This is a genomic window from Geodermatophilus sp. SYSU D00766 (assembly GCF_054049915.1).
Genome location: NZ_JBJGYI010000001.1, coordinates 227,517 through 284,538 on the forward strand (window position 1 = coordinate 227,517; position 57,022 = coordinate 284,538).

A 57,022-nucleotide genomic window follows, 5' to 3' on the forward strand; every position below is an offset into this window, starting at 1 on the left:
CCGTCCTCGCCGGGCTGGTGTCGCTGCTGTTCCTGCCCGCCGTCGACCACCTGCCGCTGCTCTACCTGGGCCGGCTGCTGCAGGGCGTCGTCTCGGGGGTGGTGTTCTCCGTCGCCAACGCCTGGCTGCAGGAGCTCGCCGGTCCGCGCGGCCAGCAGTCGGCGGCCACCCGCGGGGCGGTGTCGACGTCGCTGGGCTTCGCCATCGCCCCGGCGATGAGCGGGCTGCTCGCGCAGTACGGCCCCGCGCCGACGACGCTGCCCTACCTCGTGCACGTCGCCGTCCTCGTCGTCGGCCTCGGCGCGCTGCTGACCGTGCCCGAGACCGTCGAGGTCCGCCGCCCCGGGAAGCTGATGACCCTCGGGCTGCCCCGGGAGGCGCGCCGGCCCTTCTGGGCGGTGCTGGCCCCCACCGCCTCCGGGGTGTTCGCCTTCCCCGCGGTCGCCGCCACCCTGCTGCCGCTGCTGGTCGTCCCCGACGGCGTCGGCGTGGCCTACGCCGGGCTGGTCGGCGGGCTGGCCCTGGGTGCGAGCGCGGTCGCCGCGCGGGTCGGGCGCCGGTTCGAGCGCGGCGCGGCGCCGCTGGGCATGGCGCTGGGCGCGGTGGGTGTCGGCCTGGCCGTGGTCGCCGTCGTCACCCGGTCCGAGCCGCTGCTGGTCCCGGCGTCGCTGCTCATGGGCAGCTGCGGCGGGCTGTGCCTCACCGCCGGGCTCACCCTCACCGCCCGTCTCGCGCCGCCGCAGACCCGCGGGGCGATGAACAGCGCCTTCTACGCCTTCGCCTACGTCGGCTTCGGCACGCCGCTGCTGCTCGCGTGGCTCGGCTCGCTCGTCGGCCCGGTCGCGGCGCTGTCGGCCTTCGTCGCCGTCCCGACCGCCCTCGCCGGCTGGCTGTGGCTCGAACTGCGCGCCGGCGGCCGGCGCTGACGGTCCGGGTACCGGCCGGCAGCGGGTAGCGTCCTCCTCGACCGGAGGGGGTCCCATCACCACACACCGTGCTCGCTGTGCCGACGCCCATCTCGGGTGCCCCTGCCGGGGCGACGAGGCGGTCCACGAGGAGCGCTCGCGCGAGCTCGGCGCAGCCCGCGCCCGTCCCGAGCCGGTCGACTGCCCCGAGTGCGGGTCCCCGACGACGCACCTGTCCCTGGTCGCGTGGGGCAACTGCCGCGCCTGCCGCACGGCGCAGTCCCGGGTGGTCGACCCGCTCCGCTGGTGACGCCGCCCACTGTGACGCTGGCGGCCGTGGCACCGCCTGCCGCGGGGCAGCCGGTACAGTCGTGCCCGGTCGCTGTCGTACCTCTGCTTCGTTCTCGGACGTCCGCAGTCGTCTCTGCCTGACGTTCCACTCGGTCCTGCCGGTCGGTGCGGCGACCCGGGAACCGGCACCTGCCGGACCCGACACCCCCAGCACGGACGAAGGAGAACGACATGGCGCAGGGCACCGTGAAGTGGTTCAACGCGGAGAAGGGCTTCGGCTTCATCGAGCAGGACGGCGGCGGCCCCGACGTCTTCTGCCACTTCTCGGCGATCAGCGGCAGCGGCTACCGCTCGCTGGACGAGGCGCAGCGCGTCGAGTTCGACGTCACCCAGGGCCAGAAGGGCCCGCAGGCGGAGAACGTCCGCGCCGTCTGAGCGCCCCCGCACGACGCGAGACCCCCACGGCCCCGGGCCGTGGGGGTCTCGCCGTCTCCGGTGTTGGATGGGCACGGGCACGCCGAGGGGAGACCGCAGCAGCCATGCAGGAGCACGTGACGGCCGCAGGGACCGCGGGGCCGGCCGGGAGGAACTGGGCCGGCAACCTCGCCTACCGGGCCGCCCGGCTGCACCGGCCGACCAGCGTCGCCGAGGTCCAGGAGATCGTCGCCGGCAGCCCGCGGGTCAAGGCCCTCGGCTCCCGGCACTGCTTCAACGACATCGCCGACACCCCCGCCGACCTCGTCTCCCTCGACGCGCTGGAGGGGGACGTCGAGCTCGACCTGGCCGGCGGAGACGCCCCGGGCGTGGTGTGGGTCCCCGGCGGGACGCGGTACGGGGACCTGCTCCCCGAGCTGGCGCGGCACGGGTGGGCCCTGCACAACCTCGCCTCGCTGCCCCACATCACCGTCGTCGGCGCCACCGCCACCGGCACCCACGGGTCGGGCGGCCGCAACGGCTCGCTGAGCACCTCCGTCGCCGGGCTCGACGTCGTGCGGTCCGACGGCGAGCTGGTGCGCCTGCGCGAGGGCGACCCCGACCTCCCCGGCGCGGTGGTCCACCTCGGCGCGCTGGGCGTGGTGACCCGCGTCGGGCTGCGGTTCCAGCCGACCTTCTCCGTGCGCAACAACGTCTACCTCGGGCTGACGTGGGAGCGGCTGCTCGCCGACTTCGACGAGGTGGCCGACGCCGCCTACAGCGTCAGCGTGTTCACGAACTGGCACGAGGTCACCCAGGTGTGGGTGAAGTCGCGGGTCGACGAGCTCGAGGTGGCCCCGGAGGAGTTCTTCGGCGCCCGGTCGGCCACCGAGCCGAGCCACATGCTGCCCGACACCCCCGTCGAGAACCTCACCGAGCAGCTCGGCGTCCCCGGGGAGTGGCACGAGCGGCTGCCGCACTTCCAGCTCGGGTTCACCCCCAGCCGCGGCGAGGAGCTGCAGAGCGAGTACTTCGTGCCGCGGCAGCACGCCCGCGCGGCGGTGGACGCGCTGCGCGCGCTGGCCGGCCGGATCGCACCGCTGCTGCTGGTCAGCGAGATCCGCACCGTCGCCGGGGACGACCTGTGGCTCAGCCCCGCGTACGGCACGGACGTCGTCGCGCTGCACTTCACCTGGGTCCCCGACGAGCCCGGGGTCCGTGCCCTGCTCCCCGCGGTCGAGGAGGCGCTACGCCCGTTCGCCGCCCGTCCGCACTGGGGCAAGCTGTTCACCACGGGGGCCGGGGAGCTGGCCGGCCTCTACCCGCGGCTCGGGGACTTCCGCGAGCTGGTGCGCCGCTTCGACCCGCGCGGCGCCTTCCGCAACGACTACCTCGACCGGACCGTCGCCGCCCACGTGTGAGAGTGGGCCCATGCTGGTCCTGGAGTACGAGCTGGCCGACGACTACCTGACCCGGCGGGGGCCGCTGCGCGAGGAGCACCTGGCCCTCGCGCGCGCGGCGCACGAGCGCGGCGAGCTGCTGCTGGCCGGGGCGCTGCCCGACCCGCACGACCGGGCGCTGCTGGTGTGGACGGCGGAGCGCGACGTCGTCGAGCGGTTCGCCGGGTCCGACCCCTACGTCGTCCACGGTCTGGTCACCGCGTGGTCGGTCCGGCAGTGGGACGTCGTCGTCGGCGGGGGTGCGGCGTGACCGCCTTCCCGACCGTCGCCGAGCTCGCCGCGGAGGAGGACGAGCTGCGGCTGCCGGGGTTCACCAACGAGGACGCCTGGGAGCTGGGCTCGGCGCTGGTGGCCGCCGCCCGCCGCGCCGACGCGCCGGTCGCCGTGGAGATCGTCCGCAACGGGCACCGGCTGTTCTCCGCCGCCCTGACCGGCGCCACCCCGGACAACGCCGACTGGATCGCGCGCAAGTGCCGGGTGGTGCACCGCTTCGGGCACGCCTCGCTCTACGTCCGGCAGACCTGGGTCGAGCGCGGGACGACCTTCGAGGAGTCCTCGGGCCTGGACCCCCGGCGCTACGCCGCGCACGGCGGCGCCGTCCCGCTGCTGGTGCGCGGCGTGGGGCCGGTCGGCGTCGTCGCGGTGTCCGGGCTGCCGCAGCTGGAGGACCACCGGATGGTGGTCGCCGCGCTGCGCGCCCACCTGGGGCGCTGAGCGTCCTGGACGCTGGGCGTCAGCCCAGCTCGGCCAGCCGGCCGGCGAGGAACTCCCGCTCGACGGCGTTGGCCGTCAGGTGCAGCGCCTCGGTGTAGGCCAGCCGGGCCTCCTCGATCCGGCCCAGCCGGCGCAGCAGGTCGGCGCGCGCGGCCGGCAGGTAGCCGTAGCCAGCCAGCTGCGGCTCGGTGGCCAGCTCGTCGAGCGCGGCCAGCCCGGCCGCGGGGCCCGACGCGAAGCCGACGGCGACCGCCCGGTTGAGCGCGACCACCGGGGAGGGCCAGACCTGGCCGAGCACCCCGTACAGGGCGACGATCTCGGCCCAGTCGGTGGCCTCCCAGGTGGGCGCCTCGGCGTGGACGGCGGCGATCGCCGCCTGCAGGGCGTAGCGCGAGGGCGGCCGGCCCCGCAGCGCCTCGCGCACCAGCGCGACCCCCTCGGCCACGGCGGCGGCGTCCCAGCGGGAGCGGTCCTGCTCCTCGAGCAGCAGCAGCCGGCCGTCCTCGCCGGTGCGGGTGGCCCGGCGGGCGTCGGTGAGCAGCAGCAGCGCCAGCAGCCCGGCCACCGCGGGGTCGCGGGGCAGCAGGGCGCGCAGCATCCGGCACAGCTGCAGCGCGCGCTCGACCAGGTCGCGGCGGACGAGCTCCTCCCCCGCCGGCACGGTGTGGCCGGTGGTGAACAGCAGGTGCACGACCGCCAGGACGGCGTCGACCCGCTCGGGCAGCTCCGCCGGTGGCGGCACCCGGTAGGGGATGCCGGCGACGGCGATCTTCTTCTTGGCGCGGGTGAGGCGGGCGGCCATGGTCGGCTCGCTCACCAGGAAGGCGCGGGCGACCTCGGCGGTGGTCAGCCCGCACAGCAGCCGCAGCGTCAGCGCCACCTGCGCCGCGCGGTCCAGCGCCGGGTGGCAGCAGGTCACCACCAGTCGCAGCCGGTCGTCGGGGTAGCCGTGCGTGCCGTCCCCGGTGTCGTCCTCGGCGTGGTCGGGCGCGACGTCGTCCTCGACCAGCAGCGGGAGGGAGCGGCGGGCCACACCCTGGTGGCGCAGCACGTTGAGCGCCCGCCGCCGGGCCACCGTGGTCAGCCAGGCCCCGGGCCGCGACGGGACACCGGTGTCGCGCCAGTCGGTGAGGGCCGTGGCGAAGGCCTCCTGCACGCACTCCTCGGCGACGTCGAGGTCGCGGGTGACGCGCACCGTCGCGGCGAGCACGAAGGCCCACTCGCGACGGTGCGCGTCGGCGACCGCGGCGGCGACGGCGGAGGCGTCGGGCACGGGGTCGGCGGTCACGGTCGGCTCAGTCGAACACCATGACCGGGCGGACCTCGACCCCGCCGAAGCGCGCCGGCACCGTCCGCGCGACGGCCAGGGCGGTGTCGAGGTCGGGGGCGTCGACGAGGTAGTAGCCGCCGAGCGCCTCCTTGGTCTCCGCGAACGGGCCGTCGGTGACGTCCGACCCGCCGCGCACGCTGGTCGCCGTCGTGGTCGGCTGCAGGGCCGACCCGCCGAGCAGCTTGGCGCCGAGACCGTCGACGCCGGCGGCGAACCGGTTGTGCTCCTCGAGGACCTCGCCCCACACCTCGGGCGCCGCCGTCGCGTAGGACGCCTCGTCCTCGTAGATCAGGATCAGGTACTGCGCCATCTGGCCCTCCCGGGTCCCGGGGGCCCGCCGGTCGGGCCCTCCACCTCTACGACACGCAGCACCGCACCAGATCGACAGGTCGCACCGGAAGATCTCCCCCGCTCCGCTACCGCGTCCGGGTGGCCCGCCGGTGACGACACGCCGGGCCGCCCGGTCGAGGGCACGATGCGCCAAGCGGACGGCGGGGTTTCGCGCAGTTCCTGCCAGTGCGTCCGGCAGCGCCCGCTGCGTAACGTCACGGACAGCAGCCAGGGCGTACCCGTCCGTCACAGGGCGCCACGCCGCACACCGACCCGAGGAGCTTCCCGTGCACTCCTTCTCGCGCACCCACCTCAGCCTGGTCCCCGGCGACGAGGCCGCCCTCCGCTTCGACGACCCCGACTTCGGCTACGACGAGGGCTACGACGAGGGCTACGACTACGCCGCTGCCCCCGACACGCAGACCCCGCTGTCGTTCTGGGCCGACACCACCGAGGGCGGCTCGGCCGCGTGGCGCCTGGACGCGCTGTGCGCCGAGACCGACCCCGAGGCGTTCTTCCCGGAGAAGGGCGGCTCCACCCGCGAGGCCAAGCGCGTCTGCGCCGGCTGCTCGGTGCGCACCGAGTGCCTGGAGTTCGCCCTTGCCAACGACGAGCGCTTCGGCATCTGGGGCGGCCTGTCCGAGCGCGAGCGGCGCCGGGTGCGCCTGGAGCGCCGCGAGCGCCTCAGCGCCTGACCCGTCGGCCGGCGGGCTACAGCGCGGCCTCGGCGAGCAGCTCCACCTGGGCCGGGTCGGAGACGGTGGGGTCGAGGAGCAGCTCGTCGACGCCGATCTCGGCGAAGCCGGCGATGGCCTCCCGGACCGCCTCCGGTGACCGGAGCGCGCTGCCGGCGATCATCTCGGCGGTCTCGCGGCCCATCGGCTCGTAGTAGTCGAGCAGGTAGCGCCGGGAGGCCTCATCGGTGTCGCCCAGCGAGAAGTAGACCAGCGCCGCGAACCGCGGCGAGCCCTCCTTGCCGGCCTCGCGCCAGGCGGTCCGGACCCGGTCGAGGAACGGCGCGGTCATCTCCGGCGGCAGGCCACCGGCCGTCCAGCCGATGCCGAACTCGACCGTGCGGCGGATCGCGGCCTCGGTGTTGCCCCCGATGAGCAGCGGCACGGCGTCGTGCCCGGTCTCCGGCGTCACCCGCCGGGTCCCCTCGACGATCGGCTCGCCGGTCCACGCCCGGTGCAGGTCGGCCAGCTGCTCGTCGAACAGCCGCCCCCGGGAGGAGAAGTCCCGCCCGGTGAGCCGGTAGTCGACGTCGCGCCAGCCGGCGCCGAGCCCCAGCGTCAGCCGCCCGCCGGTGAGCTCCTGCACCGTGGCCGCCTGCTTGGCCAGCTCCGCGGTGCTGCGGGCCGGGGAGATGAGGACGTTGGTGAAGAACCGGATGCGCTCGGTCACCGCCCCGGCCGCGGCGAAGACGGTCAGCTCCTCGTAACTGGGATAGGAGACCGCACCGATCGAGGCCAGGCTGGAGAAGCCCGCGGCCTCGGCCCGCCTGGCCCAGTCCAGCAGCTGCGCGCCCGTGGTGCCGCGGACGCTGTTGGGGATGCCGATGCCGATCTCCACCTGGTTCCTCCTCCTGCTCGGGACGTGCGGGTCAGGACGTGCTCGACCACCCGCTCCAGCGTTCGACGGTGACCACCAGCAGCGGACCGTCCGGCGGCTCCGCCCGGTACTGCGGGTGCCGCGCCGCGAGCGCCGCCACGCCCGGGTGGGCCGCCGGGGGGTCCTCCACGACCGCGGCGGTCCCGTCGGCGCGCACCCACCACAGCCGCGACCAGTCGTCGTCGTAGTGGTCGACCAGCAGCGCGCACCGCGGGTCGGCGCGGACGTTGGTCAGCCGCTGCAGCCGGCGGGTCCGCTTGGGCTTGGCGTCGACCGCCGAGTAGACCGTGCCGTCGACCAGCGCGAAGACGACGGGCACCACGTGCGGCGCGCCGTCCGGCCGCACCGTGGCGAGCCGGGCGACGGCGCTGGAGGCGAAGCGGCTGCGCAGGTCCGCCGTCTGCACGCCGCCTGTCCTACCAGAGCCGCAGCCCCGGGGCGATCGGTCAGCCGGCGACGAAGTCGGCGACGAACCGCCGGGCGGGCTCCTCCAGCCGGTCGCGGAGCTCGAAGAACAGGTCCGCGGCGCGCTTCCCCTCCCACTCCGGCGGCAGCAGCTCCGCCGGCAGTCCGGGGTCGAGGTAGGGGAACTTGCGCCACTGGTGCAGCGTCGAGACGTGGTCGACGAAGGCGTCCCGGTCGTCGCCGGGGTGCGAGCGCCACCGCTCCGCCGTGGTCCCGGCGGTGTCGAGGAACTCGGCGTACAGGTCGCGCAGCTGCTCCAGGTGCCAGCATCGGCCGACCAGGGCGGGGAGGTCCTCGAAGCCGAGGTGGTGGGCCTCGAAGACGGTCACGTACTCCTCGAAGCCCAGGGCCTCGACCGCCGCCTCCAGCTCCGGCTGGATCCAGCGCGGGGCCAGCCACAGCCCGCTGCCGAGCATCCCGAAGCCGAGCCACTCCAGCCGGCTGCGCAGCACGTGCCGCTTGTCCCGCTCCCGCTCGGGGACGGAGTAGGAGACGAGCACCCAGCCCTCCGCGACCGTCGAGGAGGGCACGCGCGAGTAGATGCGCCGGTCGGCCTCGTCCAGAGCGGCCAGGGCCCGCTCCGACAGCCGGTAGCCGCGCTGCCCGCCACGCGTCTCGGGGACCAGCAGGTCGCGCTGGCGCATCCGCGAGACCGCCGACCGGGTGGCCGGCTCCTCGACCCCGACGACGGCCATCAGCCCGACGAGCCGGGCCACCGGCAGCCAGCCGCCCAGCGGGCGCATGAAGGCGCCGCAGACGTCCATGATGAGCAGCCGCGGCTGCCCGGGGGCACCGTGCTCGCGCTGCAGCGGCGACGCCGACATCGACGGCGTGCCGCCGGTCCAGCGTCCCCGCGCCGGGCCGGGGGGCTCCGGGGAACGGACCACGACCGCACCTCCTCCGTCGTCCACCCGCCGCTGCCGCGCGGCCCGGGTGCGCGCCGCGCAGCCGTCAGCGTGCCACCACCCGGTCACGCAGTGACGGCATCCCGGCACGAGCAGGTGCCGGAACCGGCCCGCGACGGCCCGCGCCCCCGCTCGTGAGGCGGGGACGCGGGCCGTGGGAACGCGCGAGGAGGAGCCCTTCCGCTGCGAGTGGTCGGTTGCGGGCGACGACACCCGCCGACACGCCGTGTCGGGCAGCACCCACTGCCCACTCGGCGCCGTCCCGGTGACGTGCTGGAACGGCCCTCGCAGGGGCCCGCCGCGAGCGTGCGAGCGGGGGGCGAGGAGGTCCTTCGTCAGAAGTTGCCGCGGCGCTCCTGCTCGCGCTCGATCGCCTCGAAGAGGGCCTTGAAGTTGCCCTTGCCGAAGCCCAGTGAGCCGTGCCGCTCGATCAGCTCGAAGAAGACCGTCGGGCGGTCGCCGGTGGGCTTGGTGAAGATCTGCAGCAGGTAGCCGTCCTCGTCGCGGTCGACCAGCACCCCGCGGGCCTGCAGCTCCTCGACCGGGACGCGGACCTCGCCGATGCGGGCGCGCAGCTCGGGGTCCTCGTAGTAGGAGTCCGGCGTCGTCAGGAACTCCACGCCCTCGGCGCGCATGGCGTCGACGGTGGCGAGGATGTCGTTGGTGGCCAGCGCGACGTGCTGGGCACCGGCGCCGCGGTAGAACTCCAGGTACTCGTCGATCTGCGACTTCTTCCTCGCGATCGCCGGCTCGTTGAGCGGGAACTTCACCCGGTGGTTGCCGTTGGCGACCACCTTGCTCATCAGCGCGGAGTAGTCCGTGGCGATGTCGTCGCCGATGAACTCGGCCATGTTGGTGAAACCCATGACCCGGTTGTAGAAGTCGACCCAGGTGTCCATGGCGCCGAGCTCGACGTTGCCGACGACGTGGTCGACGGCCTGGAACAGCCGCTTCGGCGCGCCGGGCCGCTTCTGGTACGTCGAGGTGCGCGGCACGTAGCCGGGCAGGTGGACGCCGGTGTAGCGGGAGCGGTCGACGAGGCTGTGGCGGGTGTCGCCGTAGGCGGCGATCGAGGCCAGCCGCACGGTGCCGTGCTCGTCGGAGACGTCGTGCGGCTCGTCCAACACGGTGGCGCCCTGCGCGCGGGCGTGCGCGACGCAGCGGTCGACGTCGGGCACGGACAGCGCGATGTCGACGATGCCGTCGCCGTGCCGGCGGTGGTGGTCGGCCAGCGGGCTGTCGGGGTCGTAGGCGCCCTGGACGACGAACCGCGCGGCACCGGAGCGCAGCACGTAGCCGTGGTGGTCGCGGTTGCCGGTCTCGGGGCCGGTGTAGCCGACCAGCTCCATGCCGAACGCCGACTGCAGGAAGTGCGCCGTCTGCAGCGCGTTGCCCACCACCCACACCAGGGAGTCCCATCCGCTGACCGGGAACGGGTCGGCCGAGGCGTCGTACTCGACGAGGCCGACCAGCTGCTGCAGCTGGTCGGCGCCCAGGCCGGCCAGCTTCTCGTCGTCGTTGAGGATCTGCTCGAGGCTCACCGGGGCACTGCACACCCGCGGGGGACACCTGGGCAACCGGTACGGCTGGTGCTGGTACGACTGACCAGGACGACCAGCAGTCCGACCCCCGAGCTGGTCGCCGGGACCAGCAGCAGGAGGACCAGCGCGTGACCGACCGCCGGGTGCTCGACGCCCTCGACGTCGCCCTGCTCGAGGCCGTGCGGGAGCACCGCTCGGCCGGGCCGCTGGAGCTCTCGCGGCTGCTCGGGGTGGCCCGCGGCACCGTCTCGGCGCGGCTGCAGCGCCTGGAGGAGGCCGGCGTGGTCACCGGCTACGGCCCCGACGTCGACGTGCGCGCCGCCGGGTTCGGGGTGCAGGCCTTCGTCACCCTGGAGATCGCCCAGGGCGCCATCGACGCCGTCCGCCGCGACCTCGAGGCCCTCCCCGGCGTGCTGGAGGCGCACGCGACCACCGGCAGCGGCGACGTCCTGGTGCGGGTGGCGGCCCGCTCGCACGAGGCGCTGCAGCAGATGCTCGTCGACCTCAACCGCTCCTCGGCGGTGGTGCGCTCGACCAGCGTCGTCGTGCTCTCGGAGCTGGTGCCCTGGCGCACCCTGCCGCTGCTGCGGTCGGAGGCCGCGCCGGGCGCCGGCCGCTCGGCCATGCCGGGCCCGTCCGGGGGCTGACCCGCGCGGCGTGCGAGGCTGCCGGGCGTGCCGTCCCCGGAGATGCTGACCGCCCGCGTGCAGGCCGTGCTCGACATCCCGCTGCACCGACACCTGGAGATGCAGCTGCGCGACCCCGCCGACCCGCCGGCCGGCATCTGGTTCCCCGTCGGCGCGGCCGCGCAGAACCAGGCCGCGCTGCTGCACGGCGGCGTCGTCTACACCTTCCTGGACGTCGCGGCGTTCCTCGCGCTGCTGCCCTCGCTGGGTGAGGGCGAGCACGCCGTCACCCACGACCTCACCGCCTCGCTGCTGCGCCCGGTGCGCGCCGGCGCCCGGGTCGACGTCACCGGGTCGGTGCTGCGCCGCGGCCGGGCGGTGGCGTTCCTGCGCGCCGAGGCCACCGTCGACGGCGCTCTCGTCGCCTCGGCGCAGGTCACCAAGTCGATCGTCGCGGTCTGAGACCGGTCACCAGAGCGACATCGACCGGAGGAAGATCCCCGCGACGTCGTCCTCGGTGACCTCCCGCGGGCAGGTGGCCAGCAGCCGCTGCTGCTTCATCGTCCCCTCGACCAGGTCGGGCACGTCGCCCTCGTCGAAGCCGACGGCGGCGATCCCGTTGGGGATGTCGATGTCGCGCATCAGGTCGGTGAGCACGGTCGGCAGGAACTCGGCGGGCTCGTCGGGCTGCCCGGCGTTGGGCGCGAGCAGTTGCGCGGCGCGCACGTGCCGCTCCGGGGAGGCCTCGAAGGTGAACCGGAAGGCCTCCGGCGCGGTCAGCGCCACCGACATCCCGTGCGGCACCATCGGCTCGCCGGCCGGGTAGTCCTTGGGGTGGAAGTCCTTGACCTGCCCGGCGATTGGGTAGGCGTTGGCGTGCGGCACGTGCACCCCGGCGTTGCCGAAGCCCATCCCCGCGAAGGTGGCCGCCATCGCCATGTCGGCGCGGGCCTGCGTGTCGTCGCCGTGCCGGACCGCCCGCCGGAAGGAGCCGGCCAGCAGCGACAGCGCCTTCTCCGACCACATGTCCGAGATCGGGTTGGACCCGCAGTAGGGCACCCGCTGCTCGGGGGTCTTGCGGTCGTAGGTGGTGTACCAGCGGGCGGTGTAGCTCTCCAGCGCGTGGCACAGGATGTCCATGCCCGAGGCGGCGGTGACCCCGGGGGGCTGGGTGAGGGTCAGGTCGGGGTCGATGACGGCGAGGGTGGGCCGCAGCCGGGCGTGGCTGATCCCGGTCTTCACCCGCTGCGCGATCACGTCCATCACGCAGATCGTGGTGCTCTCCGACCCGGTGCCGGTCGTGGTGGGGACGGCGACCAGCGGCCGCAGCGGCTCGCTCGGCGCCTGCCCCTTCCCGACCGGCACGTTGACGTAGTCCATGAGCTCACCGGGGTTGGTCGTGAGCAGGTTGATCGCCTTGGCGGTGTCGATGCTCGACCCGCCGCCGACGGCGACGAACGCGTCCCACGGCCCCGACTCCCGCGCCTGCTCGATGGCCTCGGTGAGGCTGACGTCGGTCGGCTCGACGTGCACGCCGTCGTACACCCGCGCCTCGATGCCGAAGCGACCCATCTGGTCGGCCACCCGCTGGGGCAGCCCGGTCGCCGCCACCCCGGGGTCGGTGACCACGAGGACGCGGCGCACGCCCAGGCGGCTGAGGTCGTAGCCGATCTCCTCGGAGGCGCCGCTGCCGAACTTCAGCGACGGCGCACCGTAGGTGAACACGGACTCGGGGACGGGAGCGCTCACGGGGACCTCCGGGCGGCCGGGGCGGGGCGGGCTGTCGTCGGGTGCGGTCGATGGTGCCCGCCGGTTGTGTTCTGCACCACAGCGGGGCAGGGTCGGGGACCTTCCCGTCCGCATTCCCCGGAGGTCAGCAGTGACCGCAGAACCCGAGACCACCGCCGTCCCCTCGCTCGAGGACCTCCTCGCCGACTCCCCGTCCAACTGGGGGAAGTGGGGCGACGACGACGAGGTCGGCGCGCTGAACTACCTCGGGCCCGAGCAGGTGCTCGCCGCCGTCGGCCTGGTCCGCCAGGGCAAGGTCTTCACCCTGCAGCGACTCATCGGCGACCCCAAGGGCGACCCGGTGTGGCCCGGCCGCTCCCCCGCCGAGCGCACCCAGATCCTCGACGAGTCCACCTGGGACTCCCCCGACGCGCCGCAGTACCCGGGCGGCCTGCACTACGCCGACGACAAGATCAACGCGTTCCTGCAGGGCTCCACGCAGTACGACGGCCTCGGCCACGTCTGGTACGGCGGGAAGATCTGGAACGGCTACGACGCCCGCACCACCGTCGGCGGGCTGGACAAGGCCAGCGTCGAGCCGATCGCCCAGCGCGGCGTCGTCGGCCGCGGGGTGCTGCTGGACATGGCCCGCTTCCGCGGGAAGCCGACCCTCGACAAGGGCGAGACGTTCACCCACGAGGACCTGCTCGCCTGCGCCGAGCAGCAGGGCGTGGAGATCCGGAAGCGGGACGTCCTGGTCATCCGGACGAACTTCCTGCAGCTGTTCTTCGAGCAGGGCGAGGCCTTCTACGAGGGCTTCAACGAGCCGGGCCTGGTCTACAGCCCCGAGCTGGTGCAGTGGTTCCAGGACATGGAGATCCCGAACCTGGTCACCGACACCATCGCCAACGAGGTCACCACCGACCCGAACAACGGCGTCGCGCTGGTGCTGCACAACGCGCTCATGCGCAACCTCGGGGTCACCCTCACCGAGATCGCCGACCTCGAGGCGCTGGCCGCCGACTCCGCCGAGGACGGCCAGTACGAGGGCCTCTACGTCGCCGCGCCGCTGAAGGTCCACCAGGGCAGCGGCTCCCCGGTCAACCCCGTCGTGATCAAGTGAGCCCGTCGTGAGCGCCTACGACGAGCGGCCCTGGCTGGCCCTCTACGGCGACCAGCCGGCCGACTACGAGATCGAGTTCCCCGACGCGCTGTCGATGTTCCGGGCCGGCGTGCGGCGCGACCCCGACGGCGACGCGCTGCGCTACTTCGACGGCACCGTCGTCCGCCGCGACCTCGACGAGATGACCGACGCGCTGGCCGCCGGCCTGCTGGCCAACGGGTTCTCCCGCGGCGACCGGCTGGCGGTCTACCTGCAGAACGTGCCGCAGTTCGTCATGGCCATGGTCGCCACCTGGAAGGCCGGGGGCGTCATGGTGTCGATCAACCCGATGAGCCGGAAGCGGGAGCTGTCCTACCTGCTCGCCGACTCCGGAGCAACGGTGCTGCTCAGCCTGGACACCCTCTACGACGAGGTGGCCCGCGAGGTCGTCCCGGACACCGACGTGCGGCTGGTGCTCACCACCAGCGGGCTGGACCTGCAGACGCGCGACGACGAGCGGCTGTTCGCCGGCGTCACGCGGCAGCGGCACGAGGGCACCACCGACCTGCTGGAGTTCATCGGGGCCCACCGGGGGCAGACGCCGCCGCCGGTGACGCTCGGGCCCGACGACGTCGCGTTCCTCACCTACACGTCGGGGACGACGGGCGTGCCCAAGGGCGCGATGAACACCCACCGCAACGTCGTGTTCACCGCTCAGGTGTACCGGGACTGGGTGCACGCCGGGCGGGACGGGCCGGTGTTCGGCATCGCGCCGCTGTTCCACATCACCGGCCTGATCGGGCACGTCGCGGTGACCATGCTGGTGCCGGCGCCGCTGGTGCTCGCCTACCGGTTCGAGCCGCAGGTGGTGCTCGACGCGTTCCTCGAGCACCGGCCGGCGTTCACCATCGGCGCCATCACCGCGTTCAGCGCGCTGCTCAACGCCCCCGGGTTCAGCAAGGAGCACTTCGACTCCTTCACCTCGATCTACTCCGGCGGTGCGGCGATCTCCCCGGCCGCCGAGCGCGGCTTCTCCGAGGCCACCGGCAAGCAGGTGCACAACGCCTACGGCCTCACCGAGACGACGTCGCCGATGACGGTCACGCCCTTCGGGTCGCCGTCGCCGGTGGACCCGACCTCGGGCGCGCTGTCGGTCGGGGTGCCGGCGCCCAACACGGTCGTCCGGATCCAGGGCGACGACGGGCAGGACCTGCCGCTGGGCGAGGTGGGCGAGATCGTCGCCGAGGGCCCGCAGGTGGTGGCCGGCTACTGGGGCAAGCCCGAGGAGACGGCGGCGGGCCTCCCTGGTGGGGCGCTGAAGAGCGGCGACGTCGGGTTCATGGACCCGCAGGGCTGGGTGTTCATCGTCGACCGCAAGAAGGACATGATCAACGCGTCGGGCTACAAGGTGTGGCCGCGCGAGGTCGAGGACGTCCTGGCCGAGCACCCCGCCGTCCGGGAGTCGGCGGTCGTCGGCGTCCCCGACGAGAAGCGCGGGGAGACGGTGAAGGCCTACGTCAGCCTCAGGCCGGGGGCGAGTGCCACCCCGGAGGAGCTGATCGCGCACTGCCGGGAGCGGATGGCCGCCTACAAGTACCCGCGCAGCGTCGAGCTGCTCGACGAGCTGCCCAAGACGGTGACCGGCAAGATCCTGCGCCGGGAGCTGCGGGGCACCTGAGCCGGCCGGGGTCCCCGCATCGGGCGGGGACCCCGGTCAGCCGGCCGCCGCCGGCGTCCGCGCCGTGCCGGGCTCGCCGCGCCGGGCGACCCGGGCGGCCAGGGCGCCGACGGCACCGGTGGCGACGACGGCGACGAGGAAGACGCCGTAGGCCCACACCCACCAGTCGCCGGTGTCCATCTCGGGCAGGTACCAGACCAGCGCCACGAGCTCGAGGACCCCGAAGACGGTGTAGGTGACCCCCGCGACGAACAGCCGGCCCAGGTCCCGCTCCCGGATGACCAGCGCCGCGGCCACGCCGAGGGCGATCATCCAGGCGCCGATCACCTGGGAGCTCAGCGGGGTGATCTCCCACGGCCAGAAGGACGTGACGGTCTCCACGTGGTGGTGCACGAACAGCCCGCCGGCGAAGAGGACCCCGCCCGCCGCGAGCATGCCCGCCCCCTCGACGGCCAGCAGCCCCGCCAGCCAGCCCGGCATCGGTGCCCGCACCGGCGGCCGCCCGCGGCGGCGGACCTCCTGGGCGAGCACCACCGCCACGCACAGCGCCGGGATGACGAGGTAGACCGCCAGCCACACCCAGGCCGCCACCCGGGCCACCGGCCCGCCGGTCAGCAGGTGCAGGCGGTGGGTGTGCACGAGCGTGGCCACGCAGGTGACGACCGTGAAGACGGTGACGGTGAGCACCGGGACGCGGATCCGGCTCCAGCGGTCCTCGCGCAGCGACAGCACCGACAGCACCGCGCCGGCGCCGTAGGCGGCGCCGAGGAACGCGGCGGTCGGCTCGGTCGCGATGGTCCAGGCCCAGAACCGGTCGGCCACGTCGGCGAGCACGAACAGCTGGTTGACCGCGAGGAGGGTGAGCACCAGGAAGGCCACCAGCAGGCGCCTCGTGCCGGGACGGATCGCCTCGGCCGGGTCCTGTGTCCGCTCGTCGACGTGCTCCATGGGCTGCCGCCGGCCTCCCCGGCCCGGGTCCCCCTGCTCCGCCGGACACCGCGACCGGCGCCCCAGGCTCGCGCGCCAGCGCCGTCGGCACCAGGGTCCATCGGCCTCAGCCGCGGACGTTCTCCGTCCAGACGTCCCAGCCCAGCCGCACGATCAGCGCGGTGACCACCACCAGGAAGACGACGCGGATGAAGCCGGTGCCGCGGCTGGTCGCCGTCCGCGAGCCGACGTAGCCGCCGAGGGTGTTGGCCGCCCCCAGCGCCAGGCCCAGGCCCCAGACCACCGACCCGTGCGGCACGAAGAAGGCCAGCGCCCCGAGGTTGGTGGCGACGTTGACGATCTTGGCCTTGGCGCTGGCGTTGAGGAAGTCGTAGCCGAGCAGCGAGACCAGCGCGAAGACGAGGAACGAGCCGGTGCCGGGCCCCAGGACGCCGTCGTAGAAGCCGATGACCGCCCCGACGGCCAGCGCCGTGCCGTGGTGCCCGCGGCCGGTGTGCCGCAGCGCCGTCACCTCGCCCAGCGACGGGCGGAACGCGGTGAACAGCGCGATGCCGACCAGCGCGACCACGATGACCGGCTTGAACACCTCCGCCGGCAGCAGCGCCGCCACCGACGCCCCGCAGAACGAGCCCACCAGGGCGACCGCGGCCATCGGCAGCGCGGTGCGCAGGTCGGGGTGGACCCGCCGCTGGTAGGTGATCGCGCTGGTGGTGGTGCCGAACACCGACCCCAGCTTGTTGGTGGCCAGCGCCTGCACCGGGGACAGTCCCGGGACCAGCAGCAGCGCCGGCAGCTGGACCAGCCCGCCCCCGCCGACGACGGCGTCCACCCAGCCGGCCGTGAGCGCGGCGAGCAGGACGAGGGCGAGCAGCCCCCCGGTGAGGCCCTCGGGGAGGAACGCCTCGCTCACCGGCGGTCCCCCCGCGTCCTCGTCGTCACGGGGAGCCAGCCTCCCCCAGGCCCGCCGGGGCGGGACCGGCGGGTCCGGGTGCGCTCAGGTGCGGCGGGCGGTCAGGTCGCGCACCTCGGCGTACCGCTCGCGGACGACCGGGGTGGGGTCGGCCTCGTGCACCTCGGTGCCCGGCCGCGCCCACGCCGGCGGCTCGGCGCCCCCGGACAGCACCCAGGCGGCCTGCCGGGCGGCGCCGTCGGCCACGTACTCCCCCGGCGGCGGCACCAGCACCGGCACGCCCAGCACGGCCGGGGCGATCGCCCGCACCGCCGCCGACCGGGCGCCGCCGCCGACGAGCAGCACCCGCCGCACCTGCGCGCCGGTGGCGCGGACGGCGTCGAGCCCGTCGGCCAGCCCGCACAGCAGCCCCTCGACCGCGGCGCGCGCGAGGTGCGCCGGGGTCGAGGTGGCCAGCGTCAGCCCGTGCAGCGCGCCGGTGGAGTCCGGCCGGTCCGGGGTCCGCTCCCCCTCCAGGTACGGGACGAGCACCAGGCCGCCGGCGCCGGGCGGCGCCGACAGCGCCAGCCGGGACAGCTCCTCGTGGTCGACGCCGAGCAGCCGGGCGGTGGCGTCGAGGACCCGCGCGGCGTTGAGCGTGGCGACCAGCGGGAGGAAGCGGCCGGTGGCGTCGGCGAACCCGGCGACCGCGCCGCTGGCGTCGGCGGCGGGGGTGTCGGACACGATCGACACGACGCCGGACGTGCCCACCGAGCAGACGACGTCGCCGGGCTCGGCGGCCAGGCCGAGCGCCGCGGCGGCGTTGTCCCCCGTGCCCGGGCCGAGGACGGCGCCGGTGGCGGACCGGCCGGCCGGCTCGGCCGGGCCGAGGACCCGCGGGACGGCCGGGCTGCGCCCGAACGCGCGCTCGAGCAGGTCGGGGCGGTACTCGCCGGTGGCCGCCGACCAGTACCCGGTGCCGCTGGCGTCGCCGCGGTCGGTGACGAGGGCGTCGAGGCCCGGCGTCCCGGCCAGCACCCAGGTCAGCCAGTCGTGCGGCAGGCAGACCGCGGCGGTGCGCGCGGCGTGCTCCGGCTCGTGCTCGGCCAGCCAGCGCAGCTTGGTGACGGTGAACGACGCCACCGGCACCAGCCCGACGGCGTCGGCCCAGGCCTGCGGGCCGCCGAGCTCGCGGGTGAGGTCGGCGGCGGCGGCGGCGGAGCGGGTGTCGTTCCAGAGCAGGGCGTCGCGCACGACCCGGCCGTCCTCGTCGAGGCAGACCATGCCGTGCTGCTGCCCGCCGACGGCGACGGCGGCGACGTCGTCGAGCCCGCCGGCCTGCGCCACCGCCTGCTCCAGGGCGGCCGCCCAGGCCGCGGGGGGCACCTCGGTGCCCTCCGGGTGCGGCGCCCGGCCCTCGCGCACGAGGGCACCGGACGCCGCGTCCCGGACGACGACCTTGCAGGCCTGGGTCGAGGTGTCGACCCCCGCGACCAGCGACATCAGCGGGCGCCGAGCAGGTGCTCGACGGCGAGCTGGGACAGGCGCACCTGGCCACCCCGGCGGGCACCGGCGGCGTCGGCGTCGAAGTCCTCGAACGCCGAGCGGTCGGCGAGCAGCTGGTCGAACGACTCGCCCTCGCCGAGGGTCGGCTGCGCCAGCTCCGGCACGGCGGCGTCGGCGAGGGCCTCCTGCACCTCCGGGTCGGCGCGGAAGGCCTGCGCGCGCTCCTTGAGCAGCAGGTAGCTGCGCATGTTCGCCTCGGCCGACTCCCACACGCCCCGCAGGTCCTCGGTGCGCAGCGGCTTGTAGTCGAAGTGGCGCGGACCCTCGTAGCGCGGACCGCCGGACGGGAAGCCGTTCTCCAGGAGGTCGACGGTGGCGAAGGCGCTCAGCAGGTCGCCGTGGCCGAAGACGAAGTCCTGGTCGTAGCGCGGGCCCTTCTGACCGTTGAGGTCGATGTGGAAGAGCTTGTCCTGCCACAGCGCCTGGGCGATGCCGTGCGTGTAGTTGAGCCCGGCCATCTGCTCGTGCCCGACCTCGGGGTTCACACCCACCAGGTCGGCGTGCTCGAGGCTGTGGATGAAGGCGATGGCGTGGCCGATGGTCGGCAGGAAGATGTCGCCGCGCGGCTCGTTGGGCTTGGGCTCCAGCGCGAAGCGCAGGCCGTAGCCGCGGTCCTCGGAGTACTGGGCCAGGGTGTCGATGCCCTCGCGGTAGCGGTCGAGCGCGGCCTTGAGGTCCTTGGCGCCGTCGACCTCGGTGCCCTCGCGGCCGCCCCACAGCACGTAGGTGGAGGCGCCGAGCTCGGCGGCGAGGTCCATGTTGCGCATGACCTTGCGCAGCGCGTACCGGCGGACGCCGCGGTCGTTGGCGGTGAGCGCGCCCTCCTTGAACACCGGGTGGGTGAACAGGTTGGTGGTGACCATCGGGACGACCAGGCCGGTGTCGGCCAGCGTCTGCTTGAACCGCTCGATGGTCTTGGTGCGCTGGCTGTCGTCGCTGCCGAAGGGGATCAGGTCGTCGTCGTGGAAGGTGACGCCGTAGGCGCCGAGCTCGGCGAGCTTCTCGACGGACTCGACCGGGTCGATCGCGGGGCGGGTCGCGTCGCCGAAGGGGTCGCGCGCCGGCCAGCCGACGGTCCACAGACCGAAGCTGAACCTGTCCTCACGGGTGGGCTGCAGGGGCATGGGGATCCTTCCGCCGGGCACCGGGGCGCTCGTCCGGGTGACGCGGGCCACCGCTTTTGTGCTGCGGTAGAACATAAACGATCCGGGCCGATAACCTCAACCCGTGGACGACGGCCGCGCGACGACCGGCGCCCGGCAGTCGACGCTGCGGGCGACCAACCTGGCGCTGGTGCTGCGCGCGGTGTGCGCCGACCCCGGCGAGCTGTCCCGGGCCGGCGTCGCGGCGGCGCTGGGCACCGCTCGCGGCACGGCGTCCCGCCTGGTCGACGACCTGGTCGCCGGCGGCCTGCTCGACGAGGTGGAGCGCGGGCCCGCCGCGCGCCGCGGCCGCCCGGCCACCCCGCTCGCTCCGGGCTCCCGGCCGGCGGGGCTGGGCATGCAGGTCGACGCCGGGCTGGTCGCCGTGCGGGTGCTGGACCTGCGCGGGCGGACGGTGGCCGAGCGGCTGCACGAGGAGGACCTGCGCGGCAGCGACCCGGGGACCACGCTGGCCCTGCTCGGCCGGCTGGGCGCCGAGGTCCTCGCCGCGCTGCCCGACGGCGTCCGGGTGGTGGGGACGGGACTGGCGCTGCCGGGCCTGGTCGACGCCGGGCGGGGCCTGCTGCTGCGCGCGCCCAACCTGGGCTGGTCGCGGGTGCGCCCCGCCGAGGTGCTCGCCGACCTCCTCCCCGGCGCGCCGGTGCCGGTGCTGGGCAACGAGGCCGACCTGGCCGCGCGCAGCGTGGCGGAGGACGCGCCGGGCCGCCCGGGGGCGCACCGCGACTTCGTCTACCTGTCGGGGCAGATCGGCATCGGCGGCGCCGCGGTGCTGGCCGGCCGCGTGATGACCGGCAGCTCCGGCTGGGCCGGCGAGATCGGCCACGTCTGCGTCGACCCGGCCGGGCCGGACTGCCCGTGCGGGTCGACGGGGTGCCTGGAGCGCTACGCCGGCCGGCTGGCGCTGCTGGCCGCCGCCGGGGTGCCCGCCGACGCCGGCCCCGCCGAGCTGCGGTCCCGGGCCGAGGCCGGCGACCCCGGTGCCCGCCGCGCCCTGGACAGTGCGGCGTGGGCGCTCGGCGTCGCGCTGGCCGGGGTGGTCAACGTGCTCGACATCCCCACGGTCGTCCTGGGCGGGCACCTCGCCGAGCTCACCGGCCTGCTGCGCCCGCGGCTGGAGGAGCACCTGGCCCGGCGGGTGCTCTCGGCCCGGTGGCGCCGGCCGGAGGTGGCGGCGGGCGGCACCACGCCGGCCGCGGGGGCGACCGGCGCGGCGCTGCGCGCCCTCGACGCGGTGCTCGAGGACCCGGTGCGGTGGCTGGGCGGGATCCCTCAGCCGGTGTAGTTGACGTGCACGTGGTCGTAGTGGTTGGCCGTGGCGCTGCCCCGGTCCTCCATCTGCGACCACGAGCCGCCGGGCGAGGAGAGCATCTTCTGCTCGTAGATCAGGTAGTCGACGCCGAGCTCGTCCCAGTGCGCGATGTGGTACTGCACGATCGCGTCACCGAGGGCCGTGTCGCTCATGACCATGTAGTCCAGCGCCAGGCCCGAGGGGTGCCCACCGGGGTCGGTCGCGCTGGCGCGGGTGCCGCCGAGGGTGATCGAGGCGGCGCCGGGGACGTTGCTGACCACGGCGTCGGCGGCGGCCTGCACCACCGCGCGCACGGGGCCGGAGGTGTTGGTGATCCGGGCGACCCGCGACGCCGTGGTGCCGGTGGCCGAGGACGACGAGGAGGACGCCGCCGCCGGGGCGGCCTCGGCGGACCCCTGGTCGGCCGAGGCGGCCTGCTCGGCCTCCGCGGCGGCCTGCGCCTGCGCCGCCTCGGCGGCGGCCTGCGCCTCGGCGGCCGCCTGGGCCTCCGCCGCCGCCTGCGCCTCCGCGGCGGCCCGCGCCGCGGCCTCGGCGGCCTGGGCGTCGAGCACGGCCTGGTCGGCGCCGGCCTGCGCCTGCGCGGCGGCGGTCTCGGCGGCCTCGCGGCTGCCGCGGCTGGCCGCGAGGGCCTCCAGCGGCTGCAGGTCCTCCGGCTGCACCGGCGGTGCCTCGGCGGCCGGGCCGGTGCGCGCGGGCAGGCCCAGCGCCTGGGCGACGGTCACCGTCTCCGACGTCCCGGCCTGCGCCTCGGCGGCCGGGTCGGGGGCGACGAGCACGTTGGCCAGCAGTGCGCCGGCGGCCGCCACGCCCAGCAGCAGGGCGGGCCGGCGGACGGGCGGGCGGCGGCGCGCGGGGCCGTCGGGGGTGTCGGGCGAACGGCGGATCTCGGCGGTGGCGGCGTCCGTGCCGGTGGTGCGGGCGTCCATGCGGTGGGGGTGCTCCAGGGGGAGGCACGGCGCGGCCGGGGCGGCGCCGTGGTGGGGTGCGGGCAGGAGGCGGCACGGCCGTCGCGCGCGACGCGGGCGCACCGGCGTACGCCGTCCGGGAGGCCCGGACGGGCGCGGTGCGGCGTCGGGGACGGCCGGGCGCGGTCAGATGCGGGAGCGCACCCGGGTGCGGCGGAGCCGGCGGGGTGGTGCGGTCGTGCTGCAGAAGCGCGCCATCCGGCGGCTCTCCGTTTCTCCCGATGGCCGCCTACCGGGTCAGCTGACGGGTTCGGGCGGGAAGCAGCCCTACCCGCGGCCGGACGGCGTCCGGCGTGCGGGATTCACCCCAGTGGTGCGGTGGGTCCCCGGCTCGCCCCGGAGGGCGACTCGGCGGCATCCGTCCGGACTCCCCGGACGGGGACGCGACGACCGGTCGGACGGCGGCCACGGTAGTGGCCGTTACCGCTCCGTGACAATCTCGGCCCGGGCGAGCGTGACGAGCGTCGCGTCCCCGCCCGGCGTGTCGCCGGCGCCGCGCCCGGCCCGGCTCAGCTGCCGAGCAGCCGGCGCAGCCAGTCGACCTGGGTGCGGACCGACCACAGCGCGACCCGGCCGGGCACGGTGACCGCGACGCGTGCCAGCCGCGCGCCCAGCCGCAGCAGGTCGGCGTACTCGGCCGGGCGGGGCGCGGCGGCTGGACCGCGGCCGGCGGCCCCCGGCGGTGCCGGGGGACGCCCGGCCGGCGGCCCGGGGTCGGGCGCGGGCTCGCTCCAGGCCTCGGCGTCGGGGGTGCCGGACTCGGGCACCAGCAGGTCCAGCGCGGTGCGGCGGCGCGGGTCGCGCAGCGAGGCGAAGGAGGGGATGGCCGGGGAGTCGGGGCCGCCGTCGTCGTCGGCCGGCGGCGCGAGCCGGTCGTCGCGCGCAGGCGTCGCGGCGCGGGGCAGGGTGGTGGGCGGCTCGGGCACGACCCGGCGGATCGCGGTGACCAGTCCCGCGCCGAGGCCGGGGACGGCGGCGAGCTCGCGGCGGGTGAGGGCGGCGAGCGCGGCGACGTCGGTGATGCCGGCGCGGGTCAGCGCGGTGACCGCCCGGGTGGGCAGGCCCAGCGCCTCGATCGTCCCCGCCGTCGCGTCCCCGGGTGAGCTGGTCGGCATGGCGGAGGACCCTAACCGCCGCCGCTCAGCCGGCCGCGCCGGTGTCGGGGGCCGGAGGGGCGCCGGCCGGTGCCGACGACGTCGCCGACCCCGCGGACGACGGCGGGGACGACGCGGGTGCCGACGGCTCCGACGTGGCCGCGTCCGTCGGCGCAGGGTCCGACGGCTCCGGGTCCGACGGCTCCGGGTCCGTGGTCGTCGGGTCGGTGGGCGGGGTGCCCGTGGGCGCGGTGTCGGTCGGCGTGGAGCCGGTCGGAGCCGTGTCCGTCGGCGTGGTGTCGGTCGGCGTGGTGTCGGTCGGTGTCGTGCCGGTCGGCGCCGTGTCCGTCGGCGCGGCGTCCGTGGGCGCGGCGTCGGTCGGTGCGGTGTCCGTCGGTGCGCTGTCGGTCGGCGCCGTGTCCGTCGGCGCGGGCTCTGCGGGCGCGGGCTCCGCGGGTGCGGTGGCCGCCGGTGCGGGGGCCGGCCCGGACAGCGCGCTCTCGGGTGCCGTCCCGCCCGCGCTCCCGGCCGGCGCGCCGCCACCGGGCGCCGGGGCCGGCGCCGAGGGTGCGGTGGCGACGACGAGCGTCACGACGTCGCCGCGCTGCAGCGGGACACCCACCGGGTCCAGGTCGGCGACCGTGCCGGGTTCGACGGCCGTCGTCTCCTCGGTCCGCTGCTCGACGGTGAGCCCGAGCGCGGAGAGGTCCGCGGCGACCTCGTCGGCGGGGCGGCCGACGTGGTCGCTCGCCGTCAGGACGGTCGCGGTGGCCGCCGCCGCGCTGCCCCCCGCGCCGGCGCTGGTCTCCGCGGCCTGCGCCGGGGCCGGGTCGCCGCCCGAGCCGCCCGGCCACAGGAGGACCGCGAGCAGGCCCACCAGCAGCAGCGCCAGCACCGGGGTCAGGACGAGCAGGCGCGTGCGCCGGCGGGCCGCCACGCCGCCCGGCGCGGGAGCTGCCGGCACCTCCGCCGTCTCCACGGGATCGGCCGCGACGGCGCGGGTCGCCGGCGGGGCGGGCGGCGCCGGCCGGGCGGCCTGCTCGATCGTCTCCTCGACGGCGGTGAGGAACGCACCGGCGTCGGGGAGCCGCTCGCCGGGGTCCTTGACCAGCGCGGCGCCGATGAGCGAGCGGACGCGCGGCGGCACGTCGTCGGGCAGGGGCTGCGGGTCCTCGCGGACCTGCTTGAGCGCCACCGTCACGGGGTTGGTGCCGTCGAACGCCGCGTGCCCGGTCAGCGACTCGTAGCCGACCAGGCCGAGGGCGTAGACGTCGCTGGCGGGGCTGACCCGCTCGCCGGCCGCCTGCTCCGGCGACATGTAGCGGGCCGTGCCGATCACCTGGCCGGTGCCGGTCAGCGGCACGCTCTGCGCCGACCACGCGATGCCGAAGTCGGTGAGCTTCACCCGCCCGTCGGGCCGCACGAGGATGTTGGCCGGCTTGACGTCGCGGTGCACCAGGCCCGCGCGGTGCGCCTCGGACAGCGCCGCCGCGGTCTGCCGGAGCACCGACAGCGCGGCGTCGGGCTCCAGCGGCCCGTCGACGGCCAGCAGCTCGGACAGCGGCGCGCCGTCGACGAGCTCCATCACCAGGTAGGCCAGGTGCTCGCCGGTGCCGGCGTCGTCGGACTCGCCGTAGTCGAGGACCGCGGCGATGTTGGGGTGGCTCAGCGCGGCCGCGTGCCGCGCCTCGCAGCGGAACCGCTCGAGGAAGACGGGGTCGTCGGCGTACTCGCTGCGCAGCACCTTGACCGCGACCGGCCGCTGCAGCAGCTGGTCGCGCCCCCGCCACACCTGGCCCATGCCGCCGGTGGCGATGAGCTCCTGCAGCTCGTAGCGGTCCCCCAGCGTCTGCCGGCCGGTCCCCAGCGAGGTCACGTCCCTGGCTCCGTCCCGTGCTGTGCCCGCGAGGGCCGTCCCCCGGATGCCCGCCCCAGCGGGGCGTCTGCGGTGCGCCCGGACCCGTCCTCCGGGGCACCTCCCTCCGGTTCCCGCTGGTCACGGTCCTCAACCCCTCCGGAGGGCGGCGGTCCGCGCGCACCGGTGCCGCGGACCCGCGCACGGGTCGCCGGTGGGGCGGGCGATCAGGCGGCCGGCACGGGAGGTGTGGCCGGACGGCTCCCGACCGCGCGCCGGCGCCGCAGCAGCGCCGGGACGACCTCCGCACCGGCGGTGCCGGCGGCGGCCCAGGCGAGGACGACCAGCCAGGACAGCGGGTCCAGCGGCGTGCAGCCGAAGAAGCGGCTGATCCCCGGCGTCTGCACCACCAGGGCCAGCACGGCCAGCGAGCCGGCCGCGGTGGCGAGCACCAGCGGGCTGCGGCGGCCGGCCCAGGCGGTCTGGCCGAGCTGGGTGGCGATGAGCGCGGCCAGCCCCGCGGTGCTCGCCCGGCGGCGCGACAGCGAGAGCCACGCGGTGGCCCACGCGCCCGTCGCGCCGGCGGCGGTGGCCGCGCCGCGGACGGCGACCTGGCGCCGCACCGCCCGGTCGAACCCGCGGTGGGGGCCGGCGCGCAGCACCGGCGCCAGCGGGTGGCCGGCCAGCGGCCCGTCGTCCTCGCCCGCGGCGGCCGCCCGCGGGCGGGCGACGGCGACGGCCAGCGCCGGGAACATGTCGGTGAGCAGGTTGACCAGCAGCAGCTGGCGGGTGCCGACCGGCGCGCGCCCGCCCAGCGCGGTGCCCAGGACGGTGAAGCTGACCTCGCCGGCGTTGCCCCCGACGAGGACGGCGACGGCGTCGCGCACCCGCGACCACAGCGCCCGCCCCTCGGCGACCGCGTCGACCAGGCGGGTCAGGTCGAGGTCGGTGATCACCAGGTCGGCGGCGCTGCGGGCGGCGGGCGACTCCGCGCCGGCCACGCCGACCCCGACGTCGGCCAGGCGGATCGCGGCGGCGTCGTTGACCCCGTCGCCGGTCATCGCCAGCGTGGCCCCGGCGCGGCGCAGCGCGCCGACGAGCAGCACCTTGTGCTCGGGGGTGAGCCGGGCGAACACCGCCGACTCCTGCACCAGGCGGGCCCGCTCCGCCTCCGACGCCCGCGCCAGCCGCGCGCCGGTGACCACCCGGTCGGCGCCGGGCACGCCGGCCTGCGCCGCGATCGCCGCCGCGGTCTCGGGGTGGTCGCCGGTGGCCACCAGCACCCGGATGCCCGCGGCACCCAGCTGCTCGACCGCCGCGGCCGACGAGCCGCGCACCGTGTCGGCCAGGCCCACCAGGCCGCGCAGGGTGAGCCCGGTCGCCGCGGCCTCGAGGTCCTCCGGTTGCCCGTCCAGCTCCCGGTCGGCGACGGCGAGCACCCGCAGCCCCTCGCCGGCCAGCTCCCGCACCCGGTCCGCGGCACCGCCCGCGTCGGTGCACAGCCCGAGCACGACCTCCGGCGCGCCCTTGACCACCAGCCGGCCCGAGCGCAGTGCGGCGGAGAAGCCGCGCCCGGTGGCGAAGGGCACCGAGGCCTCCGGCTCCCCGTCGGACGCCACGCCGCGGTCGTCGGCGGCGGCCACGACGGCGCGGTCGGTCTCGTGGGCCTCGGCGTCGCCGGTGCCCACCCCGGCCGCGGCGAGGCGGAGCAGGTCCTCCTCGTCGTCCCCACCGCCGGCCAACGGCACCAGCCGCACCACCTGCAGCCGGTTCTCCGTGAGGGTCCCGGTCTTGTCGAAGCAGACGGTGTCCACCCGCCCGAGCGCCTCGAGCACGCGGGCGCTGCGCACCACGGCCCCGCGCCGCGACAGCCGGCGGGCGGCGGCCTGCTGCGCCACCGTGGCGACCAGCGGGAGGCCCTCGGGGACGGCGGCGACCGCGACGGCGACCCCCGCGCCGACCGCCTCGCGCAACGGCCGGCGCCAGAGCACGCCCAGCGCGGTGACCGCGGCGCCGCCGGCCAGGGTCAGCGGCAGCACCGACCGGGTGAGCTCGGCGAGGCGGGCCTGGACGCCCGCGGCCGGAGCCGTGCCCCCGGCCGCCCGCGCGGCCCGCCCGGCCTGGGTGGCCGACCCGACGGCGACGACGACGGCGCGCCCGCTGCCGGCGACCACCGTCGTCCCGTCGAAGAGCACGCAGCGGCGGTCGGGGACCTCGGCGCCCGGCGTCGCGGCGACGGACTTGGCCACCGCCAGCGACTCGCCGGTCAGGCTGGACTCGTCGACCTCGAGGTCCTCGCTCTCGAGCAGGCGGGCGTCGGCGGTCACGACGTCGCCGGAGGCCACGAGGACCACGTCGCCGACCCGCAGCGCGCCCGCCGGGACCTCCTCCGGCCCGCCGTCGGTCTCCCGGCGCACGCAGGCGTCCTGCTCCAGCAGCAGCGACTCCAGGGCGGTCTCGGCGCGCATCCGCTGGACCGCCCCGAGCAGGGCGTTGCCGACGGTGACCCCGCCGACCAGGAACGCGTCGACGGTGTCGCCGAGGACCGCGGTGGCCCCGGCGCCGGCACCGAGGACGGGGGTGAGCGGGTCGGCGAGCTCCGCGGCGACCGTGCGCCCGAACCGGACCGGCACGCGCACGGCCGCCACGCCGGTCCCCCGCCGCCACGCCCGCGCCAGCGGCCCGGGCGGCGCGTCGTCGGCCCGGGGCAGCTCCGCCAGCCGGCGCAGGACGTCGTCGGGGTCGAGGGCGTGCCACGGGGTGTGCACCGACGGCGCGGGCGGTGGACGGCGCGCGGCCCGGATGGCGGTCACGGTGCCGTCGGCCATCGCCCACACGGTCGCCGTCTTGCCCGGCGTCGTCGCCCGGCGCTGCCCGCGGCCGGCCGACCCGACGGCGGCCAGCAGGCCGCCCAGGACGTTGCCGGTCACCGCGCTCTGCACCGAGCGGCGGGCCACCGCCCGCGCGTCGGTCACCGCCCGGACCACCCGGCAGGCGTCGGCCAGACCGGACCCGGTCACCAGGTCCGCGCCCCAGGCCGGTGACCGGTCCGGCCGGACGGGGGCCACCGCGACGTCGGCGGCCAGCAGCGCGGCGGTGCCGGCGTCGGCGACGAGCAGCACGCCGCGGCCGTCGGCCTGCAGGCGGCGCACCACGGCGTGCAGCGACTCGTCCCCCGGCGCCACCTCGTCGGCGAGCCCGGTGACCTCCCGCGCACCGGCGTGGGGGGTGAGCACCAGGCGGGAGCCGGTCGCGGCCGCGGTGGTCAGCAGTGCCTCGGCGTGCGGGTCGAGCTCGGGGGCGACCAGGACGGTGCCGACCCGGCGGCGCCCGTCGTACACGGTCCGCAGCACCGCGCCCGGCGCGTCCGGGGCCTCGCGCGGGTCGCTCAGCCGGGTGCCGCGCCCGCCGCCGTCCGCGGCCGCGTCGGTGGCGAGCAGCCGGGACGCGGCGGTCCAGACGGCGGCGTCGTCCCACCCGTCCGCCTCGGCGGTCGCCTCCAGCACGACCGGCGGGCCGGTGCACAGCGTGCCGCCGTCGACGACGACGCAGTCGACGCGGTCGAGGCGGCGGTAGGCGGCGCCGTCGAGCGGCAGCACGCCGGAGCGGCACAGCAGCAGGTCCAGCGTCGCGGCGAAGGACTCGGAGCCCTGCAGCGCGGCCTTCGGCGAGAGCGCCTTGACCAGGTCGGCGGAGCGGCCGGGCCGGCCGGTGAGGGCCAGGACGGTCAGCGCGAGCGCGGTCGTCGTCGGCCCCAGCCGGGACTGGTAGCGGCCGACGGCACCCGCCGCCAGGGGGACCGGCCGCCGCCCGGCGTCGGCGGGGTCGGGGTCGGGGTCGGGGCCGGGGTCGGGGTCGGGGTCGGCGGAGTCGGGGTCGGCGGCGTCCGGCTCGGGGCGGCACAGCTCCTGCTCGCGCCGCCGCCACACCTGGCGCCGGGCCCGCACCTCCAGCACCTGCAGGGCGGAGGCGGCCGCGTTGATCGCGGGGACCGTGGGGCTCTGGGTGGCCGAGTGCAGCACCGCCGAGAGCCCCTCGAGGGCCAGCCGGGCGCCGAACCGGCCGATCCGCCGCACGAGCAGCTCGGTGAACCAGTCCTGGCTGTCGAGCAGCGTGACCGCCAGCGTGGCGTGCCGGCTGAGCGCGGGGACCGGCAGCGCCCGGCCGGTGAGCGCGGCGGCGACGCCGAGCGCGTCGACCGCCGCCGCGGCCGCCGCGGCCAGCAGCGGCTCGAGGTCGGCGGGGTGGTCGGCCGGCTCGGGCAGGACGCCGCGCCGGCGCCCGGCGGCCTGCACCGACCGCACGCTCTCGACGACGTCCTCCACGTCGACCCGCCGCTGGTCGACGCCGACCAGGACCCGGCCCAGGACGTCGTTGACCGTCGCCCACTGCACGCCCTCGAGGCGCTCGAGCTGCCGGCGCAGTGCGTGCCGGGCCTCGGGCGGGGCGTCCGGGGACGGCGCGGGGACCTCGACCTGCACCAGCCCCCGGTCGGCCCACACGCGCGGCGTCCGGCGGCGGTGCACCGGCTCGAACACCCCCGTGACGACCCCGGCGAGGTCGCGGACCCGCCCGGTGGGCAGCGGATCGGCGCCGGTCACGAGCGTGCCGACCGAGCGGGCGCCGGACACGGCCGCCTGCGCGAGGTCGACCGGCCGCCCGGCCACCCGCGAGGTCAGCCCCGACGCCGTCCGCACCGCGGCCCGCGACGTGCCGGCCAGCAGCCCGGCGGTGAGGAGGGCGGGCGTGGCCGCCACCTGCACGCCCGCGACCGCGACGCGGGCGGTGGCCGACAGGGCGCGCCGGGCGGGGACGGCCCGGCGCAGCACGCTCATCGCACCGCCCCCCGTCCGCGCATCCGCTGTGACTCGCGTCACAGCATCCACCGGATCAGCGCCGTCCACATCCCCCTGCGCGATGCGGGCTCAGACCGCCCACACGCCGGGCAGGACCCGCCAGATGCGCGCGAAGTCAGTCACGCCCGGCTCGTCGCCGTTGCAGCTGACCGCCGCCGCCGTGTGCCGGTCGGCCGAGACCCGCATGATGCTGAGGGAGCCGGCCCAGTCGCCCGCGTGCTCGAGCGCGCCGCCTCGGGCGAGCCCGATGCCCGCGCCGTAGTCGCCGGTGCCGCTGACCGGCGCCGGGTCGGCGAGCCGGGCGGCCAGCAGCTCCTCACCGCCCAGCCGGCCGGTGCGGTACTCGTCGGCCCAGCGCACCAGCTCCGACGGCGTCGCCCGCACGGTGCCGTCGCCCACCTGCTGCCACCGCGAACCGGCGACCCGCCACGGCCCGGTGGCGGTGTCCTTGACGTGGCCGCGCGCCGAGGAGTCGTCGGGCGAGTCGGGATCGGCGACCGTGGGGTCGACCGCCATGACGAGGCCGAGTGGCCCGAACACGCGCTCGGCGAGGAACTCCGGGAGGGGCTGCCCGGACGCCGCGCGGACCACCTCGGCCAGCAGCACGTAGTTCGAGTTCGAGTAGGCGAAGCCCTCCGCCTCCGGCAGCTCCGGATGGGCGGCGATCGCCTGCACCGCCTGCTCCTGCGTGGTCACGTCGGTGATCGCGAACCCGGCGGCCTCGAGGTCGGCGACGTAGTCCGGGATGCCGCTGGTGTGGTGGACGAGCTGGTCGAGCGTCACCTCCTGCCCCCAGGCGGGCAGGCCCGGCAGCCACCGGGACACCGGGTCGCCGAGGGTCAGGACGCCGTCCTGCTCCAGCAGGAGCACGGCCGTGGCGGTGAACTGCTTGCTCACCGAGGCGACGTCGAAGGTGGTCTCCGGGGTCAGCGGGCGGCCGGTGCGCACGTCGGCGACGCCCCGGGCCGCAGCCCAGACGACCTCGCCGTCGACCCCGACCGCCAGGGAGCACCCGGGCTCGTCGTCGGTCAGCACCTCGTCGACGAGCGCCTCGCTGCGGGCGATCTGCTCCTCCAGGCCGGACGACACCGTCGCCGCGGCCTCCTCCCCGGAGGTCGCGGTGGACGAGGTGCACGCCCCGAGGACCGCGACCGCGGCCGCCAGGGCGGCGGCTCGGCGGAGCACGCGACGACGGTAGACCCGCGGCCCGCCCACAGGGAGGTCATCCGGCGTCGGCCCAGGACCGCACGACGGCGACGTCGAGCGGGAAGTCCACCGGGAACTCGCCGAACAGCAGCCGCCCGGCCGAGGCGGCCGCCTGCCGCACCTGCTCGGCGACCTCGTCGGCCAGGGAGACCGGCGTGTGGACGACGACCTCGTCGTGCAGGAAGAAGGCCAGGTGCGGGCGCCGGTCGAGCCGACCCTCGCCGAGACGCCACAGCCGGTTGCGCAGGTCGGCCAGCCAGCACAGGGCCCACTCCGCGCCGGTGCCCTGGACGACGAAGTTGCGGGTGAACCGGCCCCAGGAGCGGCGGGCGCGGTCGGTGTCGCGGCCGCCGGGCTCGGGGGCCTCGCCGAGGTCGGCGTCCCGCTGCGCCCACGCGCCACCGGGCACCGGCGAGCCGCGGCCGAGCAGGGTGGACACCACCGCGCCGCGCTCGCCGGCCCGGGCGGCGTCCTCGACCAGGCCGATCGCGCGCGGGTAGCGGCGGGCCAGGCGCGGCATCACCCGCCCGCTCTCGCCGCGGGTGCCGCCGTAGAGGGCGCCGAGCACGCCGACCTTCGCCTCGGCCCGGGTGGCCACCACCCCGGCGGCCACCATGCCGGAGTAGAGGTCGGCGGCCCGCGCGGCCTCGGCGAGCGCGCCGTCGCGGCTCATGCCGGCGAGCACCCGGGGCTCGAGCTGGGCGACGTCGGCGACGACCAGCCGCCACCCCTCGTCGGCGACCGCCGCCGGGCGCACCTGCACCGGCACCGACAGCGCGCCGCCGCCGGAGGAGGCCCAGCGGCCGGTGACCACGCCGCCCGGGAGGAACACCGGGCGGAACCGGCCGTCGCGCACCCAGGTGTCCAGCCACGCCCACCCGTTGGCCGCCAGCAGCCGGGCCAGCCGCTTGTACTCCAGCAGCGGCGCCACGACCGGGTGCTCGAGGCGCTCCAGCGTCCACGAGCGGGTGTCCTCGACCGGCAGCCCGGCGGTCTGCAGCGCGCGCAGCAGCGCGGCCGGCGAGTCGGGGTTGAGGTCGGGGGCGCGCAGCGCGGTGCGCACCTCGCCGGCCAGCCGCTCGAGCACCGGGGGGCGCAGCCCGGCCGGCGGCCGGTCGCCGAGCAGCGCGGTCAGCAGGCGGCCGTGCTCGTCGGCCCGCCAGGGCAGCCCGGCCCAGGTCATCTCCGCGGCGGCGAGCGCCCCGGAGGACTCCGCGGCGAGCAGCAGCCCGAGCCGGCCGGGGTGGGCCGACGCGGCGACGACGGCCTGCTGCCGGCGGTGCTCGGCGACGGGGTCGAGCTCGTCGGCGGGGTCGGCCAGGTCGAACAGCGCCGGGTCGTCGGCGGTCACCGGCTGCAGCGCCGCCCAGCCCGGGTCCGCCGCCGGCCCGGGACCGGCCAGCGGGGAGCGGCGCAGCACCGCGGCGGCCAGCCGCAGGTCGGTGCAGCGCTGCACCCGCACACCGGCGTCGAGCAGCGCCGGGTACCAGCGGGTGGTGTCGTCCCACACCCAGCGCACCGGGGCCGCCCGTTCGCGGGCGGCGACCCAGCCGGGCAGCTCGTCGGGCGCGAGCCGGGTGACCGCGCCGGGGGGGCCGTCGTCGCCGCACGCGGTGGCCGTCACCGCCGCGCCGTCGCGGCGCAGCAGCACCCGGTCCACCCGCGCAGTCTCGCCGACGGGTGCGACAGCGCCGGGGACCCTGGGCGCGCACACTGGCGGCGTGCCCGTCTCCGCCGTCACGCGCCGGGGCGTGGTGCGCCTGCTCAACACCTCCGCCGGGCGGGTGCTGGTCCTCGCCGGGGAGGTCGACGCGGCCGCGGTGGAGGCGTTCTGGCGCTGCTACGGCCGCGAGCCGGTGCGGGTCGACGTCGTCGACGCCCGCTCGGTCACCGCGCTGTCGCCGCCGGGCCGGGAGCTGCTGACCGGCACCCTGGAGGAGGCCGAGCGGTCCGGCCGCCCCGTGGCGCTGCGGTCCTCCCCCGCCGTGCCGGATCCCCGCTGAGCGGGACGTCCCCGGCTCAGGGCCGGTGGCGGGCGTGCGCCGCGCGCCCGGGCACCGGGGCCAGCCGCCAGCCGGCCGCCCCGGTCAACAGGATCGCGACGGCGGCGGCGACGTAGCACCAGGCCACCGGCCGGTCCCACGCCACGTGCTCGCGGTGCAGCAGCACCACCAGCAGCTCCAGCGCGCCGAACACGGCGTAGGCGATCGCCGCGGTGCGCATCCGCTCCAGGTCCCCGGCCAGCGCGGCCAGGGCGGTGGCGAGGCCGAACGCGACCAGCCAGGCGCCGACCACCCGGCCGGTCAGCGGGGTGAGCGTCCAGGGCCACAGCGTCTCGGCACTCGACGGCGCGACGGAGATCGCGGCGCCCACGGCGAACAGCACGACCGACTCGACGGCGAGGGCCGCCCGCAGCACGGCCGGCACGGGGAACCGCCGCGGCGGGTCGGTGCCGGGCGCCCGCTCCTGGAAGACGAGGGCGACGAGGATCCCGAGCGGGATGAGCACGTACACGGCGGTCCAGAACCACGCCGCGCCGCGCGCCAGGGCCGGCGAGTCGGCGAACTCCGCGGCGAAGTGGAAGCGGTCGGCGTGCACCAGCGTGGCGACCAGCGTGAGCAGGGTGAACACCAGGATGGTGAGCACCGGCACCCGGCTGTGCGCCCACACCGGGTCGCGCAGCGACAGCACGACGAGGGTGAAGCCGGCCGCGTAGCCCGCGCCGAGGAACGCGGCGGTCACCGGCGGCTGGATCGTCCAGGCGAAGGACTCGTCGGTGCGCGTCGACAGGACGAACAGCGCGGTGAACCCGAGCGCGGTCAGCACGCTGAACACCAGCAGCAGCCCGCGCATGACCGGCAGCAGTTCGCGACGACGGTCCGCGGTCGGGCGCACGGCCGTGGTGACAGGGTCCACCGGAGGACCTCCGAGACTCGGTGCACTCCCCCGTGCGCGGCCCATTGGAGCACCGCAGCGCGGGCCTGTCACCGGAGTTGCGCCCGCCCCCGGGACGTGGCCGACGACACGGCCCCGGTTCACCCGCCGTTGGGCGTGGTGACACCGCCCTGCAACAGCGGGAGGGGACCGTGGGACCCGTCCGGACGACGACGTCCCCGATCGAGATCCTCCTGGAGACGCCATGGACAGCACCGCCACCACCGCCCGCCGGCCCGCCCCGCTCGCCACCCGCACCCGCGCGTGGCTGCGCCGCCTCGACGCCTACACCCTCGAGGTCTTCAACCCCGGCCTGCCCTACCGGCCCCGTCCCGACCGGGGCTGACCCGCCCGGGGGACCGCCCCGGCCGCGCCCCCGGCCGGCCGGGGCGGCGGCCGTACGCTGGTCGGACCCGACGGAGGAGGCACCGGGGATGGCGGCCGACGACGGCGCGAGCGCGCCCCAGTCCCAGACGCTCGACCGGGGCCTGCGCATCCTCGAGCACCTCGCCACCGCGACCGCGCCCCAGCCCGTCGCCGAGGTCGCCGCCGCCGTCGGGCTGCACCGCTCCATCGCCTACCGCCTGCTGCGGACCCTGGAGGACCACCAGCTCGTCGAGCGCGACACCGCCGGCCGCTTCCGCCTGGGCCTCGGGATGGCCGCGCTCGCCCGCGGGGTGCGCACCGACCTGCAGGCCGCCGCCCTCCCCCGCCTCGACGCCCTCGCCGCCGAGCTGGGCATGACGGCGTTCCTCGTCGTCCGAGCCGGCGACGAGGCGGTGACCGTGGTGACCGTGGAGCCGCACGACACCGCCGCCCACGTGGCCTACCGGCCCGGCACCCGCCACCCCGTGGACCGCGGCGCCCCGGGGCTGGCCCTGCTCCTGCCCCAGCCGCCCTCCCCCGGCGACCGCGCCGAGCTCGTCGAGGCCCGCCGGCTGGGCTGGGCGAGCTCGCACGGCGAGGTGGTCCCCGGCCTGCGCTCCGTCGCGGCGCCCGTCCTCGGTCCCGACGGTGGCGCCCGCGCCGCGATCGCCGTGGTCTACGTCGACGACGGCGCCGACACCGACCGGCTGGGTCGCACCGTGGCCGCCGCGGCCGCGCAGGTCGCCGCCGCCCTGCGCTGACCCGCCGGTCCCGGGCGGGCCCGGGAACCGCGGACCTGGAGGACCGGCCCACGGGGTTGTGTCCCGGACCACGCACGCCTACGCTCCCACCAGTAAACGAACGCGCCGTTCGGATAGCGAGCACCGGGAGCAGCCCATGGCCGCCAAGCCCTTCGCCTCCTCCGCCGACCTCGGCGTCAAGGAGCAGACCCTCGAGGTGCTCGCCGACGGCGTGTACGCGCTGACCGCCGAGGGCGACCCGAACCTCGGCGCCATCGAGGGCGAGGACTTCCTCGTCTGCTTCGAGGCGCTGGCCACCCCGGTCGCCGCCCGCCGCTGGCTGGCCCGGCTGCGCGAGCACACCGACAAGCCGGTGCGGTACCTGGTGCTCAGCCACTACCACGCCGTCCGGGTGCTGGGCGCCAGCGCCTTCGACGCCGAGGTGATCGTCAGCTCCGAGCAGACCCGGGACCTCATCGCCGAGCGCGGCCGGCAGGACTGGGAGAGCGAGTACGGCCGGATGCCGCGGCTGTTCGAGGAGCCCGAGTCCATCCCCGGCCTGACCTGGCCCACCATGACCTTCCGCGACCGGCTGACCGTCGAGCTCGGCGGCGACCGCGGCGAGCTGGTGCTGGAGTTCCTCGGCCGCGGCCACACCGAGGGCGACATCGTCGCCTGGCTGCCGAAGCAGGAGATCGTCTTCGCCGGTGACCTGGTCGAGTCCCAGGCCGCGCTCTACACCGGCGACGCGTTCCACCTCGACTGGGCCGCCGGCACCCTCGACCGGGTGAAGGCGCTCGGCGCCCGGCAGCTCGTCGGCGGCCGCGGGCAGATCGCGCGCGGCCGCGACGAGGTCGACGCCGCGATCGAGCAGACCCGCGACTTCCTGCTCACCATGCAGCGCACCGTCGGCGACGTGCACCGCGCCGGCGGCACCCTCAAGCAGGCCTTCGAGGCCACCCACGCCGCGCTGGCTCCGCGGTACGGCTCCTGGCCGATCTTCGAGCACTGCCTGCCCTTCGACGTCTCCCGGCTGTGGGACGAGTTCTCCGGGATCGAGCGCCCGGTCATCTGGACCGCCGAGCGCGACCGCGCCGTGTGGGACCAGCTGCAGGGCTGAGCCGACGGGACCACCGCGATGACCACCTCCCCCGACACGCCGGTGCTGGTCCTGGGCGCCGGCCCGGTCGGCCAGACCGCCGCGCTGCTGCTGGCCCGCTGGGGCCTGCCGGTCGTCGTCCTCGACGCGCGGGCCGAGCGCGACCCGGTCGGCTCCAAGGCCATCTGCCAGCAGCGCGACGTCCTCGACGTGTGGGACGCCGTCGGCGTCGGCGCGGAGGTCGCCCGCCGCGGCGTCACCTGGACCACCGCCCGCACCTTCCACCGGGACCGGGAGCTGTTCTCCTTCACCTTCGCCGACCGCGGCCGCTCGCCGTTCCCGCCGTTCGTCAACGTCTCGCAGTGCGAGACCGAGGCGCTGCTCGACGAGCGCATCGCCGCCACCCCGCTGGTCGACGTCCGCTGGGGCCACCGGGTCACCGGCCTCGAGCAGGACGGCTCCGCCGACGGGACCGGTGGCGTGACCGTCACCTGCGCGACCGCCGACGGCGAGGTGCGGCTGACCGGCTCGCACGCCGTCGCCTGTCCCGGCCCGCGCAGCGACGCCGTCCGCTCGATGCTCGGGCTGTCCTTCCCCGGCGAGTCGTTCGCCGACTCCTTCCTCATCTGCGACATCCGCACCGACCTGCCCGGCTGGGAGACCGAGCGGCGCTTCTACTTCGACCCGGAGTGGAACCCCGGCCGCCAGGTGCTCATCCACCCCTGCCCGGACTCGACCTTCCGCATCGACTGGCAGGTGCCGCCGGACTTCGACCTCGCCGCCGAGGAGGCCGGGGGCGCCCTGGACCGGCGCATCCGCCAGGTGATCGGCGACCGCCCCTACGAGGTCGTCTGGAAGTCGGTCTACCGCTTCCACTCCCGGCTGGTCGACCGGATGCGCGTCGGGCGGGTGCTGGTCGCCGGCGACGCGGCGCACCTGGTCAGCCCGTTCGGTGCCCGCGGCCTGAACTCCGGCGTGCTGGACGCGGAGAACGCCGCCTGGAAGATCGCCTTCGTCCGCCGCGGCTGGGCGCCGGAGGAGCTGCTGGAGAGCTACCACGACGAACGGCACGCCGCGGCGCAGGAGAACATCGACGTCACCACCGCGACGATGCGCTTCCTGGTGCCGGGCACCGAGGCCGACGCCCGCCACCGGCTCGACGTCCTCGGGCGGGCCGCCGACGACCCGGCGGCGCGCGCCCAGGTCGACTCCGGCCGGCTGGCCGAGCCCTTCTGGTACGTCGACTCCCCGCTCACCACCCCCGACCCGGCCCGCCCGTTCCCCGGCCGCCCGGCCCGCGGCGACGTCCCGGTGCCCGCCCCCGGCGTGCTGGTGCCCGACTGCCCGGTCACCGTGCCCGGCCGGACCGACGTCGTCCGGCTGCGGCAGCTGGCCCGCGAGGGCGTCACCGTCCTGCTCGGCGACGACGCGCCCGTGCCCGACCTGGCCGGCCTCGGCGACCTCCCGGTGGCCGTCCACCGCCTGGCCGACCTGGACCCGACCCCGGTCCTGCGCGAGGCTCTGGGCGCCCGTCCCGGCGAGGTGTGGGTCCTGCGACCGGACGCCCACGTCGCCGCCGTCCTCACCCGCGGCGCGGACGTCGCCGCCGCGGTCGCCCGGGCCCTCGCCCGCCCTGTTCCCGTCCCGGCCTAGACCAGGAGGCACCCCCGATGGCGTTCTACCGGCAGGTGGGCGAGGTCCCGCCCAAGCGGCACACCCAGTTCCGCCGCCCCGACGGCGGCCTCTACTCCGAGGAGCTGGTCGGCGAGGAGGGCTTCTCCAGCGACTCCTCGCTGCTGTACCACCGCGGCGTCCCCTCGGCGATCGTCGACGCCCGCCCCTGGGAGCTGCCCGACCAGACCCTGACCCCCAACGCGCCGCTGGTCCCGCGGCACCTGAGGCTGCACGACCTGTTCCCGGGCGAGGAGCACAAGGCCACCGACCCGGTCACCGGCCGGCGGCTGGTGCTCGGCAACGGCGACGTCCGCATCTCCTACGCCGTGTCGTCGCTGACCAGCCCGTACTACCGCAACGCCACCGGCGACGAGTGCGTCTACGTCGAGCGCGGCAGCGCCACCGTGGAGACCACCTTCGGCGTGCTCGAGGTCGGCCAGGGCGACTACCTGGTCCTGCCGCGGACCACCACGCACCGCTGGATCCCCACCGGTCCCGAGCCGCTGCGCACCTACGCGATCGAGGCCAGCAGCCACATCGCCCCGCCCAAGCGCTACCTGTCGAAGTACGGGCAGTTCCTCGAGCACGCGCCCTACTGCGAGCGCGACCTGCGGGCACCGGCCGAGCCGCTGCTGGGCGAGGGCACCGACGTCGAGGTCTACGTCAAGCACCGCGGTGCCGGCCCCGGCGGGCTCGCCGGCACCGTCCACGTCGTCCCGGAGCACCCCTTCGACGTCGTCGGCTGGGACGGCTGCCTCTACCCCTACGCCTTCAACGTCGCCGACTTCGAGCCGATCACCGGCCGCGTGCACCAGCCGCCGCCGGTGCACCAGGTGTTCGAGGGCGCCAACTTCGTGATCTGCAACTTCGTGCCGCGGAAGGTCGACTACCACCCGCAGGCGGTGCCGGTGCCCTACTACCACTCCAACGTCGACAGCGACGAGATCATGTTCTACGTCGACGGCGACTACGAGGCCCGCAAGGGCTCGGGCATCGGCAAGGGCTCGATCTCGGTGCACCCCGGCGGGCACAGCCACGGCCCGCAGCCGGGCGCGGTGGAGCGCTCGCTGGGCGCGGAGTACTTCGACGAGCTCGCCGTCATGGTCGACACCTTCCGCCCCCTCGACCTCGGCGAGGCCGGCCTGGCCGCCGACGACGGGAAGTACGCCTGGACCTGGTCGGGCCGGGGCCCCTCGGCATGACGGGCCTGTTCACCGGGCTCCTCGACGACGCCGCGCTGTTCCCGCCCGGCGACGCGCCGATGGCCGCCGCCGTGCCGGCGCACCGCGAGCTGCGGGCCCGGCTCGGGGACCTGGTGGGGCCGTTCGTGGTCCCCGCCGCCCGGCTCGACGAGCTGGCCGCACACCTCGACGACGGCGAGGGGTTCGGCGTCTCCCTGGTCGCGGCGGCCGGCGACCTGCCCGCCGCCACGACCCGGGTCGACGCCGACCCGCGGCTGCGGCTGGCCGCCGTCGAGGTGCCGGTCGTCGCCGACGCGGGCGCCGCGCGGGAGGCGCTCGCCGCGGCCGCCACAGTGGTGCCCGCGGGCGTCCCGGTGGCCGTCGAGGTGCCGCGCACCGCCGGCCGCGACGCGGTCCTCGACGTGCTCGCCGGCACCGGCGCCCGCGCCAAGCTGCGCACCGGCGGCCTGCGGGCCGACCTGTTCCCCTCCGCGGGCGAGCTCGCCGGCACGCTGGCCGCCTGCGTCGCCCGCGGCGTCGCGGTCAAGTGCACCGCCGGCCTGCACGCCGCGCTGCCGCACACCGACCCGGCCACCGGCTCCGCCCACCACGGCTTCCTCACCGTGCTCCTGGCGGCCGACGCGCTGGCCTCGGGGGCGAGCGCGGAGGCCGCGGCGGCGGAACTGGCCCGCACCGACCCCGCCGCCGTGGCCGGTGCGGTGCGCGGCTGGCCGGCCGACCGTGCCGCCCGCGCCCGCGCCGTGTTCACCTCCTTCGGCACCTGCAGCGTGCTCGAGCCGGTCGACGACCTCGTCGCCCTCGGGCTGCTCCCCTCCCTCAACAGGACCTCTGCATGAGCTGGCTCGACCTGCCCGACGACACCGGCTTCGGCGTCGACAACCTCCCCCACGGCGTCTTCTCCACGCCCGGCACCGCGCCGCGCACCGGGGTCGCCGTCGGCGACGCCGTGCTCGACCTCGCCGCGGCCACCGGCGACGAGGTGCACGCCACCGGCTCGCTCAACGCCTTCCTGGCACGCGGGCCGCGGGCCTGGGCGGACCTGCGGGCGCAGCTGACCGGGTGGCTCACCGACGAGGCACACCGCGCCCGGGTGGAGCCGCACCTGGTGCCGCGGTCGGAGGTGACGCTGCACCTGCCGGTCGAGGTCGCCGACTACGTCGACTTCTACAGCTCCCGGCACCACGCCGAGAACCTCGGCCGGATGTTCCGGCCCGACTCCCCGCCGCTGACGCCGAACTGGCAGCACCTGCCCATCGGCTACCACGGCCGCGCCGGCACCGTCGCCGTCTCCGGGACGCCGGTGGTGCGACCGAGCGGGCAGCGCAAGGGCCCCGCCGACGACGCCCCGACCTTCGGCCCCTCGCAGCGCCTCGACATCGAGGCCGAGGTCGGCTTCGTCGTCGGGACCGGCTCCGAGCTGGGCGCGCCGGTGCCGCTGGACGCCTTCGCCGACCACGTCTTCGGCGTCTGCCTGGTCAACGACTGGTCGGCGCGGGACATCCAGTCCTGGGAGTACGTGCCGCTGGGGCCCTTCCTCGGCAAGAGCTTCCTCACCTCGGTGTCCCCCTGGGTGGTGCCGCTGGCGGCCCTGGAGGCCGCGCGGGTGGCCCCGCCGGCCCGGGACGTGGCGCTGCTGCCCTACCTCGACGACGCCGGCACGCCGCCCTGGGGGCTCGACATCGCGATCGAGGTCCGCCTCAACGGGGAGCTCGTGTCCTGCCCGCCGTTCGACCTCGTGTACTGGACCGCCGCCCAGCAGCTGGCCCACACCACGGTCAACGGCGCCTCGCTGCGCACCGGCGACCTGTTCGCCTCCGGCACCGTCTCCGGCCCGGCGAGGGACCAGCGCGGCTCGTTCATCGAGCTCTCCTGGGGCGGGGAGGAGCCACTCACCCTCGCCGACGGCTCCACCCGCACCTTCCTCCAGGACGGCGACGTCGTCACCCTCACCGCCACCGCACCGGGCACCGGCGGCGGCCGGATCTCCCTCGGCGAGGTCACCGGCCGCGTCGAGCCCTCCTCCCTGCCCTGACCCACACCCCCTGTCACCACCCGCCCGACCCGGGCACGGCCGCGGACGTGCCCGAGCCACCCCGCCCGGAGAGGAGTCCCCGTGCCCATCACCACCAAGGTGTCGCTGGTCCGCCAGGCCCCCGGCACGTACGAGACCGCCACCGTCGAGCTCGACGACCCCCGCCAGGGCGAGGTGACCGTCAAGATCGCCGCGTCCGGCCTCTGCCACTCCGACGACCACGTCGCCACCGGGGACGTCCCGGTCGGCATCTACCCGTTCGTCGGCGGCCACGAGGGTGCCGGCGTGGTCACCGCCGTCGGGCCGAACACCCCCGGCTTCGAGGTCGGCGACCACGTCGTCTTCTCGTTCCTGCCCGCCTGCGGGAAGTGCGAGTTCTGCGCGCAGGGGATGAGCAACCTGTGCGACCTGGGCGCCTCGCTGCTCACCGGCGCCCGCGCCGACGACCCGACCAGCTTCCGGATGCGCGAGAACGGACAGCCGGTGGGCCAGCAGTGCGGCATCTCCACGTTCGCCGAGTACACGACCGCCTCCGTCGACTCCGTCATCAGGATCGACCGGGACATCCCGCTCAAGGCCGCCGCGCTGGTCGGCTGCGGCGTGCCCACCGGCTTCGGCTCGGCGGTCAACTCCGCGAACATCGAGCCGGGCGCCACCGTGATCGTCATGGGGATCGGCGGGATCGGCGCCAACGCCCTGCAGGGCGCGGTGCACGCCGGCGCGACGACGGTCATCGCCGTGGACCCGGTGGCGGCCAAGGCCGAGTGGGCGCAGCAGTTCGGCGCCACCCACTTCTTCGAGGGCATCGACGAGGCGGCCGAGTACGCCCGGTCGATCACCAACGGGCAGGGCGCCGACGCCACGATCGTCACCGTCGGCGTCGTCCAGGGCGAGCACGTGGCCCAGGCGCTGGCCAGCGTCCGCAAGGCCGGCACCGTGGTGCTGACCGGCCTGGGCGACCTCACCGCCGTCGGCGCGCCCATCTCCCTCGGCGACCTCACGCTCATGCAGAAGCGGCTGCAGGGCTCGCTGTTCGGCGAGTCCAACCCCCGCCACGACGTGCCCAACCTGCTGCGCATGTACCAGGCCGGCCAGCTCAAGCTCGACGAGCTGGTGACCAAGGAGTACACGCTCGACGAGGTGGCGCAGGCCTACGAGGACATGCACGCCGGCCGCAACATCCGCGGCGTCGTCGTCTTCGACTAGCCGAGCAGCGGGCCCAGGCGGCGGGCGAACCCCTCCGCCAGGCCGGCGGAGGCGGCCAGCGCGGCGGGGGCGGCGCCCCGGACGGTGACGACGACGGCGGCCACCAGCGCCCCCGCCGGCGCCCGCACGGGGACCGCCGCGCACGTCAGGTCCTCGTGCACCTGCCCCGCCTGCACCGCCCACCCGCGCCGGCGGGTCTCGCGCAGCTCGGCGTCGAGGTCGGCCGGCCGCACGACGGTCCGGTCGGTGAGGCGGTGCAGCCGGGCGGGGCTGAGGACCTCCTGCCAGTCGGCCTGCTCGGCCAGCAGCAGCTTCCCGGGCGCGGAGGCGTGCAGGTGGCGCTCGACGAGCTCCGGGGCCTGCAGCGGGTGGTCGGGGTCGACGTCGGCGCAGTGCAGCGTGGAGGACGTGCACAGCACCAGGTGGACGCCCCAGCGCACCTGGCCGCGCAGCTCGGCGACCACCTCGCGGGCCGCGGTGCACAGCGGCGCGGTGGCCGCGGCGCCGGTGAGCCGGGCGGCCTTGCGGCCCATCGCGAAGCCGTGCAGGTCGGGCAGCCGCACCAGGTACTCCTCCCCCACCAGCAGGTTGAGCAGCCGGTAGGTGGTCGCCGGCGGGAGCCCGAGCTCGTCGGCGACCTCCTTCGCCGTGACGCCGGCCCCGACCCGGGCCACCGTCTCGAGGATGGCCAGCGCGCTCTGGACGGCCTTGGGCTGACGCCCGGTGAGCCCCCGGTCGATGGCCGTCATCGCGGCGGCTCGGCCGCGACGCTGCCCGGGAGCACGCTGCTGGCCGTGGCCTGGTCGTACACGCCGACCGCGCGCAGCCGCTCCGGGCTGCGCCACCGCAGCCACAGCGCCCACGCCACCCCGGGCGCCAGTGCGGCGAGGAAGACCGTCGCCGTCGCCTCGCCGTCCCACCGCGCGGCCCCGGCGACGGCGACCAGCAGCCCGGCCAGGCCCACCGCCGCGGCCAGCACGCCACCGAGCAGCGGGAGCACGGTGAGCTCCCCGATCCGGCGCAGGAACAGCGGCATCGCCAGGCACGCCAGCACGTAGGCGACCAGGTAGCCGAAGGCCGAGACGGTCAGCGAGCCGACCAGCACCGACAGCGGCCGGGCCCCGAGGGCGAGCGCGACGACCGGCACGCCGACGACCGCCGGCACCACCAGGGCCAGCGCCCGGTGCGGGGTCTCGAACCGGCGGTGGGTGCGGCCCAGGGTCCGCGGCAGCACCTCCTCGCGGGCCATCGAGAACAGCACCCGCCCGAGCGCGTTGGTCGAGCCGGTGACGCAGGCGAAGAACGACGCGGCGATGCCCAGGTCCAGCAACCGGCGCAGGGGCAGCAGGCCGTTGCGGTCGGCGAGCTCGGCCACCGGCACCGGACTGGTGAGCACGTCCAGCGGAGCGGCGCGCAGGAGCACCACCTGCGCCACCGCGGCGGCGAACACCAGCACCCCCGCCACGGCCGGGGTCCACAGCACCGCGCGGGGGACGGCGACGAGCGGGCGGCGCGCCTCCACCCCGAGCACGGCGGCGCTCTCGAAGCCCATGAACGCGGTGACGCCGAGCACCACGCCCACGGCCAGCCCACCCCAGTGCAGCGGCGCGTCGACGACGGGCGCCGCGGTGTCGGGCGCCCCGCGGGCGACCACCAGCAGCACCCCGAGCACGACGACGACCAGCAGCACCGACACGACCTCGAGGACCAGGGCGACCCGGGCCGACAGCCGGATGCCGCGCACCGCGAAGGTGGCGGCCAGCAGCCCGAGCCCGCCGGCCAGCAGGGCGACGACCGACGGCGTCGGCTCGAGCCCGACCAGCCCGGCGCCGTAGAGCGCCGAGCCGACCAGGGCCGACATCGCGACGGCGGCGTAGCCGATGAGCAGCGCCCAGCCGCCGACCAGCGCGCCGACCGGGCCGAGGCCCTTCGCGGTGTAGCTGTACGTGCCGCCCACCGCGGCCATCCGGCGCCCGAACTGGGTGAGGCACCAGCCGATGAGCAGCACCAGGGCGGTGGCGGCGACGAACGCCGGCAGGGTGGCCGCACCGGCCTCGACCAGCACGATCGAGGGGACGACGACCATCGCCGCCGTCGGGGCCAGCGCCGACACCGACTGGGCGAGCACCTCGGCGAAGCTGAGACGCCGCCGGCGCAGCCCCTCCACCGGCGACCGCGCGGGCAGCCGGACGGCGGTGCTGCGCTGCGCCATGCCACTCCCCTCGACTGCTGCGCGAGGGTAGGGCAGAGCGCGTGTCGTCGACGTCCTCCCCGAATGAGAAAACGTGACCGCCGTCTCCCGTTCGGTGTAACGAGAACGTTTCCGCGTCATGACGGCCGTGTAACCGCGCACCTCGCGGGCCGGGTCAGGCTCGTCAGCCATCGCCCGTCCGCCCGGCAGCTCCCGGCTGCCGCCGCCCCGGAGGTCGCCCATGGCCACCGTCTCCGACCCACCACCGGCCGCGCCGGCCACCGGCACCGCCGAGCGCCACCGGCTGACCGGCCGCCTCGGCGCCGGCGCCATCGTCTTCATGGTGGTGGCCGCCGCCGCGCCCCTGACGGTCATCGCCGGCTCGGTGCCCATCGGCATCGCCGCGGGCAACGGCGCGGGCTACCCCGCGATGTACGTCGTCGCGGCCGTCGTCCTGCTCTTCTTCGCCGTCGGCTTCACCGCCATGACCCGCCACGTGCCGAACGCCGGCGCGTTCTACTCCTACGTCGGCACCGGGCTCGGCCGCGGCGCCGGCCTGGGCAGCGCCCTCGTCGCGCTGATCAGCTACGTGACCGTGCAGGGCGCGGTCTACGGCTACGTCGGGTTCCTCCTCGACGACCTGGTCACCGGCTACGGCGGCCCGTCGCTGCCCTGGTGGCTGTGGACCGCCGTCGTCCTGGCCGTCACCGGCCTGCTCGGCTACCGGCACATCGAGCTGTCCAGCAGGGTGCTCGGGGTCCTGCTCGTCGCCGAGGTGGGCATCGTCCTGGTGCTCGACGCCGCGGTCGTCTTCCAGGGCGGCGGCGACGAGGGCCTGTCCACCGCGCTGCTGCAGCCCGCCGAGGTCCTCTCCGGCGCCCCCGGCATCGGGCTGATGTTCGCCATCGCCGGCTTCATCGGCTTCGAGGCGACCGCGATCTTCCGCGACGAGGCCCGCGATCCCGAGCGGACCATCCCCCGGGCGACCTACCTGGCGCTGGCCATCATCGGGGTCTTCTACACGCTGTCCTCCTGGGCCATCGTGAGTGCGTGGGGCGACAGCGCGATCGTCGACGCCGCGGCCGCCGACCCCGGCGGGATCGTGGTGGCGACGGCCGCGGACTACGTCGGCACGGCCGCGGCCGACGTCATGCAGGTGCTGTTCGTGACCAGCCTCTTCGCCGCGATCCTGTCGTTCCACAACGTGCTCTCGCGCTACGTCTTCTCCCTCGGCAACACCGGCGTCCTGCCCGTCGCCTGCGGGCGCAGCCACACCCGGCACGCCTCGCCGCACGTCGCCTCGCTGATCACCACCGCGGTCGGCGGCCTGCTGATGGCCGTGTGCGCCCTCGCCGGCCTCGACCCGGTGCTGGAGATCTTCACCTGGCTGGCCGGCATCGCCAGCGTCGGCATCGTCGTGCTGATGCTGCTGGCCTGCGTCGCCGTCGTCGTCTTCTTCCGCCGCACCGGGCTGGACCGGCGGCCGTGGCACACCCTGGTCGCCCCCGGCCTCGGCGCGGTCGGCCTGGCGCTGATCCTCGTGCTGCTCGTCCGCAACCTGCCGCTGCTCATGGGCGGCTCCACGGCGCTCGGCGTCGGCGCCGGCGTCCTGCTCGCCGTCGCCCTCGCCTCCGGCTGGCTGCTCGCCCGCGCCCGCCCCCACGCCGCCCGCGACCTCACCGCCGCCACCCCCGCCGACCACGCCCCGCAGATCTGAGGAGGAACCCGATGACCCTGACCGCCCCCCGCTCCACCGCCACCCATCCACTGTCCCGGCTCACCGCCGAGGAGATCACCGCCGCCGCCGCGATCGTCCGCGACGCCGGTCTGGTGCAGGAGAGCTCCAAGTTCGTCTACGTCGGCCTGGTCGAGCCGCACAAGCGCGAGGTGCTCGCCTGGACCCCGGGCGACCCGGTCGAGCGGCGGGCGCGCGTGCTGCTGCTCGACCGCGCCACCGGCAACGGCCGCGACCTGACCGTCTCGATCACCGGTGGCACGGTCGTCGAGGACCTCGAGATCGACGGCGCCGCCGACGGCCAGGTACCGATCCTCGACGCCGAGTTCGAGGCCATCGAGCCGATCCTCGCCGCCGACGAGCGCTGGGTCGCGGCGATGGAGAAGCGCGGCCTGCAGGTGGCCGACGTGCGGGCCGTGCCCCTGTCGGCCGGCTCGTACTTCCCCGACGAGTCCGGGCACCGGATCGTGCGCGTCCTCGGCTTCCACCAGACCGACCCGGCCGACCTCCCCTGGGCGCACCCCGTCGACGGCGTCGTCGCCTACGTCGACATCACCCGCGGGGTCACCACCGCCGTGCACGACCACTTCGACCTGGCGGTCCCGGCCGAGCGCGCCGACCTCGACCAGGAGACCCACCCGCACGCGGTCCGCGACCTCAAGCCCATCGAGATCACCCAGCCCGAGGGCCCGAGCTTCACCGTCGAGGACGACGTCGTCCGCTGGGCCGGCTGGGAGTTCCGCGTCGGCTTCGACGCCCGCGAGGGCCTGGTCCTCCACCAGCTGTCCATCGACGGTCGCTCGGTGGTGCACCGCGCCTCGATCGCGGAGATGGTCGTGCCCTACGCCGACCCCTCGCCGGTGCGGTTCTGGCAGAACTACTTCGACGTCGGCGAGTACCTCTTCGCCCGCTACACCAACTCCCTCGAGCTGGGCTGCGACTGCCTGGGCGAGATCCACTACTTCGACGGCACCCTGGCCGACGAGGACGGGGCGCCGCGGACCATCCGCAACGCGATCTGCCTGCACGAGGAGGACTACGGCGTCGCCTGGAAGCACACCGACCTGTTCAACGGGATGGCCGAGACCCGGCGCTCGCGCCGCCTGGTGATCAGCTTCTTCACGACCATCGGCAACTACGACTACGGCTTCTACTGGTACCTCTACACCGACGGCACGATCCAGCTGGAGAGCAAGGCCACCGGCATCGTGTTCACCTCCGCCTACCGCGGGGAGGACCACCCCTACGCCACCGAGGTCGCCCCGGGGCTCGGCGCGCCGTTCCACCAGCACCTGTTCTCCGCCCGGCTGGACATGGCCGTGGACGGCACCGGCAACACCGTCCACGAGGTGGACGCCGTCCGGCTCCCGGTGAGCGACACCAACCCGTACGGCAACGCCTTCCAGCGGCGGCTGACCCCGCTCACCCGGGAGTCGGAGGCGCAGCGGGTCAGCGACGCGACGGTGGGGCGGACCTGGCACGTGGTCAACCCGTCGAGGACCAACCGGCTCGGGCAGCCCGTGGGCTACGCGCTGCACCCGCAGGCCTCGCCGGTGCTGCTCGCCGACGACGAGTCCTCGATCGCCCAGCGCGCGGCGTTCTCGACCAAGACCCTGTGGGTGACCGAGTACGACCCCGCCGAGCGCTATCCGGCCGGCGACTTCGTCAACCAGCACCCCGGCTCCGGCGGGCTGCCGTCCTTCGTCGCCGACGACGCCCCGCTGGAGGACACCGACGTCGTCCTCTGGCACACCTTCGGGCTCACCCACTTCCCGCGCCCGGAGGACTGGCCGGTCATGCCGACCGACTACACCGGCTTCACCCTCAAGCCGGTCGGCTTCTTCGACCGCAACCCCGCGCTCGGCCTGCCGCGGTCGACCTCGTCGCACTGCGCGTCGCACGGGTCGTGACGGCCGCTGCCGTCGCCGCCCGGCCGGAGGCACCCGCCCTCGGCCGGGCGGCCGCCGCCCTCGCCGTGGCCGGCGGCCTGGTGCACCTGCTGCTGCTCGACGTCACGTCCCTGGCCTCACTGGCCATGGCCGCGACGGCGGCGGTCTGCCTGCCCTGCGCGTGGCGGCTGTGGCGGCGGCCGAGCCGCTCGGCGTGGCAGGTGACCCTGCTGGCCGACGTCACGATGCTCGCCCTGCACGTGCAGCTGCTCGCCGGGCCGGCCGGCGGCGGCACGGGGCACGCGGCCCACTCGGGCGCCGCTCCCGGCGGCCTGGCGTGGACCGGGCTCGTGCTCGTCGCCGGGTCGCTGGCAGCCGGCGTCCTGGCCCTGGTCCGCGACCGCCGGACGGGGCCCCGGCGGGACCTGCTGCCGTCGGCCGGCACCCAGGGCTGAGCCGGCCCCAGGGGAGGTCGCGCCCGTGCCGGACCCACTGGACCTCGCGCTCGGCCTCGTCACGGCCGCGTCGTCGGCCTCGACCGCCCGCGCCACGGCCGACGAGGTCGTCGCCGAGCTCCGCGACCAGCCCGGCGTCGCCGCCGTCGCGGTGCACGTCCGCGAGCCCCTGAGCGGACGGCACCTCGCGCTCGCCTCCGACGGCTACCCGGGCCCGGTCCTCGACCACCTCGGCGGTCCGGGGTTCCTGGAGGACGACGTCGGCTACCGGCTGCTGGTCACCGACCCCACCCGCCGGGCGCGGTGCTGGCGCGACGTGGAGGGCTACACGTCCACGCCGTCGGTGCGCGACGTCTTCGGCCCGGCGGGGTTCTGCGGCGGGGCCACCGCACGGCTGGTCACCAGGGACGGCCGCTGGACCGGTGACCTGCACGTCAGCGCGAGGACCGAGGCCGGCCCCGCACCCGACGTGGTCGCCGCGCTGCACCACGCCGCGCCCGCCCTGGCCGCCGCGGTGGACGGCACCCGCTGGCTCGGCGTGCTCTCCACGGCCCTCGCCCCGGGCGAGGCGGCCTGCCTGGTCCCCCGGGAGGGCGGGCGGCCACACCCGCTGCCCGGCCGCGTCCCCCTGCCGGTCGACCCCGGGCTGCTGCGCGCCGTGCGAGCCCGGCGCCGGGACGAGGCGGACGGCACCTGGTACTGGCGCGGCCCGCCGGGCTGGTACCGCGTGCGGCTGCTCGCGGTCGCCGGCGGGACCCTGGTCGCCGGCCGGCCCGGGGACCTGCCGGGCGGACTGACGCCCCGCGAGCTCGAGGTCCTCTCGCTGCTCGCCGAGGGGGCGTCCAACCACGCGCTGGCGCGCCGCCTGGGCATCAGCGAGCGGACGGCCGCCCACCACGTCGAGCACGTCCTGGCCAAGTGCGGGGCACCCAGCCGGGCCGCGGCCGCGGCCCGCGCGGTGCGCGACGGCTGGCGGCTGCTGCCCGGCTGAGCGCCCGGCTGCGTGCCCGGCTGAGTGCCCGTCCGTGCCGGGTGCCCTGCGTCAGGCCGTCGGCACGGCGTCCACCACCGGCGACAGGGCGTCGACGACGTCCTTCTGGTGCGGCTGCAGGTCCATGCCGCCGATCGCCGACAGGAAGTCGAGGAACGGGTCCTCGACCCCGGTGCGGACACCGCTGAGCTGCTCGATGGTCGCCAGCCCGCAGAAGGGCACGTACGCCGCGGAGTAGCCGCCCTCGTGGACGACGAGCAGCCGCCCGCCGGCGGTCTCGGCGGCGATGTCGCCGACCATGCGGGTCATCTCCCGGTAGGCGTCGGAGTGGAGCATCTGCCGGCCCAGGGGGTCCAGCGCGCTGCTGTCGAAACCGGACGCCACGAACACGAACTCCGGGGCGAAGCGCCGCAGCGCCGGCACCACCAGGGTCTCCATCGCGTAGAGGTAACCGCCGACGCCGGTGCCGGGCGGCAGGGGGACGTTCAGGTTCGTCCCCGCCCCCGCGCCCTCCCCGGTTTCGTCGCCGGCGCCGCTCTCGTGCGGGTAGTAGGAGTCCTGGTGGAGCGAGACGGTGAGCACGTCGGCGTCGCCGTAGAAGGCCTGCTGGGTGCCGTTGCCGTGGTGGACGTCCCAGTCGACGACCGCGATCCGGCCCACGCCGTGCACCGCCTGCAGGTGGCGGGCGGCGATCGCCACGTTGCCGAACATGCAGAACCCGCGGCCGCGGTCGCGCTCGGCGTGGTGGCCCGGCGGGCGCACCAGCGCGTAGGCGTTGTCGACGGTCCGGGCGTGCACGGCCTCGGCGGCGACGACGGCCCCGCCCGCGGCGAGGCGGGCGATGTCGTAGCCGCCCGGGCCGAACGGGACCAGCTCCCCGGCGTCACCGCCACCGGCGGCCGACATCTCCTCCATGCGCCGCACGTACTCCTCGTCGTGCACGCGGCAGAGCTCCTCGACCGTGGCCGGCCGGGCGTCGAGCCACTGCAGCTGCTTGGACAGCCCCGAGGCGTCGAGCAGGTTCTTCAGCCGGCGCTTGGTGCGCGGGTTCTCCGCGTGCTCGTCCGGCTCGATCCACCCGCCGGCGGGGATGAAGGCCCCGGCCGAGCGGGTGTCCCACCACATGTACTTCTCGTCCCACAGCGCACCGGTCGCCATCGCCGTCTCCTCCCGACTGGGCCCCTCCCCGGGCAGGAGACAACCCCGGGGCGGCCGGGTCCTCAATGGGCGCTTGTGCCCATCCCCCCGGTGCGCGCCGCACCTTGTCCGCCCGCCGGGCCGACACGAGACTCGCGGGGTGAGCAGCCGACCGCCGGGGACCGTCCCCCCGCTGTCCGACGCGGAGACCCTCGCGCTGGTCGACCCGGTCACCTACGAGACCGGCCCGCCGTTCGACCTGCTGCGCCGGCTGCGCGCGCAGACCCCGGTCGTGTGGGTCGAGGAGCCGGCACTGCACGGCCAGCCGGCCGGTCCCGGCTTCTGGCTGGTGCTGCGGCACGCCGACGTGGAGCGGGTGCTGCGCGACCCGGCGACGTTCTCCTCGTGGCTGGGCGCCACCCAGGTCCGCGACGCCGCCGACCTGGCGTGGGTGCGCCGGATGATGCTCAACACCGACCCGCCCGACCACTCGCGGCTGCGGCGGCTGCTGTCGCGCTCGTTCACCCCGCGCGCGGTCGCCGCGCTGACGGAGGCGATCGGGGCCGCAGCGGCCGGCCTGGTCGAGCGCACGGTCGCCGGCGCCGCCGAGGGCCGGTGCGACTTCGCCAGGGACGTCGCCGCCGACCTGCCGCTGCTCACCCTCGCCGACGTGCTCGGCGTGCCGGCGGAGGACCGCTGGCTGATGTTCGACTGGTCCAACCGGGTGATCGGCTGGCAGGACCCCGACTACGCCACGTCGGCCGCCTTCGACGGCACCGGCGGGACGGCGATGGCGCGGGAGGCGCTGGCGCTGCGCCCGGCCCCCGGCCCGGACGGGCGGATGCCCGACCCGCGCACCCGCGCCGGCATGCCCGACCTCTACGCCTACGCCCGGCTGCTGGCCGAGGAGAAGCGCCGGGCACCGGGCGCCGACGTCATGTCGGTCCTGCTGGCGCAGGTCGACGACGACGGCGGCCAGGTGAGCACGGAGGAGTTCGAGAACCTGTTCTGGCTCTTCGCCGTCGCGGGCAACGAGACGCTGCGCAACGGCCTCCCGGGCGGGCTGATCGCGCTGCTGCAGCACCCCGAGCAGCTGGCCGCGGTGCGCGCCGACCCGTCGCTGCTGCCCGGCGCGGTCGAGGAGGTGCTGCGCTGGTGGACCCCGGTCATGGTGTTCCGCCGCACCGCCACGACCGACGTCGACCTGGCCGGCGTGCGCGTCTCGGCCGGGGACAAGGTGGTCGTGTCGTTCACCTCGGCCAACCGCGACGAGGCCGTGTTCGCCGACCCCGACCGCTTCGACGTCGGCCGCGCCCCCAACCCGCACCTGTCCTTCGGCCACGGCCCGCACTTCTGCCTCGGGGCGCAACTGGCCCGCGTGCAGATGCGCGCGCTGTTCGCCGAGCTGCTGCGGCGGACGCGCACCGTGCAGCTCGACGGGCCCCCGGCGCTGCTGCGGTCGAACTTCCAGCGCGGGGTCAAGCGGCTGCCGATCCGCTGGGCAGCCGCCTGACCCCGGGACGCCTCAGCTGCCCGCGGCCACCGGCGGCCAGGTCTTCGCGACCATGGTCAGCACGTCGTAGGTGGCCACCGGCTTCCCCTCGCCGTTGACGACGACGGCGTCCCAGCGCACCTCGCCGTGGTCGGCGCCGCCGCGCGGGGTGATCTGCTTGGCCGTCAGCGTCACCGTCAGCTCCTCCCCCGGCTTGACCGGGGTGAGGAACCGCAGGTCGTCCACGCCGTAGTTGGCCAGCACCGGGCCCGGGTCGGGGTCGACGAACAGCCCCGCCGCCCAGGACACGATCAGGTAGCCGTGCGCGACCCGGCCGCCGAAGAGCGGGTTGGCGCGCGCGGCCTCCTCGTCCGTGTGGGCGTAGAAGGTGTCGCCGGTGAACTCGGCGAAGTGCTCGATGTCGGCGAGCGTCACCGGGCGCGGGCCGGCGGTCACCGAGTCGCCGATGCGCAGCTCGGCCAGCGACTTGCGGAACGGGTGGACGCCGTCGTCGCGCCGCTGCGCGCCGGTCACCCAGCGGCCGCCGATGGCCGTCAGCGCGTCGGGCGAGGCCTGCACGGCGGTGCGCTGCATGTGGTGCAGCACGCCGCGGATGCCGCCGAGCTCCTCTCCGCCGCCGGCGCGGCCGGGGCCGCCGTGCACCAGCACCGGGAGCGGCGAGCCGTGGCCGGTGTTCTCCCCGGCATCGTCGCGGTCGAGCACGAGGATCCGGCCGTGCGCGTGCGCGGCGCCGAGCACGAAGGCCCGCGCGAACTCCCGGTCGTGGGTGACCACCGAGCCGACCAGGCTGCCCTGCCCGCGCGCGGCCAGCTCGACCGCCTGGGCGACCCCGTCGTAGGGCAGCACGGTGCTGACCGGGCCGAACGCCTCGACGTCGTGCGGCTCGGCGGCGGCCGGGTCGTCGCAGCGCAGCAGCAGCGGCGGGAGGAACGCGCCGCGGTCGCGGTCGGCGCCCACCACGTCGAAGTGCTCGGGGTCGCCGGCCACCAGCTCGGCGACCCCGCGCAGCGCCTTGAGCGCGCGCAGCACCTCCTCGCGCTGGTCGAGGCTCGCCAGCGCGCCCATCGTCACGCCGTCGGCCCCCGGCGCGCCGACGACGACCTGGGCCAGCCGCTCGCGGGTGGCCTCGACGACGTCGTCGACCAGCTCCCGCGGCACGAGGGCGCGGCGGATCGCGGTGCACTTCTGGCCGGCCTTGACCGTCATCTCGGTGACCAGCTGGTCGACGAACAGCCCGAACTCGGGGGTCTCCGGCGTCGCGTCGGGGCCGAGCACCGAGCAGTTGAGCGAGTCTGCCTCGGCGTTGAACCGCACCGAGTTGGCCACGACCGCAGGGTGGCTGCGCAGCTTGCGGGCGGTCGCCGCCGAGCCGGTGAAGAAGACGAGGTCCTGCCCGGCCAGCCCGTCGAGCAGCCCGGCGGGGCTGCCGGCCAGCAGCTGCACCGACCCCTCGGGCAGCAGCCCGGACCCGACGATCGCGCGGACCACGGCCTCGGTCAGGTAGGCGGTCTGGCCGGCCGGCTTGACGATCGTCGGCACGCCGGCGAGGAAGGCCGGCGCCAGCTTCTCCAGGAACCCCCACACGGGGAAGTTGAAGGCGTTGACCTGCACCGCGACCCCGCGCAACGGCGTGTACAGGTGCTGGCCGGCGAAGGTGCCCCGCCGGCCCAGCGGCTCGACCGCGCCGTCGAGGACGACCGTGTCGTCGGGCAGCTCGCGGCGGCCCTTGCTCGCGTAGGACAGCAGCGTGCCGAAGCCGCCGTCGACGTCGACGGCGCTGTCGCCGTCGGTGGCGCCGGTGCGCCGGGACAGCGCGTAGAAGGCGTCCTTGTCGGCCATCAGCCGCAGGCCCACCTGCTTGAGCAGCCCGGCGCGCTGGTGGAAGGTCAGCTCCCGCAGCGCCGGGCCGCCGACGGTGCGGGCGTGGTCGAGCATCGCGGCGACGTCGAGGCCGGTGCTGCTGATCCGGGCGACGGTCTCGCCGGTGACGGCGTCGGCGATCGGCGTGCCCTCGTCGGGCGCGGCGTACCACCGGCCGGCGGCGTAGCTCTCGAGCAGGGGTGCGGTCATGCGGGTCTCCAGGGGTCAGCGGGCCCGCAGGCCCTCGAAGGTGGTGGTGACGAGCGCGTCGGCCAGGGCGTCGACCGAGAGGCTGCCGCCCGGGCGGTACCACTCGGTGAGCGAGTTGACGGTGCCGAACAGCAGCCGGCTGGTGACGGCGGGGTCGACGTCGGGGCGCACGTCGCCCTCCTCCTCGGCGGCGCGCACCAGGTCGGTGACGACGCGGTCGAACTCGCGGCGCCGCTGCAGCGCCGCCTGCTCGACCGGGGAGTTCCCGCGCACCCGCAGCAGCAGGGTGACGAACGGCAGCTCGGCGGCCAGCACCCGCACCGACCCGCGCACGACGTGCTCGAGCCGGTCGATGGCCGGGCCGGTGGTGGCCGCGGGCTCCTCGGTGACGGCGAACAGGGCGTCGAGCGCGCGGTCGAGGGCCAGCCGCAGCAGCTCGACCTTGCTGGTCACGTGGTGGTAGATCGCCGACTTGGTGACCCCGAGCCGCGCGGCCAGCTCCTCCATGCTCGTGGCGTCGTAGCCGCGCTCGTTGAACACCGCGACGGCGACGTCGAGCAGGCTGTCCAGCGAGTGCCCGGGCCGCCCGCGCCGCACCCGGGTCTCGGTCACGCCCTCGCCCGGGAGTCGACCATCCGCTGCAGCTTGCCCATCGACCGCGGCAGCGTCTCCGGGTCCACCACGAGGACCTCGACGCTCGAGCCGACGGTCTCCTTGACGCCCTCGGCGACCTCCCGGGCCGCCGCGTCCCGCCGCTCGGCCGGGCAGTCGGGCCGGGCCTCGACCCGGACGACGAGGTGGTCGAGCCGGCCACGGGTGACCAGCTCCAGCCCGAAGTGCGGCGAGAGCCCCGGGGTGCGCAGCACGACCTCCTCGATCTGGGTGGGGAAGAGGTTCACGCCGCGCAGGATGATCATGTCGTCGGTGCGGCCGGTGACCTTCTCCATCCGCCGCATGCCCGGCCGGGCCGTGCCGGGCAGCAGCCGGGTGAGGTCGCGGGTGCGGTAGCGGACGACCGGCATGGCCTCCTTGGTCAGCGACGTGAACACCAGCTCGCCGACCTCGCCCTCGGGCAGGACCTCGCCGGTGACCGGGTCGATGACCTCCGGGTAGAAGTGGTCCTCCCAGACGTGCAGGCCGTCCTTGGTCTCCACGCACTCCTGGGCGACGCCGGGGCCCATGACCTCCGACAGGCCGTAGATGTCGACGGCCTGGATGTCGAGGCGCTCCTCCATCTCCCGGCGCATCTGCTCGGTCCACGGCTCGGCGCCGAAGATCCCGACCTCGAGGCTGCTGGCCCGCGGGTCGAGGCCCTGCTTCTCGAACTCGTCGATCAGGGCGAGCATGTACGACGGCGTCACCATGATCACGCGGGGCCGGAAGTCGGTGATCAGCTGCACCTGGCGGGCCGACATCCCGCCGGAGATCGGGATGACGGTGCAGCCGAGCTTCTCCGCGCCGTAGTGCGCGCCCAGCCCGCCGGTGAACAGGCCGTAGCCGTAGGCGTTGTGGAGCGTGTCGCCGGGCCGGCCGCCGGCGGCGCGGATGGAGCGGGCCATGACGGTGGCCCAGGTGTCGATGTCGCGCTCGGTGTAGCCGACGACGGTCGGCCGTCCGGTGGTGCCGGAGGAGGCGTGCACGCGGCGCACCTGCTCCTGCGGGACGGCGAACATGCCGAAGGGGTAGTTCTCCCGCAGGTCGGCCTTGCTCGTCGTCGGGAACCGCGCCAGGTCGGCGAGCTCGCGGCAGTCGTCGGGGTGCACGCCCGCGTCGTCGAAGGCCCGCCGGTAGTGCGGCACGTTGTCGTAGGCGTGCCGCAGCGACCACCGCAGCCGCTCCAGCTGCAGGGCGCGCAGCTCGTCGACCGACACCCGCTCGGCCGGGTCCAGCGTCCCGGGCTCGGGGGCGACACCGAGGCGCCGGGGCGTCTCGCTGGTCAGGACCGTCATCTCGGCAGGCCTCCGGGAGGTGCGCGGGCGTCGTCGCCGGGCGGCCGGCACCCGCCACGGGGACGCCATTACCGACCGGATGGTCAGGTATCGGACTCCCCCCGGCCGGGTGCTGTCAAGCCCTCCCGTGCCCGGGTTGTGCCGGCCCGCGGCGTCGTGCACACTGATACCGACCATCCGGTCAGTAATTGACCTCCCGCCGTCGCGAACGAGGGACCCCGATGTCAGCGCCCACCCTGGACCGCACCGCAGCCGGCACCCCCGACGAGGCGTCGCTGCAGGAGCGGTTCGACGCCACCGTCGCCGCCGAGCACCGGATCGAGCCGCGCGACTGGATGCCCGAGGGCTACCGCAAGACGCTGGTCCGCCAGATCGCCCAGCACGCCCACTCCGAGATCATCGGGATGCAGCCCGAGGGCGACTGGCTGCTCGCCGCCCCGAGCCTGCGGCGCAAGGCGATCCTGCTGGCCAAGGTGCAGGACGAGGCCGGCCACGGGATGTACCTGTACTCGGCCGCCGAGACCCTCGGCGCCGACCGGGCCGACCTCACCGACAAGCTCATCGAGGGCCGGCAGAAGTACAGCTCGATCTTCAACTACCCGACGCTCACCTACGCCGACGTCGGCGTCATCGGGTGGCTGGTCGACGGCGCGGCGATCTGCAACCAGGTGCCGCTGTGCCGCTCCTCCTACGGGCCCTACGCCCGCGCGATGATCCGCGTCTGCAAGGAGGAGTCCTTCCACCAGCGGCAGGGCTACGAGCTGCTGATGACGATGGTGCGCGGCACCCCCGAGCAGCGGGCCATGGTGCAGGACGCCGTCGACCGCTGGTGGTGGCCCTCGCTGATGATGTTCGGCCCGCCCGACGACGACAGCCCCAACTCGGCGC

At 76.1% G+C, this 57,022-nt stretch carries 50 protein-coding genes and 1 riboswitch (2 of these 51 only partly in view); of the genes, 26 read left to right on the forward strand and 24 right to left on the reverse strand.

Annotated elements, in window-relative coordinates; translation table 11 throughout:
• From ACI8AD_RS01010 to ACI8AD_RS01030, 5 genes are all read left to right on the forward strand, one after another.
• Positions 1–926, forward strand: the 3' portion of a protein-coding gene (locus ACI8AD_RS01010; RefSeq protein WP_456868672.1) for an MFS transporter. It extends 262 nt beyond the left edge of the window; the window shows 926 of its 1,188 coding nt (coding positions 263–1,188); its start codon lies beyond the left edge, outside the window; its stop codon occupies positions 924–926.
• Between the two features lie 501 nt (positions 927–1,427).
• Positions 1,428–1,631, forward strand: a complete 204-nt coding sequence (locus tag ACI8AD_RS01015; protein WP_456868673.1) for a cold-shock protein — start codon at positions 1,428–1,430, stop codon at positions 1,629–1,631.
• Positions 1,632–1,747: 116 nt separating this feature from the next.
• Positions 1,748–3,031 carry a D-arabinono-1,4-lactone oxidase gene (locus tag ACI8AD_RS01020; RefSeq protein ID WP_456868675.1) on the forward strand — a complete coding sequence of 428 codons (1,284 nt, stop codon included), beginning with the start codon at positions 1,748–1,750 and terminating at the stop codon, positions 3,029–3,031.
• A 10-nt stretch (positions 3,032–3,041) separates the two neighbouring features.
• Positions 3,042–3,320: a YciI-like protein gene (locus tag ACI8AD_RS01025; RefSeq protein WP_456868677.1), complete on the forward strand. Its 279-nt coding sequence runs from the start codon at positions 3,042–3,044 to the stop codon at positions 3,318–3,320.
• On the forward strand, positions 3,317–3,784 hold the full coding sequence (locus ACI8AD_RS01030) for a heme-degrading domain-containing protein (protein ID WP_456868679.1): 468 nt from the start codon (positions 3,317–3,319) through the stop codon (positions 3,782–3,784). Before ACI8AD_RS01025 ends, ACI8AD_RS01030 begins: the two co-directional genes overlap by 4 nt.
• Before the next feature lie 19 nt (positions 3,785–3,803).
• Here ACI8AD_RS01030 and ACI8AD_RS01035 read toward each other — a convergent pair whose 3' ends face one another.
• Together ACI8AD_RS01035 and ACI8AD_RS01040 are read right to left on the reverse strand one after the other, a co-directional pair.
• Positions 3,804–5,072 carry an RNA polymerase sigma factor gene (locus ACI8AD_RS01035; protein ID WP_456868680.1) on the reverse strand — a complete coding sequence of 423 codons (1,269 nt, stop codon included), beginning with the start codon at positions 5,070–5,072 and terminating at the stop codon, positions 3,804–3,806.
• Positions 5,073–5,079: 7 nt separating this feature from the next.
• On the reverse strand, positions 5,080–5,424 hold the full coding sequence (locus ACI8AD_RS01040; RefSeq protein WP_456868682.1) for a YciI family protein: 345 nt from the start codon (positions 5,422–5,424) through the stop codon (positions 5,080–5,082).
• Positions 5,425–5,731: 307 nt separating this feature from the next.
• Between ACI8AD_RS01040 and ACI8AD_RS01045 the strand changes: the two genes are divergently transcribed.
• Positions 5,732–6,139 (forward strand): WhiB family transcriptional regulator, encoded by a 408-nt coding sequence (locus tag ACI8AD_RS01045; RefSeq protein WP_456868684.1) that lies wholly within the window; start codon positions 5,732–5,734, stop codon positions 6,137–6,139.
• A 16-nt stretch (positions 6,140–6,155) separates the two neighbouring features.
• Here ACI8AD_RS01045 and ACI8AD_RS01050 read toward each other — a convergent pair whose 3' ends face one another.
• The 4 genes from ACI8AD_RS01050 to hppD all read right to left on the reverse strand — a co-directional run bounded on the left by ACI8AD_RS01050 (position 6,156) and on the right by hppD (position 9,966).
• Positions 6,156–7,016, reverse strand: coding sequence for an LLM class flavin-dependent oxidoreductase (locus ACI8AD_RS01050; protein ID WP_456868686.1), 861 nt, complete (start codon positions 7,014–7,016; stop codon positions 6,156–6,158).
• A 31-nt stretch (positions 7,017–7,047) separates the two neighbouring features.
• A complete protein-coding gene (locus tag ACI8AD_RS01055) occupies positions 7,048–7,461 on the reverse strand; it encodes a TIGR03668 family PPOX class F420-dependent oxidoreductase (protein WP_456868690.1) in 414 nt (137 codons plus the stop codon).
• A 40-nt stretch (positions 7,462–7,501) separates the two neighbouring features.
• Positions 7,502–8,407, reverse strand: a complete 906-nt coding sequence (locus ACI8AD_RS01060; protein WP_456868693.1) for a PaaX family transcriptional regulator — start codon at positions 8,405–8,407, stop codon at positions 7,502–7,504.
• Positions 8,408–8,760: 353 nt separating this feature from the next.
• A complete protein-coding gene (hppD, locus tag ACI8AD_RS01065) occupies positions 8,761–9,966 on the reverse strand; it encodes a 4-hydroxyphenylpyruvate dioxygenase (RefSeq protein WP_456868696.1) in 1,206 nt (401 codons plus the stop codon).
• 128 nt (positions 9,967–10,094) lie between these two features.
• Between hppD and ACI8AD_RS01070 the strand changes: the two genes are divergently transcribed.
• Both ACI8AD_RS01070 and ACI8AD_RS01075 read left to right on the forward strand, forming a co-directional pair.
• On the forward strand, positions 10,095–10,613 hold the full coding sequence (locus tag ACI8AD_RS01070) for an Lrp/AsnC family transcriptional regulator (protein WP_456868699.1): 519 nt from the start codon (positions 10,095–10,097) through the stop codon (positions 10,611–10,613).
• Positions 10,614–10,640: 27 nt separating this feature from the next.
• The gene (locus ACI8AD_RS01075) at positions 10,641–11,054 is read left to right on the forward strand and encodes a PaaI family thioesterase (RefSeq protein ID WP_456868700.1); all 414 of its coding nucleotides are present in this window, start codon (positions 10,641–10,643) and stop codon (positions 11,052–11,054) included.
• Positions 11,055–11,060: 6 nt separating this feature from the next.
• Here ACI8AD_RS01075 and ACI8AD_RS01080 read toward each other — a convergent pair whose 3' ends face one another.
• Positions 11,061–12,341 (reverse strand): hydroxyacid-oxoacid transhydrogenase, encoded by a 1,281-nt coding sequence (locus ACI8AD_RS01080; protein WP_456868702.1) that lies wholly within the window; start codon positions 12,339–12,341, stop codon positions 11,061–11,063.
• 130 nt (positions 12,342–12,471) lie between these two features.
• On the opposite strand from ACI8AD_RS01080, the gene ACI8AD_RS01085 reads away from it, so the two are divergent.
• Together ACI8AD_RS01085 and ACI8AD_RS01090 are read left to right on the forward strand one after the other, a co-directional pair.
• Positions 12,472–13,443 (forward strand): cyclase family protein, encoded by a 972-nt coding sequence (locus ACI8AD_RS01085; RefSeq protein ID WP_456868706.1) that lies wholly within the window; start codon positions 12,472–12,474, stop codon positions 13,441–13,443.
• A gap of 7 nt (positions 13,444–13,450) precedes the next feature.
• Positions 13,451–15,100: an AMP-binding protein gene (locus tag ACI8AD_RS01090; RefSeq protein WP_456868710.1), complete on the forward strand. Its 1,650-nt coding sequence runs from the start codon at positions 13,451–13,453 to the stop codon at positions 15,098–15,100.
• Between the two features lie 36 nt (positions 15,101–15,136).
• Here ACI8AD_RS01090 and ACI8AD_RS01095 read toward each other — a convergent pair whose 3' ends face one another.
• The 4 genes from ACI8AD_RS01095 to xylA form a co-directional block, all read right to left on the reverse strand.
• Positions 15,137–16,048 carry a hypothetical protein gene (locus ACI8AD_RS01095; protein WP_456868711.1) on the reverse strand — a complete coding sequence of 304 codons (912 nt, stop codon included), beginning with the start codon at positions 16,046–16,048 and terminating at the stop codon, positions 15,137–15,139.
• A gap of 106 nt (positions 16,049–16,154) precedes the next feature.
• Complete coding sequence (locus tag ACI8AD_RS01100) at positions 16,155–16,958, reverse strand: sulfite exporter TauE/SafE family protein (RefSeq protein WP_456868712.1); 804 nt, start codon at positions 16,956–16,958, stop codon at positions 16,155–16,157.
• A gap of 84 nt (positions 16,959–17,042) precedes the next feature.
• Complete coding sequence (gene xylB / locus ACI8AD_RS01105; RefSeq protein ID WP_456868713.1) at positions 17,043–18,440, reverse strand: xylulokinase; 1,398 nt, start codon at positions 18,438–18,440, stop codon at positions 17,043–17,045.
• Positions 18,440–19,627, reverse strand: coding sequence for a xylose isomerase (xylA, locus tag ACI8AD_RS01110; RefSeq protein WP_456868714.1), 1,188 nt, complete (start codon positions 19,625–19,627; stop codon positions 18,440–18,442). The genes xylB and xylA overlap by 1 nt, the downstream gene beginning before the upstream one ends.
• Positions 19,628–19,730: 103 nt before the next feature.
• On the opposite strand from xylA, the gene ACI8AD_RS01115 reads away from it, so the two are divergent.
• Complete coding sequence (locus tag ACI8AD_RS01115; RefSeq protein ID WP_456868715.1) at positions 19,731–20,948, forward strand: ROK family transcriptional regulator; 1,218 nt, start codon at positions 19,731–19,733, stop codon at positions 20,946–20,948.
• Here the strand turns inward: ACI8AD_RS01115 and ACI8AD_RS01120 are convergent.
• From ACI8AD_RS01120 to ACI8AD_RS01145, 6 genes are all read right to left on the reverse strand, one after another.
• Positions 20,936–21,901, reverse strand: a complete 966-nt coding sequence (locus tag ACI8AD_RS01120; RefSeq protein WP_456868716.1) for a hypothetical protein — start codon at positions 21,899–21,901, stop codon at positions 20,936–20,938. The two genes, ACI8AD_RS01115 and ACI8AD_RS01120, sit on opposite strands and share 13 nt — an antisense overlap.
• Positions 21,902–22,150: 249 nt before the next feature.
• Positions 22,151–22,304, reverse strand: a riboswitch (cyclic di-AMP (ydaO/yuaA leader).
• A gap of 145 nt (positions 22,305–22,449) precedes the next feature.
• Positions 22,450–23,055 (reverse strand): DNA-directed RNA polymerase subunit alpha C-terminal domain-containing protein, encoded by a 606-nt coding sequence (locus ACI8AD_RS01125; RefSeq protein WP_456868717.1) that lies wholly within the window; start codon positions 23,053–23,055, stop codon positions 22,450–22,452.
• Positions 23,056–23,080: 25 nt separating this feature from the next.
• Positions 23,081–24,910 (reverse strand): serine/threonine protein kinase, encoded by a 1,830-nt coding sequence (locus ACI8AD_RS01130; protein WP_456868718.1) that lies wholly within the window; start codon positions 24,908–24,910, stop codon positions 23,081–23,083.
• Between the two features lie 206 nt (positions 24,911–25,116).
• A complete protein-coding gene (locus tag ACI8AD_RS01135; RefSeq protein ID WP_456868719.1) occupies positions 25,117–29,724 on the reverse strand; it encodes an HAD-IC family P-type ATPase in 4,608 nt (1,535 codons plus the stop codon).
• Positions 29,725–29,814: 90 nt separating this feature from the next.
• On the reverse strand, positions 29,815–30,930 hold the full coding sequence (locus tag ACI8AD_RS01140) for a serine hydrolase domain-containing protein (protein ID WP_456868720.1): 1,116 nt from the start codon (positions 30,928–30,930) through the stop codon (positions 29,815–29,817).
• A 37-nt stretch (positions 30,931–30,967) separates the two neighbouring features.
• Positions 30,968–32,611, reverse strand: coding sequence for a bifunctional 3'-5' exonuclease/DNA polymerase (locus tag ACI8AD_RS01145; protein ID WP_456868721.1), 1,644 nt, complete (start codon positions 32,609–32,611; stop codon positions 30,968–30,970).
• 61 nt (positions 32,612–32,672) lie between these two features.
• Between ACI8AD_RS01145 and ACI8AD_RS01150 the strand changes: the two genes are divergently transcribed.
• The gene (locus ACI8AD_RS01150; protein ID WP_456868722.1) at positions 32,673–32,954 is read left to right on the forward strand and encodes a hypothetical protein; all 282 of its coding nucleotides are present in this window, start codon (positions 32,673–32,675) and stop codon (positions 32,952–32,954) included.
• Positions 32,955–32,970: 16 nt separating this feature from the next.
• Here the strand turns inward: ACI8AD_RS01150 and ACI8AD_RS01155 are convergent, their stop codons facing one another.
• Positions 32,971–33,846, reverse strand: coding sequence for a hypothetical protein (locus ACI8AD_RS01155; protein WP_456868723.1), 876 nt, complete (start codon positions 33,844–33,846; stop codon positions 32,971–32,973).
• Positions 33,847–34,090: 244 nt separating this feature from the next.
• On the opposite strand from ACI8AD_RS01155, the gene ACI8AD_RS01160 reads away from it, so the two are divergent.
• The 8 genes from ACI8AD_RS01160 to ACI8AD_RS01195 all read left to right on the forward strand — a co-directional run bounded on the left by ACI8AD_RS01160 (position 34,091) and on the right by ACI8AD_RS01195 (position 42,204).
• Complete coding sequence (locus tag ACI8AD_RS01160) at positions 34,091–34,231, forward strand: hypothetical protein (protein ID WP_456868724.1); 141 nt, start codon at positions 34,091–34,093, stop codon at positions 34,229–34,231.
• 88 nt (positions 34,232–34,319) lie between these two features.
• The gene (locus tag ACI8AD_RS01165) at positions 34,320–35,012 is read left to right on the forward strand and encodes an IclR family transcriptional regulator (RefSeq protein WP_456868725.1); all 693 of its coding nucleotides are present in this window, start codon (positions 34,320–34,322) and stop codon (positions 35,010–35,012) included.
• 136 nt (positions 35,013–35,148) lie between these two features.
• A complete protein-coding gene (locus ACI8AD_RS01170; protein WP_456868726.1) occupies positions 35,149–36,111 on the forward strand; it encodes an MBL fold metallo-hydrolase in 963 nt (320 codons plus the stop codon).
• A gap of 18 nt (positions 36,112–36,129) precedes the next feature.
• The gene (locus ACI8AD_RS01175; protein ID WP_456868727.1) at positions 36,130–37,743 is read left to right on the forward strand and encodes an FAD-dependent monooxygenase; all 1,614 of its coding nucleotides are present in this window, start codon (positions 36,130–36,132) and stop codon (positions 37,741–37,743) included.
• A 17-nt stretch (positions 37,744–37,760) separates the two neighbouring features.
• Positions 37,761–38,966 (forward strand): cupin domain-containing protein, encoded by a 1,206-nt coding sequence (locus ACI8AD_RS01180; protein WP_456868728.1) that lies wholly within the window; start codon positions 37,761–37,763, stop codon positions 38,964–38,966.
• Entirely contained in the window at positions 38,963–39,802 is an 840-nt protein-coding gene (locus ACI8AD_RS01185) for a hypothetical protein (protein WP_456868729.1), read from the forward strand. The genes ACI8AD_RS01180 and ACI8AD_RS01185 overlap by 4 nt, the downstream gene beginning before the upstream one ends.
• The gene (gene fahA / locus ACI8AD_RS01190) at positions 39,799–40,998 is read left to right on the forward strand and encodes a fumarylacetoacetase (protein ID WP_456868730.1); all 1,200 of its coding nucleotides are present in this window, start codon (positions 39,799–39,801) and stop codon (positions 40,996–40,998) included. The genes ACI8AD_RS01185 and fahA overlap by 4 nt, the downstream gene beginning before the upstream one ends.
• Positions 40,999–41,079: 81 nt before the next feature.
• Positions 41,080–42,204: an NDMA-dependent alcohol dehydrogenase gene (locus tag ACI8AD_RS01195; RefSeq protein WP_456868731.1), complete on the forward strand. Its 1,125-nt coding sequence runs from the start codon at positions 41,080–41,082 to the stop codon at positions 42,202–42,204.
• On the opposite strand, the gene ACI8AD_RS01200 is transcribed toward ACI8AD_RS01195, so the two are convergent.
• Positions 42,201–42,953 carry an IclR family transcriptional regulator gene (locus ACI8AD_RS01200; protein WP_456868732.1) on the reverse strand — a complete coding sequence of 251 codons (753 nt, stop codon included), beginning with the start codon at positions 42,951–42,953 and terminating at the stop codon, positions 42,201–42,203. The genes ACI8AD_RS01195 and ACI8AD_RS01200 overlap by 4 nt on opposite strands.
• On the reverse strand, positions 42,950–44,416 hold the full coding sequence (locus ACI8AD_RS01205; protein ID WP_456868733.1) for an APC family permease: 1,467 nt from the start codon (positions 44,414–44,416) through the stop codon (positions 42,950–42,952). The genes ACI8AD_RS01200 and ACI8AD_RS01205 overlap by 4 nt, the downstream gene beginning before the upstream one ends.
• Positions 44,417–44,636: 220 nt before the next feature.
• Here ACI8AD_RS01205 and ACI8AD_RS01210 point away from each other — a divergent pair, with 220 nt between their 5' ends.
• The 4 genes from ACI8AD_RS01210 to ACI8AD_RS01225 are packed head-to-tail and all read left to right on the forward strand — an operon-like array spanning position 44,637 to position 49,465.
• Positions 44,637–46,112 (forward strand): APC family permease, encoded by a 1,476-nt coding sequence (locus tag ACI8AD_RS01210; RefSeq protein ID WP_456868734.1) that lies wholly within the window; start codon positions 44,637–44,639, stop codon positions 46,110–46,112.
• Positions 46,113–46,123: 11 nt separating this feature from the next.
• The gene (locus ACI8AD_RS01215) at positions 46,124–48,040 is read left to right on the forward strand and encodes a primary-amine oxidase (RefSeq protein ID WP_456868735.1); all 1,917 of its coding nucleotides are present in this window, start codon (positions 46,124–46,126) and stop codon (positions 48,038–48,040) included.
• Positions 48,037–48,474: a hypothetical protein gene (locus tag ACI8AD_RS01220; RefSeq protein WP_456868736.1), complete on the forward strand. Its 438-nt coding sequence runs from the start codon at positions 48,037–48,039 to the stop codon at positions 48,472–48,474. Before ACI8AD_RS01215 ends, ACI8AD_RS01220 begins: the two co-directional genes overlap by 4 nt.
• A 25-nt stretch (positions 48,475–48,499) precedes the next feature.
• The gene (locus ACI8AD_RS01225) at positions 48,500–49,465 is read left to right on the forward strand and encodes a helix-turn-helix domain-containing protein (protein ID WP_456868737.1); all 966 of its coding nucleotides are present in this window, start codon (positions 48,500–48,502) and stop codon (positions 49,463–49,465) included.
• A 51-nt stretch (positions 49,466–49,516) separates the two neighbouring features.
• Here ACI8AD_RS01225 and ACI8AD_RS01230 read toward each other — a convergent pair whose 3' ends face one another.
• On the reverse strand, positions 49,517–50,623 hold the full coding sequence (locus ACI8AD_RS01230; RefSeq protein WP_456868738.1) for a class II histone deacetylase: 1,107 nt from the start codon (positions 50,621–50,623) through the stop codon (positions 49,517–49,519).
• A gap of 139 nt (positions 50,624–50,762) precedes the next feature.
• Between ACI8AD_RS01230 and ACI8AD_RS01235 the strand changes: the two genes are divergently transcribed.
• Positions 50,763–52,115 carry a cytochrome P450 gene (locus ACI8AD_RS01235; protein ID WP_456868739.1) on the forward strand — a complete coding sequence of 451 codons (1,353 nt, stop codon included), beginning with the start codon at positions 50,763–50,765 and terminating at the stop codon, positions 52,113–52,115.
• 12 nt (positions 52,116–52,127) lie between these two features.
• Here ACI8AD_RS01235 and paaZ read toward each other — a convergent pair whose 3' ends face one another.
• From paaZ to paaK, 3 genes are read right to left on the reverse strand one after another with little or no spacing between them, the layout of a single operon-like run.
• Positions 52,128–54,185: a phenylacetic acid degradation bifunctional protein PaaZ gene (gene paaZ, locus ACI8AD_RS01240; protein WP_456868740.1), complete on the reverse strand. Its 2,058-nt coding sequence runs from the start codon at positions 54,183–54,185 to the stop codon at positions 52,128–52,130.
• A 15-nt stretch (positions 54,186–54,200) separates the two neighbouring features.
• Entirely contained in the window at positions 54,201–54,797 is a 597-nt protein-coding gene (locus tag ACI8AD_RS01245; protein ID WP_456868741.1) for a TetR/AcrR family transcriptional regulator, read from the reverse strand.
• Positions 54,794–56,134 (reverse strand): phenylacetate--CoA ligase PaaK, encoded by a 1,341-nt coding sequence (gene paaK / locus ACI8AD_RS01250; RefSeq protein WP_456868742.1) that lies wholly within the window; start codon positions 56,132–56,134, stop codon positions 54,794–54,796. Before paaK ends, ACI8AD_RS01245 begins: the two co-directional genes overlap by 4 nt.
• A 221-nt stretch (positions 56,135–56,355) precedes the next feature.
• Here paaK and paaA point away from each other — a divergent pair, with 221 nt between their 5' ends.
• A protein-coding gene (gene paaA / locus ACI8AD_RS01255; protein ID WP_456868743.1) for a 1,2-phenylacetyl-CoA epoxidase subunit PaaA crosses the window boundary here: on the forward strand, positions 56,356–57,022 show its 5' portion. The gene runs 320 nt beyond the window's last position; the window shows 667 of its 987 coding nt (coding positions 1–667); it begins with the start codon at positions 56,356–56,358; its stop codon lies off the right edge, out of view.

Bases quoted from the DNA above. Each gene is read 5' to 3' on its own strand.
- ACI8AD_RS01015 (WP_456868673.1), top strand. From the start codon at position 1,428: ATGGCGCAGGGCACCGTGAAGTGGTTCAACGCGGAGAAGGGCTTCGGC.
- ACI8AD_RS01025 (WP_456868677.1), top strand. From the start codon at position 3,042: ATGCTGGTCCTGGAGTACGAGCTGGCCGACGACTACCTGACCCGGCGG.
- ACI8AD_RS01040 (WP_456868682.1), bottom strand. From the start codon at position 5,424: ATGGCGCAGTACCTGATCCTGATCTACGAGGACGAGGCGTCCTACGCG.
- ACI8AD_RS01095 (WP_456868711.1), bottom strand. From the start codon at position 16,048: ATGGAGCACGTCGACGAGCGGACACAGGACCCGGCCGAGGCGATCCGT.
- xylB (WP_456868713.1), bottom strand. From the start codon at position 18,440: ATGTCGCTGGTCGCGGGGGTCGACACCTCGACCCAGGCCTGCAAGGTC.
- xylA (WP_456868714.1), bottom strand. From the start codon at position 19,627: ATGCCCCTGCAGCCCACCCGTGAGGACAGGTTCAGCTTCGGTCTGTGG.
- ACI8AD_RS01120 (WP_456868716.1), bottom strand. From the start codon at position 21,901: ATGGACGCCCGCACCACCGGCACGGACGCCGCCACCGCCGAGATCCGC.
- ACI8AD_RS01125 (WP_456868717.1), bottom strand. From the start codon at position 23,055: ATGCCGACCAGCTCACCCGGGGACGCGACGGCGGGGACGATCGAGGCG.
- ACI8AD_RS01135 (WP_456868719.1), bottom strand. From the start codon at position 29,724: ATGAGCGTGCTGCGCCGGGCCGTCCCCGCCCGGCGCGCCCTGTCGGCC.
- ACI8AD_RS01160 (WP_456868724.1), top strand. From the start codon at position 34,091: ATGGACAGCACCGCCACCACCGCCCGCCGGCCCGCCCCGCTCGCCACC.
- ACI8AD_RS01165 (WP_456868725.1), top strand. From the start codon at position 34,320: ATGGCGGCCGACGACGGCGCGAGCGCGCCCCAGTCCCAGACGCTCGAC.
- ACI8AD_RS01170 (WP_456868726.1), top strand. From the start codon at position 35,149: ATGGCCGCCAAGCCCTTCGCCTCCTCCGCCGACCTCGGCGTCAAGGAG.
- ACI8AD_RS01175 (WP_456868727.1), top strand. From the start codon at position 36,130: ATGACCACCTCCCCCGACACGCCGGTGCTGGTCCTGGGCGCCGGCCCG.
- ACI8AD_RS01180 (WP_456868728.1), top strand. From the start codon at position 37,761: ATGGCGTTCTACCGGCAGGTGGGCGAGGTCCCGCCCAAGCGGCACACC.
- ACI8AD_RS01185 (WP_456868729.1), top strand. From the start codon at position 38,963: ATGACGGGCCTGTTCACCGGGCTCCTCGACGACGCCGCGCTGTTCCCG.
- fahA (WP_456868730.1), top strand. From the start codon at position 39,799: ATGAGCTGGCTCGACCTGCCCGACGACACCGGCTTCGGCGTCGACAAC.
- ACI8AD_RS01200 (WP_456868732.1), bottom strand. From the start codon at position 42,953: ATGACGGCCATCGACCGGGGGCTCACCGGGCGTCAGCCCAAGGCCGTC.
- ACI8AD_RS01205 (WP_456868733.1), bottom strand. From the start codon at position 44,416: ATGGCGCAGCGCAGCACCGCCGTCCGGCTGCCCGCGCGGTCGCCGGTG.
- ACI8AD_RS01210 (WP_456868734.1), top strand. From the start codon at position 44,637: ATGGCCACCGTCTCCGACCCACCACCGGCCGCGCCGGCCACCGGCACC.
- ACI8AD_RS01215 (WP_456868735.1), top strand. From the start codon at position 46,124: ATGACCCTGACCGCCCCCCGCTCCACCGCCACCCATCCACTGTCCCGG.
- ACI8AD_RS01230 (WP_456868738.1), bottom strand. From the start codon at position 50,623: ATGGCGACCGGTGCGCTGTGGGACGAGAAGTACATGTGGTGGGACACC.
- paaZ (WP_456868740.1), bottom strand. From the start codon at position 54,185: ATGACCGCACCCCTGCTCGAGAGCTACGCCGCCGGCCGGTGGTACGCC.
- paaK (WP_456868742.1), bottom strand. From the start codon at position 56,134: ATGACGGTCCTGACCAGCGAGACGCCCCGGCGCCTCGGTGTCGCCCCC.